This window comes from Teichococcus aestuarii, from assembly GCF_042651065.1.
Classification (GTDB): Bacteria; Pseudomonadota; Alphaproteobacteria; order Acetobacterales; family Acetobacteraceae; genus Pseudoroseomonas; species Pseudoroseomonas aestuarii.
Genome location: NZ_JBHSCH010000028.1, coordinates 1 through 48,765 on the forward strand (window position 1 = coordinate 1; position 48,765 = coordinate 48,765).

General features: G+C 72.6%; 51 protein-coding genes and 1 tRNA gene. 33 read left to right on the top strand and 19 right to left on the bottom strand.

Going from position 1 to position 48,765, the window contains the following annotated elements; genetic code table 11:
- The 4 genes from ACFOY6_RS12425 to ACFOY6_RS12440 form a co-directional block, all read left to right on the top strand.
- A partial coding sequence (locus ACFOY6_RS12425; protein WP_379650994.1) for a Smr/MutS family protein occupies nucleotides 1–391 on the top strand: 391 nt, incomplete at its 5' end.
- Nucleotides 392–401: 10 nt separating this feature from the next.
- The gene (locus tag ACFOY6_RS12430) at nucleotides 402–752 is read left to right on the top strand and encodes a helix-turn-helix domain-containing protein (protein ID WP_109518797.1); all 351 of its coding nucleotides are present in this window, start codon (nucleotides 402–404) and stop codon (nucleotides 750–752) included.
- 88 nt (nucleotides 753–840) lie between these two features.
- The gene (locus ACFOY6_RS12435) at nucleotides 841–1,710 is read left to right on the top strand and encodes a dimethylarginine dimethylaminohydrolase family protein (RefSeq protein ID WP_379650996.1); all 870 of its coding nucleotides are present in this window, start codon (nucleotides 841–843) and stop codon (nucleotides 1,708–1,710) included.
- The gene (locus tag ACFOY6_RS12440; protein WP_379650998.1) at nucleotides 1,707–3,116 is read left to right on the top strand and encodes an FAD-binding oxidoreductase; all 1,410 of its coding nucleotides are present in this window, start codon (nucleotides 1,707–1,709) and stop codon (nucleotides 3,114–3,116) included. Before ACFOY6_RS12435 ends, ACFOY6_RS12440 begins: the two co-directional genes overlap by 4 nt.
- 107 nt (nucleotides 3,117–3,223) lie before the next feature.
- Here ACFOY6_RS12440 and ACFOY6_RS12445 read toward each other — a convergent pair whose 3' ends face one another.
- On the bottom strand, nucleotides 3,224–3,703 hold the full coding sequence (locus tag ACFOY6_RS12445) for a hypothetical protein (protein ID WP_379651000.1): 480 nt from the start codon (nucleotides 3,701–3,703) through the stop codon (nucleotides 3,224–3,226).
- A gap of 346 nt (nucleotides 3,704–4,049) precedes the next feature.
- On the opposite strand from ACFOY6_RS12445, the gene ACFOY6_RS12450 reads away from it, so the two are divergent.
- The 4 genes from ACFOY6_RS12450 (at nucleotide 4,050) to ACFOY6_RS12465 (ending at nucleotide 9,511) form a co-directional block, all read left to right on the top strand.
- On the top strand, nucleotides 4,050–5,966 hold the full coding sequence (locus ACFOY6_RS12450) for a DEAD/DEAH box helicase (protein ID WP_379651002.1): 1,917 nt from the start codon (nucleotides 4,050–4,052) through the stop codon (nucleotides 5,964–5,966).
- A 379-nt stretch (nucleotides 5,967–6,345) separates the two neighbouring features.
- On the top strand, nucleotides 6,346–7,446 hold the full coding sequence (locus ACFOY6_RS12455; RefSeq protein WP_379631552.1) for a TRAP transporter substrate-binding protein: 1,101 nt from the start codon (nucleotides 6,346–6,348) through the stop codon (nucleotides 7,444–7,446).
- A gap of 72 nt (nucleotides 7,447–7,518) precedes the next feature.
- Nucleotides 7,519–8,067: a TRAP transporter small permease subunit gene (locus ACFOY6_RS12460; protein ID WP_109518803.1), complete on the top strand. Its 549-nt coding sequence runs from the start codon at nucleotides 7,519–7,521 to the stop codon at nucleotides 8,065–8,067.
- 31 nt (nucleotides 8,068–8,098) lie between these two features.
- Nucleotides 8,099–9,511 (top strand): TRAP transporter large permease, encoded by a 1,413-nt coding sequence (locus tag ACFOY6_RS12465; protein WP_109518804.1) that lies wholly within the window; start codon nucleotides 8,099–8,101, stop codon nucleotides 9,509–9,511.
- Nucleotides 9,512–9,568: 57 nt separating this feature from the next.
- Here the strand turns inward: ACFOY6_RS12465 and ACFOY6_RS12470 are convergent, their stop codons facing one another.
- The 8 genes from ACFOY6_RS12470 to ACFOY6_RS12505 all read right to left on the bottom strand — a co-directional run bounded on the left by ACFOY6_RS12470 (nucleotide 9,569) and on the right by ACFOY6_RS12505 (nucleotide 18,014).
- A complete protein-coding gene (locus tag ACFOY6_RS12470; RefSeq protein WP_379631558.1) occupies nucleotides 9,569–10,618 on the bottom strand; it encodes a TerC family protein in 1,050 nt (349 codons plus the stop codon).
- A 187-nt stretch (nucleotides 10,619–10,805) separates the two neighbouring features.
- The gene (locus tag ACFOY6_RS12475; RefSeq protein ID WP_379631560.1) at nucleotides 10,806–12,113 is read right to left on the bottom strand and encodes an esterase-like activity of phytase family protein; all 1,308 of its coding nucleotides are present in this window, start codon (nucleotides 12,111–12,113) and stop codon (nucleotides 10,806–10,808) included.
- Nucleotides 12,114–12,158: 45 nt separating this feature from the next.
- Nucleotides 12,159–13,301 carry an FAD-dependent oxidoreductase gene (locus ACFOY6_RS12480; protein WP_379631562.1) on the bottom strand — a complete coding sequence of 381 codons (1,143 nt, stop codon included), beginning with the start codon at nucleotides 13,299–13,301 and terminating at the stop codon, nucleotides 12,159–12,161.
- A 54-nt stretch (nucleotides 13,302–13,355) separates the two neighbouring features.
- A complete protein-coding gene (locus tag ACFOY6_RS12485; RefSeq protein ID WP_379651005.1) occupies nucleotides 13,356–14,195 on the bottom strand; it encodes an aldose epimerase family protein in 840 nt (279 codons plus the stop codon).
- A gap of 75 nt (nucleotides 14,196–14,270) precedes the next feature.
- On the bottom strand, nucleotides 14,271–15,113 hold the full coding sequence (locus ACFOY6_RS12490) for an NAD-dependent epimerase/dehydratase family protein (protein WP_379651007.1): 843 nt from the start codon (nucleotides 15,111–15,113) through the stop codon (nucleotides 14,271–14,273).
- Nucleotides 15,114–15,148: 35 nt separating this feature from the next.
- Nucleotides 15,149–16,447: a TRAP transporter large permease gene (locus ACFOY6_RS12495; RefSeq protein WP_379651009.1), complete on the bottom strand. Its 1,299-nt coding sequence runs from the start codon at nucleotides 16,445–16,447 to the stop codon at nucleotides 15,149–15,151.
- A gap of 6 nt (nucleotides 16,448–16,453) precedes the next feature.
- Nucleotides 16,454–16,960, bottom strand: coding sequence for a TRAP transporter small permease (locus ACFOY6_RS12500; protein WP_379631574.1), 507 nt, complete (start codon nucleotides 16,958–16,960; stop codon nucleotides 16,454–16,456).
- Between the two features lie 73 nt (nucleotides 16,961–17,033).
- Nucleotides 17,034–18,014, bottom strand: a complete 981-nt coding sequence (locus ACFOY6_RS12505; RefSeq protein WP_245906629.1) for a TRAP transporter substrate-binding protein — start codon at nucleotides 18,012–18,014, stop codon at nucleotides 17,034–17,036.
- Nucleotides 18,015–18,166: 152 nt separating this feature from the next.
- On the opposite strand from ACFOY6_RS12505, the gene ACFOY6_RS12510 reads away from it, so the two are divergent.
- The 3 genes from ACFOY6_RS12510 (at nucleotide 18,167) to ACFOY6_RS12520 (ending at nucleotide 20,083) form a co-directional block, all read left to right on the top strand.
- Nucleotides 18,167–19,537: an amidase gene (locus tag ACFOY6_RS12510; protein ID WP_379651012.1), complete on the top strand. Its 1,371-nt coding sequence runs from the start codon at nucleotides 18,167–18,169 to the stop codon at nucleotides 19,535–19,537.
- 72 nt (nucleotides 19,538–19,609) lie between these two features.
- Nucleotides 19,610–19,686 (top strand) — tRNA-Arg (locus ACFOY6_RS12515).
- 235 nt (nucleotides 19,687–19,921) lie between these two features.
- Nucleotides 19,922–20,083 carry a DUF6726 family protein gene (locus ACFOY6_RS12520; protein ID WP_109515920.1) on the top strand — a complete coding sequence of 54 codons (162 nt, stop codon included), beginning with the start codon at nucleotides 19,922–19,924 and terminating at the stop codon, nucleotides 20,081–20,083.
- Between the two features lie 312 nt (nucleotides 20,084–20,395).
- On the opposite strand, the gene ACFOY6_RS12525 is transcribed toward ACFOY6_RS12520, so the two are convergent.
- The gene (locus ACFOY6_RS12525; RefSeq protein WP_181378008.1) at nucleotides 20,396–20,545 is read right to left on the bottom strand and encodes a hypothetical protein; all 150 of its coding nucleotides are present in this window, start codon (nucleotides 20,543–20,545) and stop codon (nucleotides 20,396–20,398) included.
- A 176-nt stretch (nucleotides 20,546–20,721) separates the two neighbouring features.
- Here ACFOY6_RS12525 and ACFOY6_RS12530 point away from each other — a divergent pair, with 176 nt between their 5' ends.
- On the top strand, nucleotides 20,722–20,928 hold the full coding sequence (locus tag ACFOY6_RS12530; protein WP_109515919.1) for a hypothetical protein: 207 nt from the start codon (nucleotides 20,722–20,724) through the stop codon (nucleotides 20,926–20,928).
- Between the two features lie 61 nt (nucleotides 20,929–20,989).
- Here the strand turns inward: ACFOY6_RS12530 and ACFOY6_RS12535 are convergent, their stop codons facing one another.
- On the bottom strand, nucleotides 20,990–21,997 hold the full coding sequence (locus tag ACFOY6_RS12535; protein WP_379651014.1) for a Bug family tripartite tricarboxylate transporter substrate binding protein: 1,008 nt from the start codon (nucleotides 21,995–21,997) through the stop codon (nucleotides 20,990–20,992).
- Between the two features lie 179 nt (nucleotides 21,998–22,176).
- Here ACFOY6_RS12535 and ACFOY6_RS12540 point away from each other — a divergent pair, with 179 nt between their 5' ends.
- Entirely contained in the window at nucleotides 22,177–22,650 is a 474-nt protein-coding gene (locus ACFOY6_RS12540) for a CreA family protein (RefSeq protein ID WP_379631584.1), read from the top strand.
- Here the strand turns inward: ACFOY6_RS12540 and ACFOY6_RS12545 are convergent.
- The gene (locus tag ACFOY6_RS12545; RefSeq protein WP_379651016.1) at nucleotides 22,616–23,365 is read right to left on the bottom strand and encodes a trypsin-like serine peptidase; all 750 of its coding nucleotides are present in this window, start codon (nucleotides 23,363–23,365) and stop codon (nucleotides 22,616–22,618) included. The genes ACFOY6_RS12540 and ACFOY6_RS12545 overlap by 35 nt on opposite strands.
- A 105-nt stretch (nucleotides 23,366–23,470) precedes the next feature.
- Between ACFOY6_RS12545 and ACFOY6_RS12550 the strand changes: the two genes are divergently transcribed.
- From ACFOY6_RS12550 to ACFOY6_RS12575, 6 genes are all read left to right on the top strand, one after another.
- Nucleotides 23,471–23,647 (top strand): hypothetical protein, encoded by a 177-nt coding sequence (locus tag ACFOY6_RS12550; protein WP_379631586.1) that lies wholly within the window; start codon nucleotides 23,471–23,473, stop codon nucleotides 23,645–23,647.
- A gap of 154 nt (nucleotides 23,648–23,801) precedes the next feature.
- Nucleotides 23,802–25,001 (top strand): ABC transporter substrate-binding protein, encoded by a 1,200-nt coding sequence (locus ACFOY6_RS12555; RefSeq protein ID WP_109515916.1) that lies wholly within the window; start codon nucleotides 23,802–23,804, stop codon nucleotides 24,999–25,001.
- A 114-nt stretch (nucleotides 25,002–25,115) separates the two neighbouring features.
- Nucleotides 25,116–26,030, top strand: coding sequence for a branched-chain amino acid ABC transporter permease (locus ACFOY6_RS12560; protein ID WP_109515915.1), 915 nt, complete (start codon nucleotides 25,116–25,118; stop codon nucleotides 26,028–26,030).
- Nucleotides 26,023–27,036: a branched-chain amino acid ABC transporter permease gene (locus ACFOY6_RS12565; RefSeq protein WP_379651018.1), complete on the top strand. Its 1,014-nt coding sequence runs from the start codon at nucleotides 26,023–26,025 to the stop codon at nucleotides 27,034–27,036. The genes ACFOY6_RS12560 and ACFOY6_RS12565 overlap by 8 nt, the downstream gene beginning before the upstream one ends.
- A complete protein-coding gene (locus ACFOY6_RS12570) occupies nucleotides 27,033–27,791 on the top strand; it encodes an ABC transporter ATP-binding protein (protein WP_379651019.1) in 759 nt (252 codons plus the stop codon). Before ACFOY6_RS12565 ends, ACFOY6_RS12570 begins: the two co-directional genes overlap by 4 nt.
- 5 nt (nucleotides 27,792–27,796) lie before the next feature.
- Entirely contained in the window at nucleotides 27,797–28,498 is a 702-nt protein-coding gene (locus ACFOY6_RS12575; RefSeq protein ID WP_109515912.1) for an ABC transporter ATP-binding protein, read from the top strand.
- Between the two features lie 32 nt (nucleotides 28,499–28,530).
- Here ACFOY6_RS12575 and ACFOY6_RS12580 read toward each other — a convergent pair whose 3' ends face one another.
- Both ACFOY6_RS12580 and ACFOY6_RS12585 read right to left on the bottom strand, forming a co-directional pair.
- A complete protein-coding gene (locus ACFOY6_RS12580) occupies nucleotides 28,531–28,941 on the bottom strand; it encodes a nuclear transport factor 2-like protein (protein ID WP_379631595.1) in 411 nt (136 codons plus the stop codon).
- A 67-nt stretch (nucleotides 28,942–29,008) separates the two neighbouring features.
- The gene (locus ACFOY6_RS12585; RefSeq protein ID WP_109515910.1) at nucleotides 29,009–29,215 is read right to left on the bottom strand and encodes a ParD-like family protein; all 207 of its coding nucleotides are present in this window, start codon (nucleotides 29,213–29,215) and stop codon (nucleotides 29,009–29,011) included.
- A 155-nt stretch (nucleotides 29,216–29,370) separates the two neighbouring features.
- On the opposite strand from ACFOY6_RS12585, the gene ACFOY6_RS12590 reads away from it, so the two are divergent.
- Nucleotides 29,371–30,246 carry an alpha/beta hydrolase gene (locus tag ACFOY6_RS12590; protein WP_379651021.1) on the top strand — a complete coding sequence of 292 codons (876 nt, stop codon included), beginning with the start codon at nucleotides 29,371–29,373 and terminating at the stop codon, nucleotides 30,244–30,246.
- A 128-nt stretch (nucleotides 30,247–30,374) separates the two neighbouring features.
- Here ACFOY6_RS12590 and ACFOY6_RS12595 read toward each other — a convergent pair whose 3' ends face one another.
- The 3 genes from ACFOY6_RS12595 to ACFOY6_RS12605 are packed head-to-tail and all read right to left on the bottom strand — an operon-like array spanning nucleotide 30,375 to nucleotide 32,951.
- Nucleotides 30,375–31,136 carry a (Fe-S)-binding protein gene (locus ACFOY6_RS12595; RefSeq protein ID WP_109515909.1) on the bottom strand — a complete coding sequence of 254 codons (762 nt, stop codon included), beginning with the start codon at nucleotides 31,134–31,136 and terminating at the stop codon, nucleotides 30,375–30,377.
- 49 nt (nucleotides 31,137–31,185) lie between these two features.
- Nucleotides 31,186–32,271, bottom strand: a complete 1,086-nt coding sequence (gene mltA, locus ACFOY6_RS12600) for a murein transglycosylase A (RefSeq protein WP_379651023.1) — start codon at nucleotides 32,269–32,271, stop codon at nucleotides 31,186–31,188.
- 5 nt (nucleotides 32,272–32,276) lie between these two features.
- Entirely contained in the window at nucleotides 32,277–32,951 is a 675-nt protein-coding gene (locus ACFOY6_RS12605) for a Tim44/TimA family putative adaptor protein (protein ID WP_379651025.1), read from the bottom strand.
- Between the two features lie 153 nt (nucleotides 32,952–33,104).
- Here ACFOY6_RS12605 and ACFOY6_RS12610 point away from each other — a divergent pair, with 153 nt between their 5' ends.
- The 8 genes from ACFOY6_RS12610 to ACFOY6_RS12645 all read left to right on the top strand — a co-directional run bounded on the left by ACFOY6_RS12610 (nucleotide 33,105) and on the right by ACFOY6_RS12645 (nucleotide 42,069).
- Entirely contained in the window at nucleotides 33,105–33,662 is a 558-nt protein-coding gene (locus tag ACFOY6_RS12610) for a histidine phosphatase family protein (RefSeq protein WP_109515906.1), read from the top strand.
- 255 nt (nucleotides 33,663–33,917) lie between these two features.
- Nucleotides 33,918–34,457 (top strand): protein-export chaperone SecB, encoded by a 540-nt coding sequence (secB, locus tag ACFOY6_RS12615; protein ID WP_379631603.1) that lies wholly within the window; start codon nucleotides 33,918–33,920, stop codon nucleotides 34,455–34,457.
- Between the two features lie 115 nt (nucleotides 34,458–34,572).
- Nucleotides 34,573–36,117 carry a murein biosynthesis integral membrane protein MurJ gene (murJ, locus tag ACFOY6_RS12620; protein ID WP_379631605.1) on the top strand — a complete coding sequence of 515 codons (1,545 nt, stop codon included), beginning with the start codon at nucleotides 34,573–34,575 and terminating at the stop codon, nucleotides 36,115–36,117.
- Nucleotides 36,118–36,198: 81 nt separating this feature from the next.
- On the top strand, nucleotides 36,199–36,936 hold the full coding sequence (locus tag ACFOY6_RS12625; protein ID WP_379631607.1) for a class I SAM-dependent methyltransferase: 738 nt from the start codon (nucleotides 36,199–36,201) through the stop codon (nucleotides 36,934–36,936).
- A gap of 7 nt (nucleotides 36,937–36,943) precedes the next feature.
- A complete protein-coding gene (coaBC, locus tag ACFOY6_RS12630) occupies nucleotides 36,944–38,185 on the top strand; it encodes a bifunctional phosphopantothenoylcysteine decarboxylase/phosphopantothenate--cysteine ligase CoaBC (RefSeq protein ID WP_379651028.1) in 1,242 nt (413 codons plus the stop codon).
- The gene (gene dut, locus ACFOY6_RS12635) at nucleotides 38,182–38,631 is read left to right on the top strand and encodes a dUTP diphosphatase (RefSeq protein WP_109515901.1); all 450 of its coding nucleotides are present in this window, start codon (nucleotides 38,182–38,184) and stop codon (nucleotides 38,629–38,631) included. The genes coaBC and dut overlap by 4 nt, the downstream gene beginning before the upstream one ends.
- 335 nt (nucleotides 38,632–38,966) lie before the next feature.
- Nucleotides 38,967–41,096 (top strand): Ig-like domain-containing protein, encoded by a 2,130-nt coding sequence (locus ACFOY6_RS12640; protein ID WP_379651030.1) that lies wholly within the window; start codon nucleotides 38,967–38,969, stop codon nucleotides 41,094–41,096.
- 94 nt (nucleotides 41,097–41,190) lie between these two features.
- Nucleotides 41,191–42,069, top strand: coding sequence for a HesA/MoeB/ThiF family protein (locus ACFOY6_RS12645; RefSeq protein WP_379651038.1), 879 nt, complete (start codon nucleotides 41,191–41,193; stop codon nucleotides 42,067–42,069).
- A 49-nt stretch (nucleotides 42,070–42,118) separates the two neighbouring features.
- Here ACFOY6_RS12645 and ACFOY6_RS12650 read toward each other — a convergent pair whose 3' ends face one another.
- Complete coding sequence (locus ACFOY6_RS12650; protein ID WP_379651032.1) at nucleotides 42,119–43,333, bottom strand: MFS transporter; 1,215 nt, start codon at nucleotides 43,331–43,333, stop codon at nucleotides 42,119–42,121.
- Nucleotides 43,330–43,899: a TetR/AcrR family transcriptional regulator gene (locus ACFOY6_RS12655; protein WP_379631179.1), complete on the bottom strand. Its 570-nt coding sequence runs from the start codon at nucleotides 43,897–43,899 to the stop codon at nucleotides 43,330–43,332. The genes ACFOY6_RS12650 and ACFOY6_RS12655 overlap by 4 nt, the downstream gene beginning before the upstream one ends.
- A 118-nt stretch (nucleotides 43,900–44,017) precedes the next feature.
- Between ACFOY6_RS12655 and ACFOY6_RS12660 the strand changes: the two genes are divergently transcribed.
- The 5 genes from ACFOY6_RS12660 (at nucleotide 44,018) to ACFOY6_RS12680 (ending at nucleotide 48,540) form a co-directional block, all read left to right on the top strand.
- Nucleotides 44,018–44,620: a transposase gene (locus tag ACFOY6_RS12660; protein WP_379651034.1), complete on the top strand. Its 603-nt coding sequence runs from the start codon at nucleotides 44,018–44,020 to the stop codon at nucleotides 44,618–44,620.
- Nucleotides 44,620–46,920, top strand: coding sequence for a phosphoribosylformylglycinamidine synthase subunit PurL (gene purL / locus ACFOY6_RS12665; RefSeq protein ID WP_379651036.1), 2,301 nt, complete (start codon nucleotides 44,620–44,622; stop codon nucleotides 46,918–46,920). The genes ACFOY6_RS12660 and purL overlap by 1 nt, the downstream gene beginning before the upstream one ends.
- Before the next feature lie 47 nt (nucleotides 46,921–46,967).
- Entirely contained in the window at nucleotides 46,968–47,210 is a 243-nt protein-coding gene (locus ACFOY6_RS12670; RefSeq protein ID WP_109519042.1) for a BolA family protein, read from the top strand.
- An 11-nt stretch (nucleotides 47,211–47,221) separates the two neighbouring features.
- On the top strand, nucleotides 47,222–47,560 hold the full coding sequence (gene grxD / locus ACFOY6_RS12675) for a Grx4 family monothiol glutaredoxin (protein ID WP_109519043.1): 339 nt from the start codon (nucleotides 47,222–47,224) through the stop codon (nucleotides 47,558–47,560).
- Between the two features lie 179 nt (nucleotides 47,561–47,739).
- The gene (locus ACFOY6_RS12680; protein WP_109519044.1) at nucleotides 47,740–48,540 is read left to right on the top strand and encodes a hypothetical protein; all 801 of its coding nucleotides are present in this window, start codon (nucleotides 47,740–47,742) and stop codon (nucleotides 48,538–48,540) included.
- Nucleotides 48,541–48,765: the final 225 nt, after the last annotated feature.

The following is a 48,765-nucleotide window of genomic DNA, read 5'->3' on the forward strand; positions in this document are numbered from 1 at the left end:
CGCCACCCTGCCCGCCGCGCCCCCGGCCCCGCGGCCCTCCCCCTCCGCCCTGCATGTCGGCCACCAGCCCGGCGGGCTGGACCACCAGCGCTGGAAGGATCTGCGCCGCGGCCGCACCCGCCCGGAGCGGACGCTGGACCTGCATGGCCGCCGCGCGCAGGAGGCCTATCTGGCGGTGCGGGGCTTCCTGTTCTCCGCCCATGCCCAGGGGCTGCGCTGCGTGGCGGTGGTGACGGGCAAGGGCCCGGCGCCGGATGGCGGCGTGCTGCGGCGGGAGCTGCCGCACTGGCTGAACGCGCCCGACCTGCGGCCGCTGCTGCTCGGCGCGGCGCACCCGGTGCCGAACCAGGGGGTGGTGCACCTGCTGCTGCGCCGCCGCCGCGCCCCCTGAGGCGCCGCGCGTGACCCCCTTCGGCGCCAGGCTGCGCGCGCTGCGCGAGGACCGGGGCGTGACGCTGCAGCAGCTCGCCGCCGCGCTGCATGTCTCGGCCGCCTATCTCTCGGCGCTGGAGCACGGGCGGCGCGGCCGGCCCTCGGCGGGGCTGATCCACCAGGTGAACGAGTATTTCGAGCTGATCTGGGACGATGCGGAGGAGATGGTGCGCCTCGCCCGCCTCTCCCACCCGCGCGTGACACTCGACACCGCCGGCCTCTCGCCGGAGGCGACCGAGCTGGCCAACCTGCTCGCCGCGCGCATTCGCACCCTGCCGCCCGAGACGCTGCGCGCGATGCGGCGGCTGCTGGGCGAATAGCGCCGCTGGCGCAGGGCGAATAGCGCTGCTGGCGCGGGGCGAATAGCGCCGCTGGCGTGGCGCGCGCGGCGGGCGTAGCGTGCCGCGCATGTCGAACTGGCACGTCGCTTCCGAAACAGGGGTCCTGACGGACGTCCTCGTCTGCCCCCCGGATCATTACCGGTGGATCCCCACCAACAGCATCGCCCGCCGCACCCTGTCGGAGAACCGGCAGGCGCCGGCGCCGGCGCATCTGGCCGCCCAGCACGCCGAGCTGGTGGCGGCGATGCAGGAGGCCGGCGTCACCATCCACCGGCTGACGCCGGAGCCGCACCTGCCCTACATGGCCTATACGCGCGACAGCGTGGTGATGACCCACCGGGGCGCCGTGCTGTGCCAGCTCGAGCGGCCGCAGCGCCGGGGCGAATACGCCGCGCTGATCGACTTCCACGCCGCCCATGGCAGCGCCTTCTGGCGGAAATCCTCCGCCGGCACGCTGGAGGGGGGCGACATCCACATCCTCCGCCCCGGCCTGGCGCTGATCGGCCATTCGGGCGGCCGCACGGACGAGGCGGGGGCGGAGCAGTTCGCCGGCTGGCTGCGCGCCGAGGGCTGGGAGGTGCGCCTCGAGCCGTTCGACGAGCACTTCCTGCATCTCGACGTGCTGTTCTGCATGGCCGCGCCCGGCCTCGCCGTGGCCTGCACCGAGGTGCTGGACGACACGCTGCTCGGCTGGCTGGCCGACCACGGCATCCGCTGCATCCCCGTCTCTTACCGCGAGGTGATGCAGCTCGGCTGCAACGTGCTGGCGCTGGGCGGGGGGCGTGTTATCTCCGCGCGCGGCAACCAGGGGCTGAACGCCGCGCTGCGCGCCGAGGGCCTCACCGTGCTCGACCCCGAATTGTCGCTGTTCACCCTGGGTGGCGGCGGCCCGCATTGCCTGACCTGCCCGCTGGCGCGGGTGGAGGAGACCGCATGACCCCCCTTCTCGACATCACGCCGCTCGACACCACGCCGCTCGACACGGTGCTGGCCGCCGCCCGCGACTTCCTGGGCGAGCGCCTCTCCACCAACGCCTCCATCCGCGAGCAGCATTCGCGCGGCGAGGACGCCAACCCGCCGGTGCTGCCGGACGCGGTGGCCTTCGTGGAGAGCACGGCGGAGGTCTCCCGCCTGCTGGCGCTGTGCCACGCGCAGGGCGTGCCGGTGACGCCCTTCGGCGCCGGCACCAGCCTGGAGGGGCACGTGGTGCCCGTCCGGCGCGGCATCAGCCTCGACCTCAGCCGCATGAACGCGGTGCTGGAGGTGAATGCCGAGGACATGGACTGCCTGGTGGAGCCGGGCGTCACCCGCCACCAGCTGAACGACTTCCTGCGCGACCAGGGGCTGTTCTTCCCCGTCGATCCCGGCAGCCACTGCACGCTGGGCGGCATGGTGGCCACCCGCGCCAGCGGCACCAACGCCGTGCGCTACGGCACCATGCGCGAGGCGGTGATGGGCCTCGAGGTGGTGCTGGCCGATGGCCGCGTCATCACCACCGGCGGCCGCACCCGCAAGGCCGCCAATGGCTACGACCTGACGCGGCTGATCATCGGCTCCGAGGGCACGCTCGGCGTCGTCACCAAGATCCGCCTGCGGCTGCACGGCATCCCGGAGGCGACCACCGCCGCCGTCTGCCAGTTCGACAGCCTGCAGGCGGCGGTCGAGACCGTCATCATGACGATGCAGGCGGGCATCCCGGTGGCGCGCATCGAGCTGGCGGATGCCGAGCAGATGCGCGCCTCCATCGCCTATTCGAAGCTGCCCTACGCGCCGCTGCCGACGCTGTTCCTGGAGTTCCACGGCAGCCCGAACGGCGTGCGCGAGCAGGCCGAGGCGGTGGAGGCGCTGGCCGCCGAGATGGGCGGCAAGGGCTTCGCCTGGGCCGAGGACGCCGAGACGCGCGGCCGGCTGTGGAAGGCCCGGCACGACGCCTGGTGGGCGGCCAACGCCCTCTACCCGGGCTGCCGCGGCATCACCACCGATGTCTGCGTGCCGATCTCCCGCCTGGCCGAGGCCATCACCGGCGCCAAGGCGCTGGCCGAGGCGGCGGGGCAGAACACCTGCATCGTCGGCCATGTCGGCGACGGCAACTACCACGTCGTCATCCTGTTCCCGGCCGACGACCCGGAAGGGCTGGAGAAGGCCTGGGCGCTGGACCGGCAGATCGTGGCGCAGGGGCTGGCGCTGGGCGGCACCTGCTCGGGCGAGCACGGCATCGGCCTCGGCAAGCGGGAGTTCCTGGTGCAGGAGCACGGCGCCGAGGTGCTGGACATCATGCGCGGGCTGAAGGCCACGCTGGACCCGAAGGGGATCCTCAATCCCGGCAAGCTGTTCCTGAACTAGATTTCTTCTTTTTCTGAAGAAAAAGAAGCAAAAAGACTTTGTCAGCTTGGCGGCGCGCCATCAGCCAGCGCGGCGCCAACTGACAAAAGTTTTTTGGTTCTTTTTTCTTAACCCGCCTTGGCGTAGCCGGCGCGCAGCTCCATCGCGCGGCGCGTCGGGTTGCGGGGCGCGCGCCGGGCCGGGCGGCCGCGCGCATCCAGGCGCTGCGGCGGACCTTCACGCAGGAAGCGCAGCAGCGCCGCCGCCGCCGCCTCCAGCGCGGCGCGCCCTTCCGGCGCCAGCGTGGCGCTGCCGGGCAGGAAGCGAATCTTCCCCTCCCGCACCACCGGCCGGCCGGGGCCGAACTCGGTCACCTTCATCGCCCGCTCCAGCATGGCGAGGTGGTCCGACTCGCTGAAGGGCACGCTGGTGGTGATGTCCACCGTCCAGCTTTTCAGCCGCGCCCAGAGCGCCCAGCCATGGATGTCGCGGGTTTCGAGCCCTTCGGCGGCGAGCGGCGCGATGGCCGCGCGCAGATGCCCCAGCACCACGGCGCGGCGCTCCTCCCAGAGGCCGCGAACGGCCTCCGTAGGAAAATATTCAGACATTCTCTCAAGCTCCCGGTGGCATGGGCAAGGCCGGAGCGCGCCTGGCGCAACCGAGTCGCAGCCGGCGAACATCTCCATCCGCAGCGGCGTTTCAGGGCCGCGCGACGCTCCGTGCCGCTGGCCACCCACCATCGGCACAAGCCCAATGTGGGAATTTAAGCCTTCCTTGGCAAGCCCAAATGGTCACTCTTTGTTCTCTTTTTGCGGAGCAGCGGCGCGCCCGCCCCGCCCCCGCGCCACCGGCACGGCCGACGTGTAACACCGACGTGACTTGCCAGGGCACAAGCCCTTGGAATGGCATGATGTTCTTCTTACGTTCAGCACTTTCACGGAGTGTTGCCGGCCCATGTCGCTGCCACGCCAGCTGCGCACGCATCAGCGCCGCCTCGCCGGGGTGGTGGCCGCCATCGCCGAGGGGCGCACCCCGGCACGGGACATCCTGGCCGCCGTGACGCCGGGCGGCGGCAAGTCGCTGCTGCCGGTGATCGCGGCGGCGCGGCTGAAGGCGGCGGGGCTGATCGACCGCGTCTGCTGGGTGGTGCCGCGCGACAGCCTGCGCCTGCAGGCCGAGGAGGCCTTCGCCGACCCCGCCTGGCGCGCCGCGCTGGGCCACGGCCTCACGGTGCGGGCGGCGGAGAACGCGCCCGACCCCTGCCGCGGGCTGGATGGCTATGTCACCACCTACCAGGGCATCGCCGCCGCGCCGGCGCTGCACCTGGCCGAGTTCCGCCGCCACCGCACCCTGCTGGTGGTGGACGAGATGCACCACCTGCCCGCCCTGCCCGAGACCGACCCCATGGCGGCGGCGCAGGCGGAGGCGGCGCCGGAGGAGGACCTCGCCGGCGCCTGGTCGCGCGCGCTGCTGCCGCTGCTGGAATGCGCGGCGGTGCGGCTGCTGCTCTCCGGCACGCTGGAGCGGGCGGATGGGCGCGGCATCCTCTGGCTGCCCTACCGCAGCGGCCCGCGCGCCCGCACGCGGGAGGTGGAGCTCGATGCGCCGGGCTGGGCCGTCATCGGCTACAGCCGGGCGCAGGCGCTGGCCGAGCGCGCCGTGCTGCCCGTCACCTTCGGCGCCATGGATGGGGAGGCGCGCTGGCGGGACGAGGACGGCCACAGCCTCGGCCCGCACCGCCTCGCCAACCGCTTCCCGGACGAGACGACGCGCCCCGCCCTGTTCACCGCGCTGCGCACCGGCTTCGCCGAGGCGCTGCTGCACGAGGCCTTCCTGGCCACGCGCGACCTGCGCGCGCGCCGCCGGCAGGCGCGCGGCCTGCCGCCCGGCACCACGGCGCGGGGCCTGGGCAAGCTGCTGGTGGTGGCGCCGGACCAGGCCACGGCGCGGCACTATCTCGGCCTGCTGCGGCGCTGGGTGCCGGCGCGCGAGGCGGAGGAGGCGGTGGCGCTCGCCACCTCCGACAGCGGCGACGCGCAGCAGACGCTGGCTGCCTTCCGGCTGCGGCCGCAGCCCTCCATCCTGGTGACGGTGGCGATGGCCTATGAGGGGCTGGACGCGCCGGAGGTGGCGGTGGTGGCGGCGCTGACGCATATCCGCTCCCGCCCCTGGCTGGAGCAGATGGTGGCGCGCGCCACGCGGGTGGACCCGCAGGCCGGCCCCTACGAGCAGCAGCGCGCGCTGGTCTTCCACCCCGATGACCCGCTCTTCGGCCGCTTCCGCCTGCGCATGGAGACCGAGCAGGGCACGCTGGCGCGCCGGCCGAAGCCGCGCCGCGCGCCGGGCGTGCTGCCGCTCTGGCTGCGCGACCAGCTGCCGCCGCGCGAGGGCATCACCCCGCTCGAATCCAACGCCCTGGCGCTGCGCTTCGACACGCTGGCCCCCGGCCCCGAGCTGGCGCTGAAGCGCCCCGGGCTGGAGGCGGCGGCCGATGCGCCGGAGGCGCCCTCGGTGGCGGAGCGGCGGCTGCGCGCGCGCATCGGCGAGATGGTGGCGGCGCAGGCGGTGGAGGACGAGGCGATGCTGCAGGGCCCACGCTCGGGCCTGGGCGGCCCCGGCCTCTACCACCGCTACAACGCCACGCTGAAGCGGGTGCTGGGCAACCGGAGCCGCGCGCAGATGAGCCTGCTGGAGCTGGAGGCCGCCATCGGCTGGCTGGAGCGCAACCGGCTGGCGGACCACCAGCACCTGCTGGCCGGCGACCCGCGCTATGCCTGGACCGCCCGCAAGCGCGCCGAGTGGAGCCCCCCGGCCCGGCGCGGCGGCACGGCGCGGGCGGCGGAGGCGCCCCGCCGCCGGCAAGGCGGCTGAGAAGCCGCCGCCGGCAAGGCGGCCGGAAAGCCACGCCGCCGGCAAGGCGGCCGGAAAGCCACGCCGCCGGCAAGGCGGCCGAAAAGCCACGCCACCGGCAAGGCGGCTGAAGCGGCGCAAAATCTAAAGCAAAATTAATGAAATTGCCTCGACCTCGGCTTTTATGGCTAAGGGGCGTCGGGCAGTGCCGGGGAGGCCTGCGTCGCCATCCCAGGCCAGCCCGGAGGCCGCCGCGCGCGGCTCGCCCGCTGGCCGGCGGGGCCGGCGGCGCGGGGCAATGGCGGGGTCGTTCCGGTGCGTGACAGGACAGCCAATCTGCCCGAAAATAGTCGTGAGCCGGCAGGTTGAAGCCGGTCCAGTCCAAGGAGTCTTCGGCGCAATGATCCGTCGTCAATTGCTGGCCGGCGGGGCCGTCATGGGGGCCTCGGCCCTGGCCGCCCCTGCCATCGCCCAGACCGCTCCCGAAATCCGCTGGCGCCTCGCAAGCTCCTTCCCGCGCTCGCTCGACACCATCTACGGCGCCGGCGAGCACGTGGCCAAGCGCGTCGCCGCGCTGACCGACAACCGGTTCCAGATCCGCGCCTTCCCGGCCGGCGAGCTGGTGCCCGGGCTGCAGGTGGCCGACGCCGTGCAGAACGGCACGGTGGAGTGCGCCCACACCGCCTCCTACTACTTCGTCGGCAAGGATCCGACCTTCGCCTTCGACGGCGCCGTGCCCTTCGGCATGAACATGCGCCAGACCAACGCCTGGCTGCAGCAGGGCGGCGGGCGCGACGTGCTGAAGGAATTCTTCGCCACCTACAACATGGTCTCCATCCCGGCCGGCAACACGGGCGCGCAGATGGGCGGCTGGTTCCGCAAGGAGATCAAGACCGTCAAGGACCTGGAGGGGCTGAAGTTCCGCGTCGGCGGCTTCGCCGGCAACGTGCTGCAGAAGCTCGGCGTGGTGCCGCAGCAGATCGCCGGCGGCGATATCTACCCGGCGCTGGAGAAGGGCACGATCGACGCCGCCGAGTGGATCGGGCCGTATGACGACGAGAAGCTGGGCTTCAACCGCGTCGCGCCCTTCTACTACTACCCGGGCTGGTGGGAGGGGTGCCTCAACCTCTCCATGTTCATCAACAAGGCGAAGTACGAGGAGCTGCCGCAGCTCTACAAGGAGGCGCTGGAGAGCGCCTGCCGCGACGCCACCATCGAGACGATGGCGAAGTACGACGTGCAGAACCCGCCCGCGCTGCGCCGGCTGATCGCCGGCGGCGCGCAGCTCCGCCCCTTCCCGCGCGACGTGATGCAGGCGAGCTACAAGGCGGCCTTCGAGCTGTATGAGGAGACAGCGGCGAAGAACGAGACCTTCAAGAAGGTCTATGCCCACTGGAAGGCCTTCCGCGACGAGCAGTATGGCTGGTTCCGCGTGGCCGAGTACAGCTTCGACCAGTTCGTCTATGCCATGTACGGCCAGGAGGCGCAGGCGCGCCGCTGACCGCGACGCCGGCGCCGCCCCCCGCGGGCGGCGCCGGCCCTCTTCAACTTCCAACCCGGAGGGTTCCGGCGAATGGGTGCCCTGCTTGGCTTCAGTCGGGCGATGGACCGTATCAACACGAGCATGGGCGTCGTCGCCTACTGGCTGGTCCTGCTGGCCGTCGTGACCAGCGCCGGCAATGCCGTGGTGCGCTACGCGTTCAGTTATTCCTCGAACGCCTGGCTGGAGGTGCAGTGGTACTTCTTCGCCGGCATCGTCATGCTCGGCGCGGCGCCGACGCTGCTGCGCAACGAGCATGTGCGGGTGGACCTGGTGTTCGGCAACCTGTCGGAGCGCAAGCGGCTCTGGGTCGACGTGTTCGGCCTGGTGCTGTTCCTGCTGCCCGCCATGGGGCTGATGGCCTGGATGACCTGGCCCTTCTTCCTCGACAGCTTCCAGCGCATGGAGGAATCCTCCAATGCCGGCGGGCTGATCCGCTGGCCGGTGAAGCTGATCCTGCCGGTCGGCTTCGTGCTGATCTGGCTGCAGGGCCTGTCCGAGCTGATCAAGCGGGTGGCGCTGCTGCGCGGCATCCGGCCCGATGCCGAGGTGGTCACCGAATACCACCGCCCCGACCAATAAATCCCACCCGTAGCGCGGAAACCTCACCCCGATGGTAACTCTCGAGATGATGCCGCCGCTGATGTTCGGCGGCCTCGTCATCTTCCTGCTGATCGGCTTCCCGGTGGCCTTCTCGCTGGCCGCGGTCGGGCTGTTCTTCGGCTTCTTCTCGATCGAGCTGGGCTTCTTCACCACGGCCTATCTCGGCAACCTGCCCTTCCGCGTGTTCGGCATCATGTCGAACGAGCTGCTGCTCTCCATCCCCTTCTTCACGCTGATGGGGGCGGTGCTGGAGCGCTGCGGGCTGGCGGAGGACCTGCTGGAGGGCACCGGCCAGCTCTTCGGCAAGATCCCGGGCGGCCTGGCCGTCGCGGTGGTGCTGGTGGGCGCGGTGCTCGGCGCCATCACCGGCACGGTGGCGGCCAGCGTCATCGCCATGGGCATGATCAGCCTGCCGGTGATGCTGCGCTACGGCTACGACATGCGCATCGCCACCGGCGTCATCGCCGCCTCCGGCACTATCGCGCAGCTGATCCCGCCCTCGCTGGTGCTGATCCTGCTGGGCGACCAGCTCGGCAAGAGCGTGGGCGACATGTATGCCGGCGCCATCGGCCCCTCGCTGCTGCAGATCTCGCTGTTCCTGCTGTTCATCGCGGGCGTCGCCATCCTGCAGCCGCACCGCGTGCCGCCGCTGCCGCCCGAGGCGCTGGGGCCGCGCGGCTGGCCGCTCTACTGGCGCGTCATCAAGGGCATGGTGCCCTCGATCGTGCTCATCTTCCTGGTGCTGGGCACCATCTTCCTGGGCCTCGCCACGCCGACCGAGGCGGGCGCGATGGGCGCCTGCGGCGCCATCCTGCTGGCCGCCATCAACCGCCGCCTCACCTGGCCGCTGATGCGCCAGGCGATGGAGAACACCATGCGCCTGACGGCCATGGTCATCTTCATCCTGGTGGGCTCCACCGTGTTCTCCCTGGTGTTCCAGGGCGTCGATGGCGGAATCTGGATCGAGCACATGCTCTCCCACCTGCCGGGCGGGCAGACGGGCTTCCTGATCTTCGTCAACATCTTCGTCTTCTTCCTGGCCTTCTTCCTCGACTTCTTCGAGATCGTCTTCATCGTGGTGCCGCTGCTCGGGCCCGTGGCGGCGAAGCTCGACATCAACCTGGTCTGGTTCGGCGTGCTGCTCTGCGTGAACCTGCAGACCAGCTTCATGCACCCGCCCTTCGGCTTCGCGCTGTTCTACCTGCGCGGCGTGGCGCCCAAGACGGTTCTGACCCGCGACATCTACTGGGGCGCCATCCCCTGGCTGTGCCTGCAGCTGGTGCTGGTGGCCATCGTCATCCTCTGGCCGGAGAGCGTCACCTACTGGCTGGACAAGGGCACCGGCGTCGACCCCGGCAGCGTGGTGATCGACGTGCCGATGCCCGACATGAACGACGAGGCGGCGCCGCTGATCTTCAAGTGAGATTGGCGCCGCGCTGAACGGGGGGAAGGCCCGCGCCACACCGGCGCGGGCCTTTTTTCATGCCCCCGGCGCGGCCGGGGGCGCCGCCATGCCGCGCGTGCGCCACAGCGAGTAGAGGATGCCCGCCGCCAGGATGGCGAAGGTGACGCCGAGCGAGAGGGCGGGCGGCACCTTGCCGGTCTCGGGGAAGAGCAGGTCCGCCACGAAGATCTTGCCGCCGATGAACACCAGCAGCACCGAGAGCGCGTATTTCAGGTAGTGGAAGCGGTGCACCATGGCCGAGAGCGCGAAGTAGAGCGCGCGCAGGCCGAGGATGGCGAAGATGTTCGAGGTGTAGACGATGAAGGGGTCGGTGGTGATGGCGAAGATCGCCGGCACCGAATCCACCGCGAAGATGACGTCCGCCACCTCCACCAGCACCAGCGCCAGGAAGAGCGGCGTCATGAACAGGGCGGGGCGGCCGGTGGCCGGGTCCGGCTGGCGGATGAAGAAGCGCTCGCCGTGCAGCCCCTCCGTCACGCGGAAGCGGCGACGGATGAGGCGGAGCAGCGGGTTGCCGGCGATGTCCGGCTTGGCGTCCGCCATCCGCCACATCTTGATGCCGGTGAGGATGAGGAAGCCGGCGAACAGGTAGAGCACCCAGGCGAATTGCTGCACGATGGCGGCGCCGAGGCCGATCATGATGGCGCGCAGCACGATGACGCCGAGGATGCCCCAGAACAGCACGCGGTGCTGGTAGAGGCGGGGCACGGCGAAGTAGCCGAAGATCATGGCGATGACGAAGACATTGTCCATCGCCAGGGTCTTCTCGACGATGAAGCCGGTCCAGTAGAGCTGGGCGGCGGTGGCGCCGTCGAGCGCGCCTTCCAGGGGCGGGCGCAGGTGGTCGAAGGAATACCAGACCCAGCCGCCGAACAGCAGGCCGAGGCCGATATAGACGGCGGAGAGGGTCAGGCTCTCGCGCACGCCGATCTCGCGGCTCTCGCGGTGCAGGACCCCGAGGTCGAGCACCAGCAGGGTGACGACGAGCGCCATGAAGGCGAGCCACATCCAGACGGGCGTGGCCAGGAAGCTGGCTGTGAGGAATTCCAAGGTCGGCTCCGGCATGGTCGGGCCCCTCCGGCGGAGGGGCGGGATCAAGCGATGTGTCCGACATCGCAGGCGCCGCGGGGCGCGCTGCCAGAGGGAACCGGACGCCGGATGACGTGGCCCGGCCCAGGCTCCGTTCAAGACGGCGGCGCGGGCGGCGCGCCGATTTTCCTGCCCCGCCCGTTCCTCCCGCCTTCGCCGCCCCTCAGTCCAGCACGCCGCGGATCAGGGCGATGCGCGTCGTCTCGCCGGTGATGCCGAAATCGTCGTCGTTGACGAGGACCAGGGTGCGGTCCGGCAGGATGGCGATGCCCTCGATCTTGCCGGGCAGCTCGGGGTGGTCGGCGCTGTCCAGCACCAGCCGCTTGGCCAGCGGCACGAGGCCGGTGCCCGAGAGGTCGTTGCCCGAGAGGTCGTTGCGCTGCTCCAGGCTGGGGCGGGTGGCCGCGTCGTCCCAGGCGGTGCCGGCGATGTCGGTGGCACCCCGGTCCAGCCGCACCTCGTAGAGCTTGGTGGTCCGCTCGGTGCGCTCCAGCACCAGCAGCCGCTCGGGCCCGAGCCAGGCCAGCTCGGAGATGCGCGGGTCGCTCTGCCGCTCGGAGGGATCATTGCGGAAACTGCGCGGGTCGTCGAGCTGGTAGACCCATTCGCCCGTCACCCGCCCGGCGGCGGGGTCGAAGCGGAGCAGCCGGGTGTTGCGCGCGGCGCGGTAGGCGGCGGCGTCCGGGTTGGCCAGCGGGTTCTGCAGGATGGCGTAGAGGGTGGCGCCGTCCGGCGTGCCGGCCATGCTCTCGATGCCGCGGTTGGACTGGCGCCGGGCCAGGATGGCCGGCAGGCCGGGCTCGATGCGGTAGCCCGCGCCGGCGAACTCGCCCTCTGTGCCGGCGGGGACGACGCGGCGCAGGATGCGGCCATCGGCCGCCACCTCGACCAGCGAGGGGCCATTCTCCTCGCCCACCCAGAAGCGGCCATCGGGCAGGCGCAGCAGCCCCTCGGCGTCGATGGCGGCGGGGTCGTGCGGCAGGGCGCGGCCGGTGCCGTCCAGCGGCGTCTCGGTGCGGCCGGGCAGCGGGTTGGTCAGGCCGCTCACGGGCCGGCCGTCGGGCCGCTTCAGCGCGATGGCCTCGAAGAGGCGGAAGCGCTTCTCGGCGGGCAGGAGCTGCACGCCGTAGAGGGTGGGGGCGTAGCGCGGCACCGGGTAGAGGCGGCCGCGCCGGTCCTCGGCGCAGATCGCCTCCGGCTTCAGGCCGGTGACCGGCTCGGCATCGGCGCAGGCGATGTTCGGGCCACGGTCGGAGAGGGTGTAGAGGATGTCCGCCGGGTCGCCCGGGCGGTGGTAGGCGGCGCTGCCGATGCCCACCGAGAGCTCCAGCGCCCGGCCACCCGGGAAGGTGTGGCGGCCGAGGCGCAGCGCCGGGTCGTCGCTCTCCAGCATGGTGATCTCGGGCGCCGCGAGGGCGGGGGCGGCGAGGACGGGAAGCAGCAGGCCGCAGGTGAGCAGAAGGCGTCGCATGGTGGGAATCCGCGCATGGAGGATGCGCGGACCCTAGCGGCCGCCTCAGGCGCTGCCGCGTGACCCTTCCATGACAGCCGCGTCCTCCGCATGGCCGGCGGCCCAGGCGGCGCGGCGCATCCGGTCCTCGCCCGCCACCGCCAGCCCCAGCAGCGGGCCGAACTTGAAGCCATGGCCGGAGAAGCCGCTCATCACCAGCGCCCGCGGCCCGATCGGCTCCAGCAGGAAGCGCTCCTCTGGCTCCACGTCGTAGTAGCAGGCGCGGGCGCCGAGCACGCGGTAGCCCGCCGCGCCGCGCAGCCGGGGGCGGGCCAGGGCGAGGATGGCCTCCGCCTCGGCCGGGCTGGCCTCGCGCGGGTCGTCGGCGTCGCCCTGGCGGGAGAAGCGGTGGTCGCCGATCTTCAGCGCCGTGCCCGCCACCGGCGGCACGGCGTAGAAGCCGCCCCGCTCGGAGAGGTCGAGCAGCATCGGCGCGGCGGCCCAGGCGGCGCGGTGCTCCGGCGGCGGCTCCAGATAGACGACGATCTGCCGCGAGGGCGTGACGCGCGCGGCGAGGCCGGGCAGGAAGCGCGGCGCCCAGGGGCCGGCGGCCACCACCAGCAGGTCTCCGCCCAGGGTGGTGCCGTCCTCCAGCGCCAGGGTGGCGCGTTCCGGGTCGGCCGAACGCGCGCGGGCGCGGCGGAAGGCGACGCCGCGCGCCGCCAGATGCGCCGCCAGCGCCGCCACGATGCGCCGCGCCAGCAGCACGCCGCCCGGCGCCATGTGGAAAGCCTCCCCCACCCCCGCCGCGGAGAGCATGGGGAAGCGCCGCTCCAGCGCGGCGGGGTCGAGATCGGTGAAGGCATGGCCGTCGGCGGCCAGGGCGGCGCGGCTCTCGGCCAGCCAGCCGGGGCCGGGTTCGCCGCCGCCTTCCCCGCCCAGGGCCAGCACGCCGGTCGGCACGTACAGCGTCTCGCCGAGGTCGGCCCAGAGCCGGTCCCAGGCGGCGTAGGCGGCGTCCACCATCCGCATGTAGCCGCGCTCGGCGCCATAGGCGTGGCGGATCAGGCGGTGGTCGTCGACGCTGGCGCCGCGCGGGTTGGGGCAGTCATCCTGCTCCACCACGGTGACGGACCAGCCCGCCCCGGACAGGCCCCAGGCGGCGGAGAGGCCCATGATCCCGGCCCCGAGGACAAGCGCGTTCGGCATGGCGCGCAGCATGACGCGGCGGGGCGGAAAGGCAACGGCCTGGCGGCCCGCCTCTCAGGCCGGCGCCACCGAGAGGGTGATCAGCCCCTCCAGCGCCTCGCCGGGCGCCAGCACGCGCATGGCGCCATGCGGGGCCAGGAAGGGGCGGTTGATGACATCCGGCACATGGCTCACCGGCTCCAGGCAGAGCACCGGATGGTCGGCGGGCGCGTAGAATTGCAGGTTGTGCGCCCAGTCGCCGCTGGCGCGCAGCGTCAGCGCCATGTCCGGGCGGCGCAGCTCGGCCAGCCCGTCCCAGCCGGCGAAATGCGCGTCGGTGCCGAGCCAGTCCAGCTCGCCGCCCTCCAGCCCGGCGCTGTCCTGCGTGGCGACGGGCAGCTTGCGTGCATCGCGCAGGAAGGTGGCGCGCGCGGCGAAGCGGAGGGTGCAGCCCGGCGGCCGCGCGAACCAGGGGTGCCAGCCGAAGCCCATCGGGCAGGGCGCGGTGCCGGCGTTGCGCACCGTCATGGCCAGGCGCAGCCCTTCCGGCCCCAGCGCCACGCGCAGCCGGGCGTGGTAATGGAACGGCCCGCGGGCAAGGGACTGGGTCAGCACCGCCACCGCCGCGCCCTGCTCCTCCACCTGCCAGGGCGCGAGGCGCGAGAGGCCGTGCAGCGCGTTGCCTTCCTGCGGATGGGTCAGCGGGAAGACATGGGTGGCGCCGGCCCAGGGAAAGCGGCCGCCATCGAGGCGGTTGGTCCAGGGCAGCATCCAGAAGGCGCCGGCCGGGGTGGAATTGGGGTCGCGGCCGGCGAGCGGCGCCAGGATGGGGCGCCCTTCATGCTCCAGCGCGACGAAGGCGGCGCCCTCCTCCGGGCTCAGCTCGGCCCGCCAGGGACCGGATTCGAGGCGCATGGAAGCTTCCTTGGCGGTGCGGCGGGGGAAGGATAGGCCTCCCCCGCCCCGCGCGCCAGACCGGGGCGGGGCCGGTCAGTCCAGGGCGAAGGTCTCGCGCGGGCTGGGCCCGGCGCGGCTGTAGTCGCTGGCGCAGTAGGCGCCGCCCTGGTAGCGCTCGGTCACCGGGTTGCCGGAGACCTTGCCGCCCACCTGCTCGCGGAACGCCTCGGCGCTGTCCTGCGGCTGCCAGCCGATGCGGTCGCGGTGGTCGGCGCCCCAGTAGGTGGCGGGATTGTCGCTGGCGCCCCAGATCACGGCATGGCCGACCTTCGGCGCCGCGATGAAGTCGGCGCAGAGCCGCGCCAGGTCGGCGAAGGAGAGCCAGGTGGAGAGCATCCGGGCATCCACCGGCTCGGGGAAGCAGGAGCCGATGCGGACGTTGAGGTTCTCCACCCCGTGCTTGTCCCAGTAGAGCCGGCCCATCAGCTCGCCATAGGCCTTGGAGAGGCCGTAGAAGCTGTCGGGGCGGAAGGCGCAGTCGGCATCCAGCTTCGCGGCGTTGCCCGAGGGGCGCTCGTGGAAGCCGATGCTGTGGTTGGAGCTGGCGAACAGCACCCGCGCCCCCTCGCGCCGCGCCGCCTCGTAGACGTGGTAGAGGCCGCGGATGTTGGGGTCCAGCACCTCCTCGAAGGGCCGGTCGACCGAGACGCCGCCGAAATGCAGGATCGCCTGGCAACCCTCGGCGATGCGCATCATCGCCAGCCCGTCGCCGAGATCCACGGTGGTGAACCTGGCCCCTTCCGGCAGCGGGTCGGGGAAGGGCTTGATGTCGGTCAGCACCAGGCTGTGGCCGCGCGCCGACAGCTCGGCCGCCAGCATGCGGCCGAGATTGCCGGAGGCGCCGGTCAGCAGGACGGGCTTTTGCGAAGCGGTCATCGGGTTGCGGTCCTCAGGAATTCAACGGCCGCGCGTCACTGGCCGTAGCCGAGCAGCAGGCGCGGCAGGGTGAGGGAAACAGCGGGCCAGTAGGTGGTCAAGGCCAGCGCCACCAGGATGGCGCCATAGAACGGCCAGATGCCCTTCATTGTCTGCTCGATGCGGATCTTGCCGATGGCGCAGCCGACGAACAGCACCGCGCCGACCGGCGGCGTGGTGAGGCCGAGGCCGAGATTCATCATCACCACCATGCCGAACTGCACCGGGTCCATGCCCAGCGCCTGCACCACGGGCAGGAAGATGGGCGTGGTGATCAGGATCAGCGCCGCCATGTCCATGACGCAGCCGAGCAGCAGCAGCGCCACGTTGATCAGCAGCAGGATGACGATGGGGTTGTCGCTGATTGCCAGCATCCCGCGCGTCAGCATGTCGGCGAAGCCGTAGAGGGCGAGCAGGTAGGCGAAGGCCGTGGCGGTGCCCACCAGCAGCAGCACCACGGCGGTGGTGCGCACCGAGGCGGCGAGGGCGATCTTGAAGGTTTCCCAGGTCAGGCCGCGATAGACGATCAGCGTGGCCAGCACCGCCCAGATGGCGCCGAAGGCGGCCGATTCGGTGACGGTGAAGACGCCGCCCAGCACGCCGCCCAGGATGATGACGCCGGTCATCAGCCCCGGCAGCGCGTCGAGGAAGGTCATCAGCAGGTGGCGGAAGCCCTGCCACTGCTCGGCCGGGTAGCCGCGCCGCACCGCCAGCACATAGGCGGCGACCGCGAGGCAGGCGCACATGATGACGCCCGGCACGATGCCGGCGAAGAACAGCGCCGAGACCGAGATGCCGCCCCCCGCCGCCAGGCTGTAGAGGATCATGTTGTGGCTGGGCGGGATCATGATGCCGGCGATCGAGGCCGTGACCGTCACGTTCACCGCGTAGTCGGTGTCGTAGCCCTTCTGCTTCATCGCCGGGATCAGCACGGTGCCGAGCGCCGAGGCGTCGGCCACCGCCGAGCCGGAGATGCCGCCGAACAGCATGGAGGCGGCGACGTTCACCAGGCCGAGGCCGCCGCGCATCCAGCCCACCAGCCCGGCCGCCACAGCGATCAGCCGCCGGGCGATGCCGCCATGCATCATGATCTCGCCGGCGAAGATGAAGAACGGGATGGCGAGCAGGGAGAACATGCTCATCCCCGACGTCATCTGCTGGAACACCACGGCGGGGCTGATGCCCTCCCACAGGAAGCCGGCCAGCGCGGCGAGGCCCAGCGTGAAGGCCACCGGCACCCCCATGACGATGCCGGCGAAGAAGACGAGGAAGAGAAGGATCAGGCCGATTTCCACGCGGGGCTACTCCAGCGGCAGGGCGGCGTGCCGCTCGGTATGGCGGTGCCGCAGCGCGAGCAGGACCTGCTCGACTGAGAACAGGGTGATGAGCGCGCCGCAGAGGGTCAGCGGCAGGTAGGTCCAGATCTGGCTGATGCCGAGCAGCGGGATGCGGATGCCCTGGCTGGTCGCCACCAGCTCCCAGGACCACCAGGCCATGGCGAGGCCGAACAGGCCGACGACAACGTCGGAGGCCAGTTCCGCCGCCCAGCGTGCCGGCGCCGGCAGCGCGTCGCGGAAGCCAAGGACGGAGAGGTGGAAGCGCTCGCGCACCCCCACGGCCGCGACCGGCAGCACGATGCCAAGGACGATGAGGACGGCGGCCCGCTCCACCCAGGTGGGCGTGTCGTTCAGCACGTAGCGGCCGAACACCATCCAGCCGGTGATGGCCACCAGCAGCACCATGGCGGCGGAGGCCAGGACGATGACGATGCGGGCGAGAATATCGAGCAGGCGCGAGAAGGCTGCCATCGCGGCGGGGCTCCCTGCATGGCGCGGATGGAAAAAGGGCGCGGCACCCGGTGGGATGCCGCGCCCCGGCCTGTCAGGGCGTCTCGCGGATGCGGCGGACCAGGTCGGCCATGCGCGGGTCGGTCGCGTACTTCTTGTAGACCGGCTCCATCAGCTGCTGCCAAGGCCCGCGGTCGGTGATGTCGGTCACCTGCGCGCCGCCGGCGATCACCTTCTCCCGGCTCACCCGCTCGCGCTCCGCCCAGAGCTGGCGCTGATACTGCGCCGATTCGCGGGCGGCGGCGCGGAGCATGTCCTTGTCGGCCTGGTTCAGCCGGCGCCAGCGCAGAGAGGAGACCGCCAGCACCTCCGGCACGTTGGAGTGCTCGGTGGTGGCGAAGTACTTGGCCACCTCGAAGTGGCGGGTGCTCTCGTAGGAGGGCCAGTTGTTCTCGGCGCCGTCGATGACGCCGGACTGCAGCGAGGTGTACACCTCGCCGAAGGGCAGCGGCGTCGCGTTGGCGCCCAGCGCCTTGATGATGTCGATCCACAGATCCGAGGTCTGCACGCGGATCTTCATGCCGCGCAGGTCGGCCGGCACCTTCACCGGGCGGATGGTGTACATGCTGCGCGCGCCGGCGTCGTACCAGGCCAGCGGCACGATGCCGGCATTGGCGAGGTCCTCGGCCACCGTGTCGCCGATCGGGCCGTCCACCACCGTGTGCTGGTGCGCCACGGAGCGGAACAGGAAGGGCAGCGTCAGCACCTGGGTGCTGGGGACGATGTTGTTCAGCCCGCTCATGTTGAACTCGGCGAAGTCGATCGAGCCCAGCCGCATCTGCTGGATCGCCTCGTCCTGCTGGCCGAGCTGCGCCGAATGGAAGGTCTTCATCCGGATGCGGTTGTTGCTGCGCTGGGCCACCAGCTCGGTGAAGCGGTCCATGCCCTTGGAGACGGGGTAGTCCGGCGGATGGATGTTCCAGCCGCGCCATTCCTGCGCCTGGCTGGGCGTGGAGGTCCAGCCCAGCAGCGCCACCGCGGCCGCGGCCGCCCAATTCATCAGACGTCGGGTCATCATACTTCCCCCCGCATGTTTTCGTTGGGGAAAGCGTGCCTCCGAAACGGCCCGGTTGTCAAACCCCCCGATCGCGGTCTCTTGCCCTGCGCCGCCACCCGCCGCAGCATGCCCGCCCCTTCCTCCGCCGCCGCCAGGATCGCCCTTTCCGCATGCCGCACCGCGCCGCCAGCTTCGCCCCCACCCTCTCCCAGGCCGCCCAGGACCTTGCCACCGGCCGCACCACCGCCCTGGCGCTGACCGAGGCCGCCCTGGCCCGCATCGCCGACCCCACCGGCGAGGGCGCGCGGGCCTTCGTGGCGGTGCAGGCGGAGCAGGCCCTGGCCACGGCCCGCGCCATGGATTCGCTGCGCGCCGCCGGCCGCGCCCCCTCCCCCTGGGCCGGCATCCCCATCTCCATCAAGGACCTGTTCGACCAGCAGGGCGTGCCCACCCGCGCCGGCGCCGCGGCGCTGGACGACGCAGCCCCCGCCACGGCCACCGCCCCTGCCGTGGCGCGGCTGGAGCGGGCCGGCTTCGTCGTGCTCGGCCGCACCAACATGGTGGAGTTCGCCTTCAGCGGCCTGGGCGTGAACCCGCACCACGGCACGCCGCTCTCGCCCTGGGACCGCGCCACGGGGCGGCTGCCCGGCGGCTCCTCCTCCGGCGCCGCCGTGGCGGTGGCCGAGGGCATGGGCCTCGGCGCGCTGGGCTCCGACACCGGCGGCTCCTGCCGCGTGCCGGCGGCGCTGTGCGGCATCGTCGGCTACAAGCCCACCGCGAAGCGGGTGCCGCTGGAAGGCGTGCTGCCGCTCTCCTTCTCGCTCGACAGCATCGGGCCGCTGGCCAACACCGCCGGCTGCTGCGCCGTGCTGCACGCGCTGATGGCCGGCGCCGGGCACGCCGCGCCGCCGCCCGCCCGCCCGGTGGCCGGGCTGCGCCTCGGCATCCCCGAGGACACCTTCCTGTTCGAGGGGGTGGAGCCGGCGGTGCTGGCCGCCTTCGACCGCGCCGTGGCGCGGCTGGAACAGGCCGGCGCGCGGATCGAGCGATTCGCCCTGCCGGAGCTGGCCGAGATCCCGAGGGCGAATGCCACGGGCGGCTTCGCGGCGGTGGAAGCCTATGCCTGGCACCGCGCCCTGCTCGCCCGCGCCGCCGACCGCTACGACCCGCGCATCCGGGCCCGCATCCAGCGCGGCGCGGCGATGAGCGCCGCCGACTACATCGCCCTGCAACAGGACCGCGCCCGCATCATCGCCGCCACGGCGGCGCGCACCGCGCCCTATGACGCGGTGCTCTGCCCGACCACCGCCCTGACCCCGCCCGCCCTCTCCGAGGTGGCGGAGGAGGCCGAGTACAACCGCATCAACCTGCTGCTGCTGCGCAACACGGCGGCCTTCAACTTCCTCGACCGCTGCAGCATCAGCCTGCCCTGCCATGCCCCGGGCGAGGCGCCGGTGGGGCTGATGCTGACCGGCGCCCATGACGGCGATGCCGCGCTGTTCGCCATTGCCGTGGCGGTGGAGGCGGCCCTGGCGGCCTGAGCTTGGCAGCCTGAGAGTGCGATCCGGGGGCTTCCCTTGCCGGCCGCATCCGGCTAAAGAAGCCCCTGGCGAGGACCCGTAGCTCAGCTGGATAGAGCGTTGCCCTCCGAAGGCAAAGGTCGTACGTTCGAATCGTATCGGGTCCGCCACCCTTTCGTTCCAGAAAATTCGGGCATGCCTGCGCTGTGGTCCAACGGGCCGCCGGCCGATCGCCGCCTGGCGCCGTCTTCGTCGCAGCCCTCCCCGTGACCTGGGGACCATACCCGCCCTGCCCCCCCCTCCGTGCCCCATTGAAGCCGCAGTCAAGGTGCCTGCTTCCGGACCCGGAACCCCGGCTGGCCCACGCCCGACCGGCGTGCCCGCCTCATCAAGGGAGATCGCCCGATGCGGTTGATCGTTTGTCTTGCGGCGCTTCTGTGCCTGAGTGGCTGCGGGCTGGTGGCCCTGCCCTTCCGTGTCGCCGGCGATGTGGTGAAGGTCGTGCCTGTTGTCGGCGGCCCGGTCGGCGGCCCGATCCATGCTGTCGGGGATGCGATCGACCCCTGATCCGCAGCAGGGGCGCGGACATCCCGCGCCCGGAAGCGGCCGGGATCGTTCCGGCCGTTCCCTCAGGCACCTCCGGCGTGCTGGCCCGTCGCGGTGGGATTGCCAGCCGCCGCGGCCGGCGGGGCCATGCCGCCCCCGGCGCGTCCCGCGGCCAGCAGAATGCGAGCCCCCCCTGCCGATAAGCGATGCCGCCGGCCGAAGCCTCCGCCTGCCGCACGAAATCGCCGCAGGCCGGTCCGGCCTGCGGCGCTTCATTTCAGGGCGGGGAAAAGACGAGCCAGCCCTGGCGCGGAGCCAGGGACAGGCCGCGCTTCAGAAGGCGCGGGCCACCACCAGCCCGATGAGCGCCCAGAGCGGAATGCTCAGCACCCCTCCCCACATTAGCCCCTTGGCTGGGGAGGGGCGCGCCTCCGGCAGCTCGAGGTCGAGGGACAGGCTGGGATCGGCAACGGTGTCGCTCATGGCGGTGCCTCGCGGAAGGTAGGAAGTATCCTGCGGACAAACTGTTAACGAGTTATTGATCCACCCAAATTCAAACAAAAGCGAGAGAAATTTCGCGGGTTCCGCACGCTTGCGGCCGCTCCGGCGCCGTCCCACTCTCTCCAGCGGCTCAGCAAGAAGCCGAAGGAGGAACCGCTATGACGCCGAACGACAATCTGCGCGTGCTGCGGCAACATGCCCTGGCGGCGCGCCGCAGCCACATCGCCCAGACACTGGGCATCGCTCACGAGGCGCCCAGCGCCAGCCGCCTGCCGGATCTGCAGCGCATGATCAACGGGCTGGACGCCGCGCTGGAGCTGCCGGCCCGCCCGGTGCCGGAGAGCAGCCAGCCGCGGCGTGCCTGAAGGCGGCGGAGCCGCGGCGCGCCTGAAGGCGGCGGAAAGGCGAAGGCGCGCGCCGGCTGCCTCAGCCTCCCAGCCGCACATTCGCGGTGCGCGCCACCGCCCGCCACTTGGCGATCTCCGCGCGGACGAAGGCGCCGGCCTCCGCCATCTCCTGGGGGGCCGGCGTGCCGCCCATCTGCTGCATCCGCGCCGCGAAGGCCGGGTCGCGCAGCAGGGACGTCACCTCCGCATTGACGCGGCGCAGGATCGGCTCCGGGGTGCCGGCCGGCGCGCACAGCCCGCCCCAGCCGATGGCCACGTAGCCCGACAGCGTCTCGCCGATGCTGGGCACCTCCGGCAGTTGCGGCGCCCGCGCGGCCGAGGTGACGCCCAGCGCCCGGATGCGCCCGGCCTGGACATGCGGCAGGGCGCTGGCCACGCTGTCGAACATCATCGGGATGTTGCCGGCCAGCAGGTCCGCCACCGCCGGGCCGCTGCCGCGATAGGGCACATGCGTCAGCCGCACCCCGGCCTGGTGGGCGAACATCTCCGCCGCCATGTGCTGCGAGGTGCCGGGCCCGCCGCTGCCATAGTTGATGGCGCCGGGCGCCTGGCGCGCCGCCGCCACCAGCTCCGCCACGGTGCGGGGCGCGAAGGAGGGGTGCGCCACGATCACCAGCGGCACGGTGAACACCGTGGTGATGTAGGCGAAATCCGCCTCGGCATCGTAGGGCAGGTTGGGGATGACGCTGGGGTTGATGCCGTGCGTGCCGCTGGTGGAGGCCAGCAGGGTGTAGCCGTCCGGCGCCGCCCGCGCCCCCGCGTCGGTGCCCACCACCCCCGCGCCGCCGGCGCGGTTCTCCACCACCACGCGCTGCGGCCAGCGGCGGGAAAGCTCGTCGGCCAGCAGGCGCAGCATGGTGTCCGTGGCCTGCCCGGGCGGGAAGGGAATCAGCAGGCGGACCGGGCGGGACGGCCATTCGGCCTCGGCGCTGGCCTCGCGGCCGGTCAGCAGGGCAGGAAGGGTCAGGCCAGGGAGAGTCAGGGCAGGCAGGGTCAGAACGGCGCGGCGGCCGGGGGCGCGGGTCATTCTCGGGGCTTCCTCCAGGATTTGGCTGGCTGCATAGGCAAGCCGCACCAGGGGGGCAAGGCAGGGGCGGGATAAAGATCCCTCAGCGGCGCGGTCCACCCTTCGCCCCCGCCACCGCGCATCCCAGATGACATGTCACACTTCCCATGCCGGGCATGGCCCGGAGAAACAGGATGCGCATGAACCGATTCCGGCCTTTCATGGCCCTCGCCCTCGCCATGCTGCCGGCCCTGGCGGCGCCCGCCCTCGGCCAGACGCGGGTGGGCGAGATCAGCACCACCTTCCGCTTGGTGGGCCCCAACGACAAGGTGGTGGTGGAACGCTACGACGACCCGCGCGTGGCCAATGTCTCCTGCTACGTCTCGCGCGCCGACACGGGCGGACTCTCCGGCTGGGTGGGGCTGGCGGAAGACCCCTCGCGCTTCAGCATCGCCTGCCGCGCCACCGGGCCGGTCAGCCTGCCCGCCGGCCTGCCGCAGACGGAATCCGTGTTCCGCCAGTCCGCCTCGCCGCTGTTCAAGGCGCTGACGGTGACGCGCATCCTGGACGCGGAGAAGCGCGTGCTGATCTATCTCATCACCAGCACCAAGCTGGTGGATGGCTCGCCCTACAACAGCGTCACGGCGGTGCCGATCGAGACGGCGGCACGCTAGGCCCCGGGGGCGGCGGCGGCGGGGCAGGCAGGGCGGCGGCCGGCACGGCGATGCCGAGCGGCCGGTCCCGCGCCACCCCCACCGCCACGCCGGCGCCCGCCCACCCCGCCCCCTCCGCCACCAGCAGCGGCGCGGCGCTGCTGCCGCGGGTGCCGGCGCAGTCGTGCAGCAGCAGCGGCGCCGCGGCCAGGACGCGGCAGCCGGAATCCGCCATCAGCACCTCCGGCCTGTCCTGCTGGTAGCCGCCGAGCAGCAGCGCGGTGCCCGGCGCCGGGGCCACGCGCAGCAGCGGCAACGCCTCATCCGCCTCGCCGAGGGGCCGGTCGAGGGTCAGCAGCGCCCAGTCCGCGCCCGCCGGGCCACGCCGCGCCGCCTCGAAGCCCGGCCCGGTCCGGTAGGCCACGACGCGCGCCTGCCCGGTCCATTCCCCCATCCGGTAGCCGCGCAGGAAATGCACCGAGCCGGGCTGCACCAGCGCGGCGGCGCGCGGCGCGACCAGGCAGTGCGCCGCCGTCAGCACATGGCGGGGGCCGACCAGCACGCCGGTGCAGCGGCCGCCCAGCTCCGTCTGCACCCGCCCGAAGGCCCGCCAGGGCGCCGCCGAGACATCCACCCCGCGGCGCGGGTCCGCCTCGCCCACGCCGGGCAACAGCGGGTTGGCCGCCACCGCGGCCGCGGCAAGGCTCAGCAGGAAGGCGGGCAGGAGGGCAGGCATCAGGCGCGGTCGTGGCATCGGCCGGGTGTGGCGCCCGCAGCCGGGGCTGGCGAATCAAATCCGGCGTTGGCTGTGCATCTTCTGGCAACGTTCCGCATTTACAGAATGTTCACGCATCCTGCGGCAAACATGAAATATCAGATCTTCGGGACGGTTTTTGATATGCGCCTCGCCTCTTCCCGCCGCTTCCAGGCCCGCCTGATCCGCCTCCTGCGCGAATGGCTGCTGCAAGGCGCCTATCGGCCGGAGCGCCGCTACATGCGGGGAATCGCCAACCGCTAGCGCGCCAGGCGGGCGGCCCGCCCGCGCCCTTTCCCGCCTGCCTTCCGGAGGGGCCGCCCCGGCCGATGGTTGCCGGCCCCGATCAGGTTTGCCCTTCGCCCTCCGCGTGAGACGGTTTAAGCACGAGGGAAACCTTCGGACGGGAAGACCTGGGATGATCGAAAGGCGGACCCTGCTGCGCGCGGCCGGCGCGACGGCGATGGCCCCTCTGCTGGCCCGCCCTGCCCTGGCCCAATCGGCCACCGGCCAGGGCGCGGCACTCAAGATCGGCATGATCACCACCCTCTCCGGCCCGGGCGGCTATCTCGGCCAGGACATCCGGGATGCCTTCGCCCTCGCCATGGAGATGGAGGATGGCAGGCTGGGCGGCACGCCGGTGCGGCTGCTGGTGGAGGATGACGCGCTGAAGCCCGGCCAGGGCAAGCAGATCGCCGAGCGCTTCCTGAAGAACGAGAAGATCCGGCTGATGACCGGCGTGGTGTTCTCCAACGTGCTCGGCGCCGTGGCGCCGGACGTGCTGGATTCCGACGGCATCTATGTCAGCCCCAACGCCTCCCCCTCCACCTTCGCCGGGCGGGAGTGCCACCGCAACTTCTGGTCCGTCGCCTGGCAGAATGACAGCCTGCACGAGAGCGCCGGGCAGGCGGCGATGAATCTCGGCTTCAAGCGCATGTTCATCCTCGCCCCCAACTACCAGGCGGGGAAGGACGCCATCACCGGCTTCAAGCGCTTCTACAAGGGGCAGATCGCCGGCGAGGTCTATACCCGCCTCGACCAGACCGACTACGCCGCCGAGATGGCGCAGATCCGCGCCGCGCAGCCGGACGCGGTGTACCAGTTCCACCCCGGCGGCCTCGGCATCGCCTTCCTGAAGCAGTATGTGCAGGCCGGGCTCTCGGCCACCACGCCGATGGTGCTGGCCTCGCCCTCGATGGACAGCACCACCCTCGCCGCGGTGGGCGAGGCGGCGCTCGGCATCAACGTGACGGCGCAGTGGAACAGCGACTTCGACAACCCGGCCAGCCGCCGCTTCGTCGAGGCCTTCACCGCCAAGTACAACCGCACCCCCACCTACTACGCGCAGCAGGGCTACGACACGGCGCTGGCCATCGGCGCCGCGCTGAAGGGCACGGGCGGCAGCGTCGAGGATCTCGCCGCCTTCCGGAAGGCGATGCAGCCGGCGTCCTTCGAGAGCCCGCGCGGCCGCTTCGCTTTCGGCGCCAACCAGCACCCGGTGCAGGACTGGTTCCTGCTGAAGGTGGAGCGCGGCGCCGACGGCAAGCCCGCCCTGGTGACCAAGGGCAAGGTGCTGGAGAACCACACCGACGCCTACGCCGGCCAATGCCGGATGTGATCGGGCCGGATGTGGTCGGCCCGGGCGTCGCCGCAGGCGCGCCCGGGAGCTTGCGGAAATAAAGGAAGGGGGCCCGGGGGGATTCATTCCCCCGGCGCTTTCGGAGTCTGTCTGATGGTCCTGCTGCTGGAGCAGCTTCTGAACGGCCTGCAGCTCGGCGTCATGCTGTTCCTGCTGGCCGCAGGCCTGACGCTGGTGTTCGGCATCATGGGCGTGATCAACCTGGCGCATGGCTCGCTCTACATGGTGGGCGCCTTCGCCGCCGCCTGGGTGGCGGCACAGACCGGCTCGGCGCTGCTGGCGGTGCCGGCGGGCCTCGCGGCCGCCGCGCTGGCGGGCATGGCGGTGGAGCTGCTGGTGCTGCGCCGCCTCTATGCGCGCGACCACCTGGACCAGGTGCTGGCCACCTTCGGGCTGATCCTGTTCTTCAACCAGGGCGCCATCCTGCTGTTCGGCCGGCAGCCGCTCTTCGTGGACATCCCCGAGGGGCTGCGCGGCGCGGTGGAGATCATCCCCGGCGTGCCCTACCCGGCCTACCGGCTGGCCATCCTGGCCGTGGGGCTGCTGGTGGCGGCGGGGCTGTACGGGCTGATCCGGCACACCCGCACCGGCATGCTGGTGCGCGCCGGCGCCACGCACCGGGAGATGGTCCGCGCCCTCGGCGTGGATGTACGGAAGCTCTACACCCTGGTCTTCGGCCTCGGCGCGCTGCTGGCGGGGCTGGCCGGGCTGATGGCGGGGCCGATCTTCTCCGTGCAGGTCGGCATGGGGGAGCAGATCCTGATCATGACCTTCGTCGTCGTCGTCATCGGCGGCATCGGCTCGGTGCGCGGGGCGCTGGCGGGGGCGCTGCTGGTGGGGCTGGTGGACACGCTGCTGCGCGCCTACCTGCCCGCCCTGCTGCGCGGCGCCATGCAGGGCCCGGACGCCGACGCGCTGGCCGCCGGCCTCGCCTCCATGGGGGTCTATCTGCTGATGGCGCTGGTGCTGCTGCTGCGGCCGCGCGGGCTGTTCCCCGCCCATGCGTAGGATGTTCCGCCGCGCCCGCCGCCCCTCCCCCGGCTGGCTGGCGCTGCCGCCACTGCTGGCGCTCGCCATCGCCCTGCCCTGGGCGGCCGAGGCGCTGGGCACGCCGGCCAGTACCGGCCTCGCCACCCGCATGGCCATCTACGCCATCGCCGCCAGCGCGCTGAACCTGGTGCTGGGCTATGGCGGCATGGTCAGCTTCGGCCATGCCGCCTTCTTCGGCCTCGGCGGCTACACGGTGGGCATCCTCTACGCCCACTGGTCCTGGCAGGAGCCGCTCTGGGGCTTCATCCCCGGCACCACCTCGCTGCCGGTCACGCTGCTGGCCGCCATGGCGGTGGGCGGCGCGGGGGCGGCGCTGATCGGCGCGCTCTCGCTGCGTACCCGCGGCGTGCAGTTCATCATGATCACCCTGGCCTTCGCGCAGATGCTGTTCTTCCTGTTCGTCTCGCTGAAGGCCTATGGCGGCGACGACGGGCTGAGCGTGCGCCGCCAGGGCGAGTTCCCGGGGCTCAACCTGCGGGACGCGGCGCAGCTCTACTGGCTCTGCCTCGGCCTGCTGGTGGCCTGGCTGCTGCTGCTGTGGCGCGTCACGCGCTCGCGCTTCGGGCAGGTGCTCTCCGGCGCGCGGCAGAGCGAGCGGCGGCTCCAGGCGCTCGGCATCGCGCCCTATCCCTACAAGCTCGCCGCCTTCATCCTCTCCGGCATGGGCGCGGCGCTGGCGGGCGCGCTGATGGCCAACTACGCGCGCTTCGTCAGCCCCGACATGCTCGCCTGGACCAAGTCCGGCGAGCTGATGATCATGGTCATCCTGGGCGGCGTCGGCACGCTGATGGGGCCGGTGCTGGGCGCCATCGCGCTGGTCGGGCTGGAATACTGGCTGGCCGGCCTCACCGAGCACTGGCAGTTCGTGCTGGGGCCGCTGCTGATCGCGGTGGTGCTGTTCGCGCGCGGCGGGCTGATGGCGCTGCTGCGCCGGCCGGGCGCCCCGGGGCGGGCGCAGGCATGACCGCGCCGCTGCTGCTGGTGGAGGGGCTGCACAAGCGCTTCGGCGGGCTGCGCGCCACCGACGACCTCTCCCTCGCCGTCCGCATGGGCGAGCTGCACGCGCTGATCGGGCCGAACGGCGCCGGCAAGAGCACCGCCATCAGCCAGATCACCGGCGAGATCCGCCCCGATGCCGGGCGCATCCTGTTCGCGGGGCGGGACATCACCCGCCTGCCGCCGGCGCGGCGGGTGCGGCGCGGCCTCTCCCGCACCTTCCAGATCGTGCAGCTGCTCGACGAGGCGACGACGCTGGAGAACGTGGCGCTGGCGGTGCAGGCGCAGCAGGGCCACAGCTTCCGCTTCTGGCGCGACGCGCGGCGGGACGAGCGGCTGCGCCAGCCGGCCCGGCTGCTGCTGCTGCAGGCGGGGGTGGAGCCGGCGCTGTGGGAGCGCCCGGCCGGCGACCTCTCGGCCGGGGCGCGCAAGCAGCTGGAGCTGGCGCTCGCCCTGGCCGCCGCGCCGCGCCTGCTGCTGCTGGACGAGCCGATGGCCGGCCTCGGCCCCAGCGAATCCCGCGCCATGACCGAGACGCTGCGCGGCCTGAAGGGCCGCATGGCGATCCTGCTGGTAGAGCACGACATGGAGGCGGTGTTCGCGCTCGCCGACCGCGTCTCCGTGCTGGTGGACGGGCGCTGCCTCGCCTCCGGCCCGCCGGAGGAGATCCGCGCCGACCCCGCGGTGCGCGCCGCCTACCTCACCGAGGACGAGGAGGGCTGAGGCCGATGCTCGAGATCTCCGGCCTGACCGCCGGCTACGGCCACAGCCAGGTGCTGTTCGGCGTGGACCTCCTGGTGCGGGAGGGCGAGGTGGCGACGCTGCTCGGCCGCAACGGCATGGGCAAGACCACCACGGTGCGCGCCCTGCTCGGGCTGAACCCGCCGCGCGGCGGGCGGGTGGAATTCGGCGGGGAGAGCCTGGCCGGCGCCACGCCGGAGGCGATCGCGCGGCGCGGCATCGGGCTGGTGCCGGAGGGGCGGCAGGTCTTCCCCACCCTCACCGTGCGGGAGAATCTCGTCGCCACCGCCGCCAACCGCCTCGGCCTGCCCGAGCCCTGGGACCTGGCGCGCATCTACGCGCTGTTCCCGCGCCTGGCCGAGCGGGCGGGGCAGTATGCCCGCACCCTCTCGGGCGGCGAGCAGCAGATGCTGGCGATCGGCCGCGCGCTGATGACCAACCCCCGCCTGCTGGTGCTGGACGAGGCCACCGAGGGGCTGGCCCCCGTGATCCGCGCCGAGATCTGGGCCACGCTGGCGGCGCTGAAGGCGCGCGGCCTGTCCATCCTGGTGATCGACAAGAATCTCGGCGCCCTCTCGCGACTGGCGGACCGGCACCACGTGCTGGAGAAGGGCCGCACCGTCTGGACCGGCGACGGCGCCGCGCTGGCGCGGGAGGCGGCGCGGGTGCGCGGGTGGATCGGGCTGTAGGCAGGGGACGTTCCTGCAAGGGCTGCGCGGCCTCAGAGCCGCGCGCCGCGCGCGGCCCAAGCCGCCATTTCGCCATCGGCGATCGTCAGCGACACCCGCCAGCGATCCGCGCGGCGGAGGATGTAGACATGCTCCCACTCGGCGATCAGCGCGTCGCCCTCGCCCAGCATGCGGTAGGCCATGCGCGCCTCCGCGACGCCGGGGAACAGCTCGGCGGAGGCCAGCAGCCGCCCCACGGGCCGCACCACGCCCTGCTGGCGGTAGAACGCCATCAGCCTGACGCAGTGGTCGCGGAAGGCCGGCCGCTCCATGGCGAAGTTCCCGCCCGGCGCCGGGAACAGCCCCACCGGGTCCCACAATGCGCTCAGGGCATCGGCATCGCCGCGGGCGAAGGCATCGAGGTAGCCGGCGAAGAAGGCCCCGATCTCGTCCTGAATGGTCATTCTGACACTGCCCTGTGGCTGGAAATTCAGCGTGGCTGGAATTCGGTGTGGCCCGCCTTCGGCCGGCTCAGGCCCTGGTGGGCTGCACGGGGCAATGTTCCGCCTGCAGCAGCTGCGTCCTGACGATGTCGTTGAAAGTCATGGCCGGGTTTGCCTCGGCCAGCATGCCGATCTTCATCCAGAACTCGGCCTGCGCGTTGATCGACCGGCACATGACCGTGCTGGCGCGGCGGGCCTGCTCATGGAGCCGGTCATCAATCTTGACGAGTCCCATCGGTCATCCAGCCTGTGCGAAGCTCATGGTCCGTATATGAATCATATACCCGCTGGTCAATGCACGCCGGCTTCTCGGAGGGCTGGCCTGTTGATCAGGCCCTGCCGTCCAGAACGGCACGCCAGAACGACACGAAGACGAAGGAAGATGCCCCGGTGACCGACACCTATCGCGGCATGGGCCGCGCCGCCCTGGACCGCGAATACAACGCCCGCGCCACCGTGCCGGACATCATGCCGATCCTGGCCGAGTACCGCGCCCGCACCGAGGCGGCGAAGGCCGCGCTGCCGGGGGCGCGCATCGGCCTGCCCTACGGCCCCACGGAGCCCGAGCGGCTGGACATCTACCCCGCCGCCACCCCCGGCCCGGCGCCGGTCTTCGTCTTCATCCATGGCGGCTACTGGCGGCTGCTGGACGCCGCCGATTCCGGCTTCATGGCGCCCTACCTCACCGCCGCCGGGGCCTGCGTGGTGGCGGTGAACTACGCCCTCGCCCCCGCCGCGACGCTCGACGAGATCGTGCGGCAATGCCGCGCGGCGCTGGCCTGGCTGCACGGCAACATCGGCCGCTTCGGCGGCGACCCGGCGCGAATCCACGTCGCCGGCAGCTCGGCCGGCGGGCACCTCGCGGCCATGCTGGCGGCGGGGGGCGACTGGCCGTCGCGCCTCGGCCTGCCGCCGCGCCCGGTGGCCGGCGCCACCCTGCTCTCCGGCCTCTACGAGCTGGAGCCGCTCCGCCTCTGCCACGTGAACGAGTGGATGCGGCTGGACGAGGCCGCCGCCGCGCGCAACTCGCCGGCCCTGCTGCCGCCTCCCGCGCCGGGCACGCCGCTGGTCTTCTCCGTGGCCGAGACGGAGACCGGGGAGTTCAAGGCGCAGACCCGGGCGCAGGCCGAATACTGCGCCGAGGCGGGCTGCGCCGTGACGCTCGTGCCGGCGCCGGCCGGCTCCAACCATTTCGACATCGTCTTCCAGCTCTGCGCCGACACGCCACTCGCGCGGGCGGTGCTCAGGGCCATGGGCCTTCGGTGAGATTCTTCTTTTTCTGAAGAAAAAGAAGCAAAAAGACTTTTCGAGTCTGGCGGCGCGTCGGTGGCTGGCGCACCGCCAAACCGACAAAAGTTTTTTGGTTCTTTTTTCCAAAAAAGAACCCTTCGTCTTCACCCCGCGATGGGCGGCACATCCCGCGTCATGTCGGCCAGCACCTCGGCCACGTGGCGCACCTGCACCGGGCTGCCCTGGCGGTGCAGGCGGCCGGCCATGTTCAGCAGGCAGCCCATGTCGCCGGCCAGCAGCGTGTCCGCGCCCGTCGCCTCGATGTCCTTCACCTTGTCGGACACCATGCGGGTGGAGATGTCGGGGTACTTCACGCAGAAGGTGCCGCCGAAGCCGCAGCACAGCTCGGGCTCGGCCAGTTCCTTCACCGTCAGCCCCTCGACCCCCGCCAGCAGGCGGCGCGGCTGTGCCTTCACCCCCAGCTCGCGCAGGCCGGAGCAGGCATCGTGGTAGGCGGCCACCCCCGCATGGCGGGCGGCGACGCGCTCCAGGCCGCGCACATCCACCAGGAAGGAGACCAGCTCATGCGTCTTCGCCGCCAGCGCCTCGGCGCGGGCGCGATAGTGCGGGTCGTTGTCGAACAGGCCGGGATAGTGCTTGGCGATCATGCCGGCGCAGGAGCCGGAGGGGGCGACGACGAAGTCGTAGGGCAGGAAGGCGTCGATGACGGGCCGGGCCAGGTCGCGCGCCGTGGCGCGGTCGCCGCTGTTGTAGGCGGGCTGGCCGCAGCAGGTCTGCAAGGCGGGCACCTCCACCTGGCAGCCGGCCTGCTCCAGCAGGCGGATGGCGGCGAAGCCGACGGAGGGCCGGTAGAGATCGACCAGGCAGGTGACGAACAGGGCGACGCGCGGCTTCGGCTCGGACATGGGCGGGGACGATAGCCGCGGCGGGGGCGGATGCAAGCGCCCGGCGCGCTCAGGGCGCGGCGGGCTCCAGCACGTAGAGCGTGGCCGTCTCCTTCATCCGCCCGGCGGCCTCGGCCGCCTCCTCGCCCCAGCCCCAGAACAGATCGGCCCGCGCCGGGCCCTTGATGGCGCCGCCGGTGTCCTGCGCCAGCACCAGCCGGCGGATCGGCGCGCCTGTCAGCGGGTGCTTCGCCACGATCCAGACGGGGCTGCCGAGCGGGATCTCGCCACGGTCCACGGCGATCGAGCGCAGTGGCGTCAGCGGCACGCCGAGCGAGCCGGAAGGCCCCTGCTCGGGCCGCGCGCTGGCCTCGCGGAAGAAGACGTAGGAGGGGTTCTCCGCCATCAGGGCGCGGGCGCGCTCCGGCCCGGCCGCCTCCAGCCAGGCGAGGATGCTCTGCATCGACACCTGCTCGCGCGGGATCTCGCCGCGCTCGGCCAGCAGCCGGCCGATCGGCACATAGGCGCGGCCGTTCTGCGCGGCATAGCCCATGCGGCGGACGGAGCCGTCCGGCAGCACCATGCGGCCGGAGCCCTGGATCTGCAGGAAGAATTTCTCCGCCGCGTCGTCCACCCAGAGCAGGACCGGCGCCTCCACCGCGCCGGCCTCGATGGCGGCGCGGTCCGGGTAGGGCACCAGACGCCCCGCCTCCACCCGCCCCGCCGTGCGGCGGCCGCGCAGGTCGGGCGCGAAGCGGCCGAGATCCACCTCCACCAAGTCGGACGGGCGGCCGTGCAGGGGGATGGTGTAGGGGCCGCCGCGGCTGGCGGCACCGCGCAGCTCCGGCTCGTAATAGCCGGTCATCAGCCCCTCGCCGGCGGCGCGCAGGGTGAAGCGGCGCTCGAAGAAGGCGCGGGCGGCGGCGTTGTCGCCGCGCGGCAGGGCCGCGGCCTCGGCGCAGAGCGCTTCCGGCAGGGCGGGCGGGCGGCAGCCGGCGATGAAGGCGGGGATGGCCTCGGCCAGACTGTCCTCGCCCCAGCCCGGCAGCTCCGCCACATGGCGGGGCGGCACGGCGCAGGCGGCCAGAAGGCAGAGCAGGGCGAAGGCGGCGATGCGGCCGGGGCGGAGGCCCCGGCCGGCCGGCGGGCGTGCCACGCGGCTCAGGCGGCGTGGGTGCCGACCAGCTTCCAGGTCGGGTCGGCGCTGCTCAGGTCGCGCTGGAAGGTCCAGATGTCGGTCAGCTCGGTCACCGCCTCGGCGCCCGAGACGATGTCGCCATTCGGGCCGGTGGTGACGTTCACCTGGTCCGAGATGATGCGCACGGTGATGTCGGCCACGCTGCCGCGCAGGTCGGCGCCCTCGATGGCCATGTCGTGCACGGCGCGGATCTCGGTGCGCTGCCGCTCGCCCGCCGTCTCGCGCGTCACCAGCGCCTGCTCGAAGCCGGCATAGGTGTCGGCGGAGAGCAGGTTGCGCAGCGTCTCGCGGTCGCCCTTGGCGAAGGCGGCGACGATCATGCGGAAGGCGCCCTCCGCCCCGGCCAGGAAGGCGGCCGGGTCGAAGCCGGCATCGGCCTGCCGGATGCGCTGCAGCGCCTGCCCGACGGGCGAGCGCGCATCCGGGATCGCCAGGCGCGGCGCGCCGGCCACCGGCGGCGGCGGCATCTGCGGCGCGTCCGATTCTGCCGGGCCGGGCATGCCCTGGCCGGGGACGGGACGCTCCTGCGGCGGCCGCTCGAAGCCTTGCCGGCGGCCCAGGACGCTGCGCAGCCGCAGCACCAGGAAGGCCGCCACCATGGCGAACAGGATCAGATCGACCGGAAATCCGCCGGACATTGCATTCTCCTCATGTGCATCACTTAGGGGTCATGCGGCGCCACCGCAACGGCCCCCGCCTGCCCAACCCGCCCGGCGCACGTCATAAAGCCGACATCTTGCCGCCCCACCCGCCTGCCGTTACTGCCAGCCCGTCCCCTCCGGAGTTCCGCGATGATCCTGCTGCGTCACGGCCAGAGCGAGTTCAACCTGCATTTCAGCGCGACCCGCCGCGATCCGGGCATCAAGGACCCGAAGCTGACCATCCTCGGCCGCCACCAGGCCGAGCAGGCGGCCGAGGCCCTGGCGGGTGAGGATATCCGCCGCATCATTGCCAGCCCCTACACCCGGGCGCTGGAGACGGCGGCGCCGCTGGCCCGCCGCCTCGGCCTGCCGGTGCTGGTGCACCCGCTGGTGCGCGAGCGCTATGCCTTCACCTGCGACATCGGCTCCCCCTGCGCCGCCCTGGCGATGCAGTGGCCGGAACTGGACTTCTCCCACATCGACGAGGTGTGGTGGCCCGCCACCGAGGAACCCGCCAGGCAGGTGGAGGACCGCGCCCGCCTGTTCCGCGCCGAGATGGGCGCGCTGGCGGACTGGGCGCACACCCTCGTCGTCAGCCATTGGGGGTTCATCATGTCGATGACCGGTGAATCGGTGGCGAACGGCCAGTGGCTGCGCTGCGACCCCACCGCGCCCGCCCCCGCCACCATCAGCTGGCGGCACGGCTGAAGCCGGAGGCCGCCCAGGGCGCGTGCCCGAAGCCGCCACGCCTGAAGCCCCCGGGCCTGAAGCCCGCTCGTGCCTGAACCCCGTGCCTCCTGAACTCCGTGCCTGAAGCCCCCGGGCCTGAAGCGCTGTGACAGAGCGGGCGGGGCGTGCTACCCCGCGCCGCGAGTCCGGCGGCGCCGGCCCGGCCCAGCGCCGCACCCCGCCCGCCGCACCCGAACGAACACCGACCCTCCGGCAACCGCATCAGGGGCCCGCATGTCCGACACCCAGCTTCCGCCCGACAACACCACCGCCCCGAACGGCGCCGTGCCGCCGGGCCCGCTGCTGCTGAACCTGCAGTACACCAAGGACCTCTCCTTCGAGGTGCCGGGCGCGCCGGAGATCTTCGCGACGCTGCGCGAGCAGCCGCGCATCGACCTGGCGCTGGACGTGCAGGCCCGCCCGCTCCAGCAGGGCGGCAACGTCTATGAGGTGGAGCTGCAGATCCGCGCCGACGCCCAGGCGCCGGCTCCGAACGGCACCACCCAGCCCGCCTTCATCGCCGAGCTGTCCTATTGCGGCATCTTCACGCTGAACGTGGAGCCCAACCTGGTCGAGCCGCTGCTGCTGGTCGAGTGCCCGCGCCTGCTCTTCCCCTTCGCCCGCAACATCCTGGCCGACGTGACGCGCGATGGCGGCTTCCCGCCCGTGATGCTCTCGCCGATCGACTTCGTGGCGCTGTGGCAGTCCCGCCGCGGCCAGGGCGATGCCCAGTTCCAGGGCGGCGCCCCGGTGCCGCCGCTGGCCAGCGCCTGACGCGCCGGCGCGGGGCCGCGTGGCCCCGCGCAGCCAGCCGGGGCCGCGCGCCCCGGCCATCCCGCCCTTCCCCGCAACGCCGGCCGCACCGGCCGCCCCGCCCAGGCCCGCCCGGATGCTGCGCAATATCCTCACCATCGGCGGCTGGACCTTCGCCAGCCGAATCCTGGGCTTCGCCCGCGACATGCTGATCGCCGCGACCCTCGGCGCCGGGCCGATGGCCGATGCCTTCTTCATCGCGCTGCGCCTGCCCAACCTGTTCCGCCGCCTGTTCGGCGAGGGCGCCTTCAACGCCGCCTTCGTGCCCGCCTTCACCGGCACCCTCACGCTGGAGGGGCCGAAGCGCGCGCGCGAGCTGGCCGCCCGCATGTCCACGCTGATGACGCTGTGGCTGTCGCTGCTGGTGGGCCTCGGCATGCTGTTCATGCCGCAGGTGATGCGGCTGCTCACCCCCGGCCTGGTGGACGACCCCTCGCGCTTCGGGCTGGTGGTGGAGCTGTCGCGCATCACCTTCCCCTATCTCGTCTTCATCTGCCTCACCGCCCTGGTCTCGGGCGTGCTGAACGCGGTGGACAAGTTCGCCCTCGCAGCCGGCGCGCCGCTGCTGTTCAACCTCTTCGCCATCGGCGCGCTGTTCGCCCTCACCCCCTTCGTGGCCAGCCCGGCGCACGCGCTGGCCTGGGGCGTCACCGTCTCCGGCGTGGCGCAGCTCATCCTGGTGGTGGTGGCCTGCCACAAGGTGGGAATGGGCTTCCCCATCCTCTCCTTCCCGCGCCTGACGGCGGAGACGCGCGCCGTGCTGAAGCGGATGGTGCCCGGCGTGCTGGGCGCCAGCGTCACCCAGCTTTCGCTCGCCATCGACATCTTCATCGCCTCGCTGCTGCCGGTCGGCGCCATCAGCTTCCTCACCTATGCGGACCGCGTGGCGCAGCTGCCGCTCGGCGTGGTGGGGGCGGCGGTGGGCACGGCGCTGCTGCCGGTGCTCTCGCGCCAGCTGCGCGGCGGCAAGCCGCTCTCGGCGCACCGCAGCATGAACCGGGCGGTGGAGCTGTCCCTGGCGCTGACCCTGCCCGCCGCCGCCGGCCTGATCGCGCTGGCCGAGCCGATCGTGCGCGTGCTGTTCCAGCGCGGCGCGCTGGGGGCGGAGGAGGCGGTGCTGGTGGGCGAGGCGCTGCGCGCCTACGCGCTCGGCCTGCCCGCCTTCGTGCTGATCAAGGCCTTCGCCCCCGGCTTCTTCGCCCGCGGCGACACCGCCACCCCGGTCAAGATCGGCATCGCCGTGGTGGCGGTGAACCTCAGCCTGTCGCTGACCCTGACGCAGTTCTTCGGCCATGTCGGCATCGCGCTCGCCACCTCGCTGGCGGCCTGGGTGAATGCCGGGCTGCTGTCCGGCATCCTGGCGCGGCGTGGCCATTTCGTCGCCGACCGCCGGCTGCGCCGCAACCTCTGGCGCCTGCTGCTGGCGGCGGCGCTGATGGCGGCGGTGGTGGGCGGGCTGATGCTGGCCACCTTCCCGCCGCCCGGCACCGGCACCGGGCCGGTGAGGCTGGCCATCCTCGCCGCCCTGGTGGCGGTGGGGGCGGGGGTCTATTTCGGCGCCACCCAGGCGCTGGGCGCGCTCCAGCTGCGCGAGGTGCTGCGGCGCGGCCGCAAGGCCTGAGCGTGGCCCGGGGCGCGGCGCGGGGAGAATTCATCCGGCCCCCGTCTTCCCGCCCCGGCCGATCGCGCTATCTTGGCAGGCATGACCCAGACCACGGATTTCGGCTTCCGCGAAGTGCCCAGGGACGCCAAGGCGTCGATGGTGCGGGAGGTGTTCGACAGCGTCGCGCCCAAATACGACGTGATGAACGACCTGATGTCGCTCGGCCTGCACCGGGCCTGGAAGCAGATCTTCGTGGCCGCCATCGCCGCCGGCCCGCGCGAGACGCTGCTCGATCTCGCCGCCGGCACGGGCGATGTGGCGTTCCTGGCCAAGAAGCGCGGCGCCGGCCGGGTCATCCTGTCCGACATCAACGCCGCCATGCTGAATGTCGGCCAGAACCGCGCCCTGCAGAAGGGGCTGGCGGAGGGGCTGACCTATGTCTGCTCCGACGCCGAGCGCATTCCGCTGCCGGATGCCAGCGTCGAGAAGGTCTCCATGGCCTTCGGCCTGCGCAACTGCACCGACAAGGACGCGGTGCTGCGCGAGGCGTACCGCGTGCTGCGCGTCGGCGGGCGGATGCATGTGCTGGAATTCTCCCGGCTCGAGATCGACGCGCTGCGGCCGCTCTATGATGCCTGGTCGTTCAAGGCGCTGCCGGCCATCGGCGGCCGCATCGCCCAGGATTCGGAGAGCTACCAGTACCTCGCCGAGAGCATCCGCATGTTCCCCGACCAGCCGACGCTGGCAGGCATGATGGAGCGCGCCGGCTTCGAGCGGGTGAAGTGGCAGAACTTCTCGGGCGGCATCGTCGCCATCCACACCGGCTGGAAGCTGTAGGCGCCTCATGCCGGCGGGGAAGCATGTGCTGCTCGTCGTCTCGGGCAGCGTCTCCGCCTACAAGGCGCTGGAGCTGACGCGGCTGCTGCGCAAGGCCGGCGCCCGCGTCACGCCCGTGCTGACGGCGGGTGGCGCCCGCTTCGTCACGCCGCACGCGCTGCAGGCCATCGCCGGGGAGCCGGTGCACCAGGACCTCTGGTCGCTCCAGGGGGAGGCGGATGTCGGCCATATCCGCCTGGCGCGGATGCCGGACATGGTGGCCGTGGTGCCCGCCTCGGCCGACCTGCTGGCGAAGATGGCGCATGGCCTGGCCGACGACCTCGCCACCACCGTGCTGCTGGCGACGGAGCAGCCGGTCCTGGTGGCGCCGGCGATGAACTGGGCGATGTGGGGCCATGCCGCGACGCGGGCCAACATGGCGCTGCTGCAAACGCGCGGCGTGCGGGTGGTGGGGCCGGGCACCGGCGCCATGGCCGAGGCCGAAAGCGGGCCGGGCCGCCTGGCCGAGCCGGCCGAGATCTTCCAGGCCATCGCCGCGCTGCTGGCGCCGCCCGCAGCCGAGCCGCAAATACCACAGGCGGCGGGGCCGCTCGCCGGCCGGCATGTGCTGGTCACCAGCGGCCCGACGCACGAGCCGATCGACCCGGTGCGCTACATCGCCAACCGCAGCAGCGGCCGCCAGGGCCACGCCATCGCCGCCGCGCTGGCGGCGCTGGGGGCGCGCGTCACCCTCGTCTCCGGCCCGGTGGCGCTGCCGGACCCGGCGGGGGTCTCGGTGGTGCATGTGGAGAGCGCGCGCGAGATGCTGGCCGCCTGCGAGGCCGCCCTCCCCGCCGACGCCGCCATCTGCGCCGCCGCCGTGGCCGACTGGCGCAGCGCCGGGGAGGCCACCCAGAAGCTGAAGAAGGTGCCGGGCGCGCCGCCGCCGCCGCTGGCGCTGGCGCTGAACCCGGACATCCTGGCCACGCTCGCCGCCCATGCGCGGCGCCCTGGCCTGGTGGTGGGCTTCGCCGCCGAGACGGAGAACGTGGTGCCCAACGCCATCGCCAAGCGCCGGCGCAAGGGCTGCGACTGGATCGTGGCCAACGATGTCTCGGGCGACGTGATGGGCGGCACCGAGAACACCGTGCATCTGGTGACCGAGGCCGGGGTCGAGGACTGGCCGCGCCTGCCCAAGGCCGAGGTGGCGGCACGCCTCGCCGCGCGCGTCGCCACACAGCTTGCCGAACCGGAGACCCGCCCCGCATGAGCACCGCCACCATCGCCGTCCGCCGCCTGCCCCATGCCGAGGGGCTACCGCTGCCGGCCTACGCCACGGCGGGCGCGGCGGGCTTCGACCTGCTGGCCGCCGTGGACGCGCCGCTGACCCTCGCCCCCGGCGCCCGCGCCCTGGTGCCCACCGGGCTGGTGATGGCGCTGCCCGAGGGGCACGAGCTGCAGATTCGCCCGCGCTCCGGCCTGGCGCTGAAGCACGGCATCGTGCTGCCCAACAGCCCTGGCACCATCGACGAGGACTACCGGGGCGAATTGCAGGTCATCGTGATGAACGCGGGCACGGAGCCGTTCACGGTGGAGCGCGGCATGCGCATCGCCCAGGGCGTGCTGGCGCCCGTCACCCGTGCCGCCTGGGCCGAGGTGGCGGCGCTGCCGGAGACGGCGCGCGGCGGCGGCGGCTTCGGCAGCACCGGCCACTAGCCACCACGCCGGCAGGCGGGCAGGCACGGGATTCACGGGAAGGGAGCCGCGGGCTCCCTTTTCCACATCCGCCCTCCACTCCTTATCGGCGACTCCCCGGGGCCGGTTTCCCGGTGCCGGCGACGCACGCCAGCAATCGAACATAGAAAAAACGAAACGGTTGCGAGCCCAACAGAACAAATTTTCGAAATAATAGTTTCCCGCATATCAACAACGGTATCAATAACAGGATCGTTATAAGCATTCATTGCCCGGCAGGTCCTGTCTTGATTGACGCGAATCTCCGGAAGGCAGCTAAATCCCCTTGCCAGTTCAATCCAACGGGGAAGCAGCAGATGGCAGCGCCAGCCAACAACGATATTATCAACGCCATTGCCATCAACCCGGGTGCCAACCTGGTCGGCACAACCGTCGAGGCCTCGGCGCAGGAAGGCGAATCCAACTATTTCGGCGGCACCAGCAGCGTCTGGTACAGCTTCACCCCGGCCGAGAACGGCGCAGTCGCCTTCAGCTTCGGCCCCGGATCGGCCGCCGAGAGCCTCATCATCTGGTCCGCGCCCGCGGGCACGGCGCCTTCCATCGCCAGCCTCGGCGGCGTGACGAACAATGGCGGCAGCGCCTCCTCCGTGCAGTTCTTCGCCCGGGCCGACCAGACCTACTACCTGCAGGTGGGCAGCATCCCGGGCACCGAGGGCGAGTTCACCCTCGCCTCCGTGCCGCCCGACCCGGCGATCGACGTCACCCCGCCGGACGCGCCGGTGATCGGCGCCATCACCGACCTTCAAAACAATCCGGTCGCCGACACCGTCACCGTCGACACGCTGGTCTTCACCGGCACGGCCGAGCCCGGCGCCACGGTGACGCTGCGGCAGAATTTCGGCGGGCAGGACACGAATGCCGGCACGGAGGTCGCTGCGAATGACGGCACCTGGCGGATCGAGGTTCCCGGCCTGGTCGCCGGCGACTACCTGTTCGGCGCCGTGGCGGCGGATGCGGCGGGCAACGCCTCGCTGACCGCCTCGCAGATCTTCGACTTCACCGTCACCCCGACCGATCAGACCGACACCACCCCGCCGGATGCGCCCGTCATCGTCGCCATCGCCAACAGCGAAGGCGCCGTCGCGGACGGTGTCTCCGCCCTGCCCGTGCTGACGCTCTCCGGCACCGCCGAGGCGAACAGCACCATCACCGTGTTCAACGGCAACGAGACGGTGGGCACGCCGGTCACCGCCGACGCCGAGGGCAACTGGACCTTCACCACCCCCTCCCTGCCCGAAGCCAGCTACAGCTTCACCGCCACCGCCACCGACGCGGCCGGCAACATCTCCACCACCAGCCCGACCCCGGCGGTGGTCGAGATCGACCTGCCCGCCGGCGGCACCCTGGAGGCTCCGGCGGCCCTGGCGCTGGACCCGGGCAGCGACAGCGGCACCGTCGGCAACGGCATGACCACCGACGCGACGCCGACCATCACCGGCACCGCCGCCGACGGGCTGACCGTCACCCTCTACAATGGCGAGACCGTTCTGGGCTCGGCCGTGGCCGAGGGCGGCACCTGGACGATCACGCCCGAGCAGGCGCTGGCCGCCGGCACCTACCAGCTCACCGCCATCGCCAGCGATGCGGAGGGCAACGCCTCCGACCTGTCCGACCCGCTGGCGCTGACCATCAATGCCTTCCGTGACCCCGCGGGCTTCCCGTCCAGCGCCCCGGCCTTCGACGCCCAGTACTACCTGGCGATGAATCCGGACGTGGCCGCGGCCGGCGCCGACCCGCTGGCCCACTACATGGAGTTCGGCTGGCACGAGGGGCGCGACCCGAACGCCCTGTTCGACGTCGCCTACTACCTGAACCAGAACCAGGACGTCGCCGCGGCGGGGATCGACCCGCTGGCCCACTACACGGAGTTCGGCTGGCGCGAGGGGCGCGAGCCCAGCTACGCCTTCAGCGGCGACCTCTACCTGCAGAACAACACCGACGTGGCCGAGGCCGGCCTCAACCCGCTGGTGCACTACCTCTACTTCGGCATGGCCGAGGAGCGGGCCGCCTTCCAGTCCACCCCGGAGGTGACCGGCCCGCAGAACCCGCTGGTCGACGCCCAGTTCTACTTCGAGAACAACCCCGACGTCGCCGCCTCGGGCATCGACCCGTCGCGCCACTTCGCCGAGTTCGGCTGGGAGGAAGGCCGCGACCCGAACGCCTTCTTCGACGTGGACTACTACCTCGCCACCTACAGCGACGTGGCCGAGGCTGGCCTCGACCCGCTCCAGCACTACCTGGAGTTCGGCGCGCGGGAGCAGCGCGACCCGAGCGCGGCCTTCTCGACCAGCGGCTACCTGGCCGCGAACGACGACGTGGCAGCCGACGGGATCAACCCGCTGCAGCACTACCTGCAGTTCGGCATCGCCGAGGGCCGCCTGCCCGTGCCCGTGACGGTGCTCGAGCCGGTGCCCGACCTGGTGTGAGGAAAGCCCGGCCCGGCGGCCACCGCCGGGCCGGATGCCAAGGCCGGCCCGGGCGGGCCGGAGCCCATTGCGCCGGCCCGCCCGCCCCGCCCATATGGGGCGCATGGATCTCGACTTCTCCGATTCCGAGCTGCACCGCTACTCGCGCCACATCCTGCTGCAGGAAGTGGGCGCGGTGGGGCAGGCGCGGCTGCGCGCCGCGCGGGTGCTGGTGGTGGGCGCGGGCGGCCTCGGCTCGCCGCTGGCGCTCTACCTGGCGGCGGCCGGCATCGGCACGATCGGCCTGGTCGACGACGACCGGCTGGAGCTGTCCAACCTGCAGCGGCAGGTGGCGCACGACACGCCGCGCATCGGCCGCAACAAGGCCGAGAGCGCGGCCGAGACGATCCGCCGCCTGAACCCCGGGGTGGCGGTAGAGGTGCACGCGCTGCGGCTGGACGCCGAATCGGCGCGGGCGCTGATCCCGCGCTACGACATCGTCTGCGACGGCACCGACAATTTCGCCACGCGCTTCCTGCTGGGCGATGCCTGCCACCTGCTGGGCCGCACCCTGGTCTCGGCCGCGGTGCTGCGCTTCGAGGGGCAGCTCACCGTCTACAAGTCGCATCTCGGCGGCGAGCATCCCTGCCAGCGCTGCCTGCACCCGGAGCCGCCGCCGCCCGGGCTGGTGCCCAGCTGCTCGGAGGCGGGCGTGCTCGGCGCCGTCACCGGGGTGATGGGCACGCTGCAATCGACCGAGGTGCTGAAGGAGATCCTCGGCATCGGCGAGGGGCTGGCCGGCCGCCTGCTGCTGTGGGACGCGCTGGACATGCGCTTCCGCACCGTGCGGCTGCGGCGGGACCCGGCCTGCCCGCTCTGCGGCCCGGCGCCGGCCATCCGCGACCTCTCCTGCCACGCCGCCGCCCCGGCGCCCGTCTGCGCGCCCGTCTGCGCGGGCGCCAGCGCGCCCGCCAGCGCCGCCAGCGGCGCATGAGCCTGCCGCTCGGCATCCTGCTCCGCTCCGGCGGGCACGAGGCGGCGCATTATGCGCTGGTGCTGGCCACCGGCCCCGCCGCCATCGGCCGGCCGGCCGTGCTGTTCGCCACCAATGGCGGCTGCCACCTGCTGCGCCGCGATACGCCCCTGCCGCACGACCCGCGCGCGGCGCGGCTGGCCGGGCGCGGCGCGGCCGGCGTCGCGGCGCTGCTGGCGCCCGCAGCGGAGCTGGGGGTGCGGCGCATCGCCTGCGAGGCCGGGCTGCGCGCCGAGGGGCTGGACGCCACAGCCCTGGCCGAGGGGGTGGAGGTGGCGGGGGTCGTGACCTTCCTGGCGGCGGTCGGCCAGGGGCAGATGCTGGCGCTGTGAGGGCTGGAAAGAATGCTGCGATGCAGGGCGGGGGCCATGGCCAGCAGGGCATAGCCGAGGACCATGCCGGAGAGCGCCAGGCGGTGCGCGCGGCCGGTGCCGAGATGGCCGACGAGACGGCCGGTCAGCCCGCCGGCCAGCCCGCCGAGGCCGAGCACCATCCAGGCGGCCGCGATCCGCGCCTCGGCGAAGCCGGCCTCGCCGCGCAGCATGTCGGCGCCGAAGGTCCAGACCACGGTGCTCGACGCGCCCATGAGGAAGGCGGCCGCGCAGAGGGGGGCGAGGCCCGGCCGCGCCAGCCCGCCCGCCGGCCCGCCGGCGGAGGAGCCATCGCGCCCGGGCGGCACCGCGAACCACAACCAGGCCGTGACGCCGGCGCCGGCCAGGGCGAACAGCGCGTAGAGCTCGCGCCAGGCCGCCGCGAAGGCCAGGGCCGCGGCGCCGGGGAGCATGATGCCGGCCGCGGTGCCGGCGTTGATCGTCCCGTTCGCCGACGGGCGCGCGGGCGCCGCGAAGCGGCGCGCGACGGCCGAGGCCAGGGGCGGCGAGGTGAGGCCCGTGCTGAGCCCGGCGAGCGCCAGGGCGGCGCCCAGCACCGGCACGGAAGGCGCCAGCGCGACGAGGCCGAGCCCGGCCGTCGCGGTCAGGCCGGCGAGCACCGCCACGCCCCGCTCGCCGAGCCGGTCTCCGCCGAGCGCCGCGAGCAGGACGCCGGCGCAATAGGCCGCGAAGGCGCCGCCGCCGATCCACCCCGCCGCCACCGTGCCGAGGGAGAGCGCCTCGCGAAGCTGCGGCAGCAGCAGGCCATAGGCGAAGCGGCCCAGCCCGTAGGTCAGGGCGGTGAGCGCGAAGCCCGCGGCGACGAGGTTGCCGTCCCGCGCGGCGGGCCTCATGCGGCGGCGCCCCGCGCGGCGCCGAGCAGCGCGGCGGCGGCCGCCTTCGCCGCCTCCACCACCTCGGGCTCGGCGACGCTCGCCGCCGCCGTCGCGCCCTCGAACAGCAGCCAGATCTGGGTCGCGAGCCGCGCATCCTCCCGCCCGAGGGCGGCCGCGACGCGGGTGGCGACCAGGGCGCGGAACTCCTGCTTCTGGCGGCGGACGAGGGCCACGATCTCGTCGCTGGCCCCGGCATACTCGGCGCGGGCGCGCAGCAGCATGCAGCCGCGCGCGCCATGCTCGCCGAGCCAGCGGCGGAGCGTGTCGAACAGCACCGCCACCGGCTCCGCCCCCGATCCCTCCCCGGCTCCCTCTCCGGCTCCCTCAGGAGCCGCCGCCTCCAGCGCCTCGGCGAAGCGGCGGTGCCTCTCCTCCAGCACGGCGAGGACCAGCCCCTCCTTGGAGCCGAAATGCTTGTAGAGCGTGCGGGTCGAGGTGCCGGAGGGCGCCAGCACCCGGTCCACGCCCAGGCCCCGGAAGCCATCCGCCTCGAAGGCGGCGACGGCGGCCGCGATGATGTCCATCCGCTTATCCATGGCCGGAATGTAAAGCGGTCGTTTTACAGCGCAAGGCGGTCGCGCAGACAATCGGGTTTATAGGAATACTTGCCTACAGCTCCAACCCCGCGCTAGACTCCCGGCCATGCGCCCCCCGCCCCGCCCTTCCCGCCCCGGCCCTTCCCCCGCCTTCACCGGCATCAGCGATTCGGAGTGGCTGGCGCTGCTGCCCTTCCTCCTGCACCGCTCCCCCCAGGGCCGCCCGCTGAAGGAATTGCGGACCCGGATGGAGGGCATCTTCCACATCGCCGCCAGCCACGCCCCCTGGCGGGACCTGCCGGCCGAGTACGGCAAGGCGGAGACCGTGGCGCGCTATTTCCGGCGGCTGACCCATGCCGGGCTGTGGCAGCGGCTGCTGGAGGCGCTGGCCGAGGCCGGCCCCCGCCATCCGCTGCAGGGGCTGCGCGCCGTCATCGCCCGCGCCTGCCGCCGGGCGCTGCGCATCGCGGGGCCGCCGCTGATGCTGCTGGCGCGCAGGCTGGAGATCCGCCAGGCCCTGCCCGGCCCGCCCTGGCTGCTGCCGGACCCGGATTTGTCCGAAACCTGCAACCGCGCCTTCCTGCACCTGGCGCGCCCCGGCGCCCCGCCCGGCCTGCTGGAGAACGCCCTGCCCAGCCTGCGGCAACTGGCGAAAAACGCCGCCGGGCGGCGCCGCATTCCGCGCAGCGTGCGGCTGGGCTGGGGCTGATGGAACATCCTCTGGACAAGCGCCGCGCGGGTGACGACAAGGCCCCCATGTCCAGCCCCGCCCCCAGCCCTGCCGGCCGCCCCGCCCCCGAACTGCTGGCCCCCGAGCGTGCCCGGCAGCTCGCCGCCGAATTCGGCCTGAAGCCCGAGGAGCACGAGCGCGCGCTCGCCATCCTCGGCCGCCAGCCCTCCCTCACCGAGCTCGGCATCTTCTCGGTGATGTGGTCCGAGCACTGCTCCTACAAGTCCAGCCGCGTCTGGCTGCGGCAGCTGCCCACCAAGGCCCCCTGGGTGATCCACGGGCCGGGCGAGAATGCCGGCGTCATCGACATCGGCGAGGGGCTGGCCGCCATCTTCAAGATGGAGAGCCACAACCACCCGAGCTTCATCGAGCCCTACCAGGGCGCGGCCACGGGTGTCGGCGGCATCCTGCGCGATGTCTTCACCATGGGCGCGCGGCCCATCGCCAACCTCAACGCGCTGCGCTTCGGCGACCCGTCGCTGCCCAAGACGCGGCAGGTGCTGGATGGCGTGGTGCGCGGCATCGGCGGCTACGGCAATTGCGTGGGCGTGCCCACCGTGGGCGGCGAGGTGAACTTCCACCCCGCCTACAACGGCAACCCGCTGGTCAACGCCATGACGGTCGGCATCGCGCCGCGCGACCGCATCTTCCTCAGCGCCGCCGCCGGCATCGGCAACCCGGTGGTCTATGTCGGCTCCAAGACGGGGCGCGACGGCATCCACGGCGCCACCATGTCCTCCGCCGAGTTCAGCGCCGACAGCGAGGAGAAGCGCCCCACCGTCCAGGTCGGCGACCCCTATGCGGAGAAGCTGCTGATCGAGGCCTGCATGGAGCTGATGGCGACCGACGTCATCGTCGCCATCCAGGACATGGGGGCGGCCGGCCTCACCTCCTCCTCCGTCGAGATGGCGGGCAAGGGCGGCGTCGGCATCGAGCTGGTGCTGGACGACGTCCCCCAGCGCGAGACGGGCATGAGCGCCTACGAGATGATGCTCTCCGAGAGCCAGGAGCGCATGCTCATGGTGCTCAAGCCCGGCCAGGAGCACGTGGCCGAGGCGATCTTCCGCAAGTGGGAGCTGGATTTCGCCGTCATCGGCCACCTGACCGACACGGGCCGCATCGTCATCCGCCACAAGGGCGCGCTGGAGGCGGACATCCCGCTGGCGCCGCTGGAGAGCGAGGCGCCGCTCTACCACCGCCCCACCGCCGAGACGCCGAAGCAGCCGGTGCTGGACGCCGCCAGCGTGGCGGACCCGGCGGGCATCGCCCCCGCGCTCCTCACCCTGATCGGCTCGCCCGACCTCTGCTCGCGCCGCTGGATCTGGGACCAGTATGACAGCACGGTGGGCGGCCAGACGGTGAAGCGCCCCGGCGCGGCGGATGCCGCCATCGTCCGGCTGGAGGACAGCGCCCGGGCTCTCGCCATGACCACCGACTGCACCCCCCGCTACTGCGCCGCCGACCCCGAGGAGGGCGGCCGCCAGGCGGTGGCCGAAGCGTGGCGCAACATCACCGCCACCGGCGCCCTGCCGCTCGCCATCACCGACAACATGAACTTCGGCAACCCCGAGAAGCCGGAGATCATGGGCCAGTTCGCCGCCGCCGTGCGCGGCATGGCCTCGGCCTGCACCGCGCTCGACTTCCCCGTCGTCTCCGGCAACGTCTCGCTCTACAACGAGACGGAGGGCCGCGGCATCCTGCCCACCCCCGCCATCGGCGCGGTGGGCGTGATCGAGGATGCGGCCAAGGCCGTGGGCTACGCGCTGAAGCCTGGCCAGGAGATCGTGCTGGTGGGCGAGACGAAGGGCTGGCTCGGCCAGTCCCTCTGGCTGCGCGAGATCGCGGGCCGCGAGGAGGGCGCGCCGCCGCCGGTGGACCTCGCCGCCGAGCGCCGCCATGGCGATTTCGTCCGCGCGCAGATCCTCGCCGGCACCGTGGCCGGCTGCCACGACCTGGCCGATGGCGGGCTGCTGGTGGCGCTGGCCGAGATGGCGATGGAAGGCGGGACCGGCGCCACGCTGGAGCCGGCGCCCGGGGAAACGCTGACGGGGGGCATCCCTCCGCACGCCTTCTGGTATGGCGAGGACCAGGGCCGCTACCTGCTGGCCACCACCGACGCGGCGGCGCTGCTGGCGGCCGCGCAGGCCGCCGGCGTGCCGGCCCGCCGCATCGGCCGCGCCGGGGGTGGGGACTTGGTTGTGCCGGGCGCCGACGCCATATCGGTGGCGCGCCTGCGGGAGGCGCATGAGCGCTTCCTGCCCGGCCTGATGGCCCGCTAACCTTGCCTCGTTAACCTTGCAGTGCCCCGCAACGAAGGAGACCCCGCATGGCGATGCCGGCAGCCGAGATTGAAGCCCTGATCAAGGCGGCCCTGCCGGACGCGCAGGTGACGATCGAGGACCTCGCGGGGGATGGCGACCACTACGCCGCCACCGTGGTGTCCGAGGCGTTCCGCGGCCGTTCCCGCGTGCAGCAGCACCAGCTCGTCTACGCGGCGCTCCAGGGCCGCATGGGCGGGGCGCTGCACGCCCTCGCCCTGCAGACCTCCGCCCCGCAAGCGGCCTCCTGAGGAATTTCCCGATGAGCAACCCGACCTTCGACCGCATCCAGTCCGAGATCACCGAGAACCCGGTGGTGCTCTACATGAAGGGCACGCCGGTCTTCCCGCAATGCGGCTTCAGCGCCCGCGTGGTGCAGATCCTCTCCCACGTCGGCGTGCCCTTCAAGGGCGTGAACGTGCTGGAGGATGCCGAGATCCGCGAGGGCATCAAGGCCTTCACCAACTGGCCGACCATTCCGCAGCTCTACGTGAAGGGCGAGTTCGTCGGCGGCTGCGACATCATCATGGAGATGTTCCAGAACGGCGAGCTGACCGCGCTGCTCGACGAGAAGGGCATCCCGCACCAGGCCGCGGCCTGAGCGGTGCGCCCGGGCCCCGCACGGCCCTGGGCTGGAACGCCGGCGCCCGCCCCGGATGACGGGGCGGGCGTTTTCATGTCCGGAACGCGCCTTCACAGCCGGCCAACCGGCCGCCACCTCTGGCGTTGCCCAGAGCGGGGGAGGCGCCTCCCCCCGGCACACCGCACCGGAAGGCCCGCATGACCCGCGACGACACCCGCACCCTGCTGAACCTGGTGCTGCCCATCCTGCAGCCGCTGGCCGGCGCCATGGCGCCGGTCTTCGGCATCGGCCACACCATGGCCGAGATGTCGGCCCGCAGCCAGACGCCGGTGGTGCCGGCGGGCTATGCCTTCTCCATCTGGGGGGTGATCTTCGCCCTCGGCATCGCCTGGGGCATCTGGCAGCTCCTCCCCTCCGGCGGGCGGGACAGCCTGGCGGCGCGCCGGCTGGGCTGGCCGCTGGCCGCCGCCTTCGCCTGCTCGAACCTCTGGATGGTGGTGGCGGCGCTGACCGAGAATGGCTGGCACCTCGTGCTGATCATCCTGCTGATGCTGGCCGCCAGCCTCACCGCCTTCTTCATCAACCGCCGCCTGCCGGCCCATGCGGGCGGCCCGGCCTGGCCGGAGCGCTGGATCATCCGCCCGCTGGTGGGGCTGATGGCCGGCTGGGTCTCCGTGGCCAGCTTCGCCAACATCGCGGGGGCGGCGCGGATCAGCGGCGCCATCCAGCCGGACGGCGCGGGCGAGACCCTGGCGGCGGTGCTGATCCTGCTCGCCGCGGGGGGGCTGGTGCTGGGGGTGCTGTGGGCGGCGCAGGGCTCGCCCTGGTACGCGGCGGCGGTGGCCTGGGCGCTGGTGGGCATCCTCTACGCCAACACGGTGGAGCGGGAGTTCGACGCGGCCGTCGCGGCCGTCTCGTTGGGGCTGCTGGCGGTGGTGCTGGCGATGGCCTGGCAGCGGGCGCGCTTCGCCCGCACCGGCCCCCAGCCGGCCCCATGATGCGCCTGGGGCGCGCCTCCAGGATGAAGGCGCGCCCCGGGATCGTGGGCCTGGCCGCCTCAGCCGAGGCGCGGGCCGGTGCCGAAGCCGCCCTGGGCCGAGGCGCTGTTGCCCACGGGGCCGGGGACACGGCCGGTGGCGTTGTGCCGCTCGGTGGTGCTCACCGAGGCCACCAGCGGGCTGCCGCTGGGCGAGGCGCTCTGGCCCACATTGGCCGGCAGGCCG

Excerpts from the sequence above, each read along its gene's own strand:
- ACFOY6_RS12435 (WP_379650996.1), top strand. The coding sequence starts at position 841 with ATGTCGAACTGGCACGTCGCTTCCGAAACAGGGGTCCTGACGGACGTC.
- ACFOY6_RS12440 (WP_379650998.1), top strand. The coding sequence starts at position 1,707 with ATGACCCCCCTTCTCGACATCACGCCGCTCGACACCACGCCGCTCGAC.
- ACFOY6_RS12445 (WP_379651000.1), bottom strand. The coding sequence starts at position 3,703 with ATGTCTGAATATTTTCCTACGGAGGCCGTTCGCGGCCTCTGGGAGGAG.
- ACFOY6_RS12450 (WP_379651002.1), top strand. The coding sequence starts at position 4,050 with ATGTCGCTGCCACGCCAGCTGCGCACGCATCAGCGCCGCCTCGCCGGG.
- ACFOY6_RS12455 (WP_379631552.1), top strand. The coding sequence starts at position 6,346 with ATGATCCGTCGTCAATTGCTGGCCGGCGGGGCCGTCATGGGGGCCTCG.
- ACFOY6_RS12460 (WP_109518803.1), top strand. The coding sequence starts at position 7,519 with ATGGGTGCCCTGCTTGGCTTCAGTCGGGCGATGGACCGTATCAACACG.
- ACFOY6_RS12465 (WP_109518804.1), top strand. The coding sequence starts at position 8,099 with ATGGTAACTCTCGAGATGATGCCGCCGCTGATGTTCGGCGGCCTCGTC.
- ACFOY6_RS12470 (WP_379631558.1), bottom strand. The coding sequence starts at position 10,618 with ATGCCGGAGCCGACCTTGGAATTCCTCACAGCCAGCTTCCTGGCCACG.
- ACFOY6_RS12475 (WP_379631560.1), bottom strand. The coding sequence starts at position 12,113 with ATGCGACGCCTTCTGCTCACCTGCGGCCTGCTGCTTCCCGTCCTCGCC.
- ACFOY6_RS12480 (WP_379631562.1), bottom strand. The coding sequence starts at position 13,301 with ATGCCGAACGCGCTTGTCCTCGGGGCCGGGATCATGGGCCTCTCCGCC.
- ACFOY6_RS12485 (WP_379651005.1), bottom strand. The coding sequence starts at position 14,195 with ATGCGCCTCGAATCCGGTCCCTGGCGGGCCGAGCTGAGCCCGGAGGAG.
- ACFOY6_RS12490 (WP_379651007.1), bottom strand. The coding sequence starts at position 15,113 with ATGACCGCTTCGCAAAAGCCCGTCCTGCTGACCGGCGCCTCCGGCAAT.
- ACFOY6_RS12500 (WP_379631574.1), bottom strand. The coding sequence starts at position 16,960 with ATGGCAGCCTTCTCGCGCCTGCTCGATATTCTCGCCCGCATCGTCATC.
- ACFOY6_RS12505 (WP_245906629.1), bottom strand. The coding sequence starts at position 18,014 with ATGACCCGACGTCTGATGAATTGGGCGGCCGCGGCCGCGGTGGCGCTG.
- ACFOY6_RS12510 (WP_379651012.1), top strand. The coding sequence starts at position 18,167 with ATGCCGCACCGCGCCGCCAGCTTCGCCCCCACCCTCTCCCAGGCCGCC.
- ACFOY6_RS12520 (WP_109515920.1), top strand. The coding sequence starts at position 19,922 with ATGCGGTTGATCGTTTGTCTTGCGGCGCTTCTGTGCCTGAGTGGCTGC.
- ACFOY6_RS12525 (WP_181378008.1), bottom strand. The coding sequence starts at position 20,545 with ATGAGCGACACCGTTGCCGATCCCAGCCTGTCCCTCGACCTCGAGCTG.
- ACFOY6_RS12530 (WP_109515919.1), top strand. The coding sequence starts at position 20,722 with ATGACGCCGAACGACAATCTGCGCGTGCTGCGGCAACATGCCCTGGCG.
- ACFOY6_RS12535 (WP_379651014.1), bottom strand. The coding sequence starts at position 21,997 with ATGACCCGCGCCCCCGGCCGCCGCGCCGTTCTGACCCTGCCTGCCCTG.
- ACFOY6_RS12540 (WP_379631584.1), top strand. The coding sequence starts at position 22,177 with ATGAACCGATTCCGGCCTTTCATGGCCCTCGCCCTCGCCATGCTGCCG.
- ACFOY6_RS12545 (WP_379651016.1), bottom strand. The coding sequence starts at position 23,365 with ATGCCTGCCCTCCTGCCCGCCTTCCTGCTGAGCCTTGCCGCGGCCGCG.
- ACFOY6_RS12550 (WP_379631586.1), top strand. The coding sequence starts at position 23,471 with ATGTTCACGCATCCTGCGGCAAACATGAAATATCAGATCTTCGGGACG.
- ACFOY6_RS12555 (WP_109515916.1), top strand. The coding sequence starts at position 23,802 with ATGATCGAAAGGCGGACCCTGCTGCGCGCGGCCGGCGCGACGGCGATG.
- ACFOY6_RS12560 (WP_109515915.1), top strand. The coding sequence starts at position 25,116 with ATGGTCCTGCTGCTGGAGCAGCTTCTGAACGGCCTGCAGCTCGGCGTC.
- ACFOY6_RS12565 (WP_379651018.1), top strand. The coding sequence starts at position 26,023 with ATGCGTAGGATGTTCCGCCGCGCCCGCCGCCCCTCCCCCGGCTGGCTG.
- ACFOY6_RS12570 (WP_379651019.1), top strand. The coding sequence starts at position 27,033 with ATGACCGCGCCGCTGCTGCTGGTGGAGGGGCTGCACAAGCGCTTCGGC.
- ACFOY6_RS12575 (WP_109515912.1), top strand. The coding sequence starts at position 27,797 with ATGCTCGAGATCTCCGGCCTGACCGCCGGCTACGGCCACAGCCAGGTG.
- ACFOY6_RS12580 (WP_379631595.1), bottom strand. The coding sequence starts at position 28,941 with ATGACCATTCAGGACGAGATCGGGGCCTTCTTCGCCGGCTACCTCGAT.
- ACFOY6_RS12585 (WP_109515910.1), bottom strand. The coding sequence starts at position 29,215 with ATGGGACTCGTCAAGATTGATGACCGGCTCCATGAGCAGGCCCGCCGC.
- ACFOY6_RS12595 (WP_109515909.1), bottom strand. The coding sequence starts at position 31,136 with ATGTCCGAGCCGAAGCCGCGCGTCGCCCTGTTCGTCACCTGCCTGGTC.
- ACFOY6_RS12605 (WP_379651025.1), bottom strand. The coding sequence starts at position 32,951 with ATGTCCGGCGGATTTCCGGTCGATCTGATCCTGTTCGCCATGGTGGCG.
- ACFOY6_RS12610 (WP_109515906.1), top strand. The coding sequence starts at position 33,105 with ATGATCCTGCTGCGTCACGGCCAGAGCGAGTTCAACCTGCATTTCAGC.
- secB (WP_379631603.1), top strand. The coding sequence starts at position 33,918 with ATGTCCGACACCCAGCTTCCGCCCGACAACACCACCGCCCCGAACGGC.
- murJ (WP_379631605.1), top strand. The coding sequence starts at position 34,573 with ATGCTGCGCAATATCCTCACCATCGGCGGCTGGACCTTCGCCAGCCGA.
- ACFOY6_RS12625 (WP_379631607.1), top strand. The coding sequence starts at position 36,199 with ATGACCCAGACCACGGATTTCGGCTTCCGCGAAGTGCCCAGGGACGCC.
- coaBC (WP_379651028.1), top strand. The coding sequence starts at position 36,944 with ATGCCGGCGGGGAAGCATGTGCTGCTCGTCGTCTCGGGCAGCGTCTCC.
- dut (WP_109515901.1), top strand. The coding sequence starts at position 38,182 with ATGAGCACCGCCACCATCGCCGTCCGCCGCCTGCCCCATGCCGAGGGG.
- ACFOY6_RS12640 (WP_379651030.1), top strand. The coding sequence starts at position 38,967 with ATGGCAGCGCCAGCCAACAACGATATTATCAACGCCATTGCCATCAAC.
- ACFOY6_RS12645 (WP_379651038.1), top strand. The coding sequence starts at position 41,191 with ATGGGGCGCATGGATCTCGACTTCTCCGATTCCGAGCTGCACCGCTAC.
- ACFOY6_RS12650 (WP_379651032.1), bottom strand. The coding sequence starts at position 43,333 with ATGAGGCCCGCCGCGCGGGACGGCAACCTCGTCGCCGCGGGCTTCGCG.
- ACFOY6_RS12655 (WP_379631179.1), bottom strand. The coding sequence starts at position 43,899 with ATGGACATCATCGCGGCCGCCGTCGCCGCCTTCGAGGCGGATGGCTTC.
- ACFOY6_RS12660 (WP_379651034.1), top strand. The coding sequence starts at position 44,018 with ATGCGCCCCCCGCCCCGCCCTTCCCGCCCCGGCCCTTCCCCCGCCTTC.
- purL (WP_379651036.1), top strand. The coding sequence starts at position 44,620 with ATGGAACATCCTCTGGACAAGCGCCGCGCGGGTGACGACAAGGCCCCC.
- ACFOY6_RS12670 (WP_109519042.1), top strand. The coding sequence starts at position 46,968 with ATGGCGATGCCGGCAGCCGAGATTGAAGCCCTGATCAAGGCGGCCCTG.
- grxD (WP_109519043.1), top strand. The coding sequence starts at position 47,222 with ATGAGCAACCCGACCTTCGACCGCATCCAGTCCGAGATCACCGAGAAC.
- ACFOY6_RS12680 (WP_109519044.1), top strand. The coding sequence starts at position 47,740 with ATGACCCGCGACGACACCCGCACCCTGCTGAACCTGGTGCTGCCCATC.